Origin of the sequence: Cyanothece sp. BG0011, assembly GCF_003013815.1 — a bacterium.
Classification (GTDB): Bacteria; Cyanobacteriota; Cyanobacteriia; order Cyanobacteriales; family Microcystaceae; genus Crocosphaera.
The window spans coordinates 1-57,671 of the sequence record NZ_PRLH01000092.1; the positions used below are offsets into that span (position 1 = coordinate 1).

General features: G+C 38.9%; 45 protein-coding genes and 2 pseudogenes. 17 read left to right on the forward strand and 30 right to left on the reverse strand.

The genetic code is table 11. The features are described 5' to 3' along the window. A pseudogene (locus tag C4E06_RS10750) lies at positions 1-583 on the reverse strand (triose-phosphate isomerase); the annotation flags it as partial. Between the two features lie 210 nt (positions 584-793). Between C4E06_RS10750 and C4E06_RS10755 the strand changes: the two are divergent. Both C4E06_RS10755 and C4E06_RS10760 read left to right on the forward strand, forming a co-directional pair. Beyond that, positions 794-1,624 carry a YaaW family protein gene (locus C4E06_RS10755; RefSeq protein WP_107668141.1) on the forward strand — a complete coding sequence of 277 codons (831 nt, stop codon included), beginning with the start codon at positions 794-796 and terminating at the stop codon, positions 1,622-1,624. Between the two features lie 55 nt (positions 1,625-1,679). Next, a complete protein-coding gene (locus C4E06_RS10760) occupies positions 1,680-3,011 on the forward strand; it encodes an O-antigen ligase (RefSeq protein ID WP_107668053.1) in 1,332 nt (443 codons plus the stop codon). Between the two features lie 157 nt (positions 3,012-3,168). Here the strand turns inward: C4E06_RS10760 and C4E06_RS10765 are convergent, their stop codons facing one another. Further along, on the reverse strand, positions 3,169-4,518 hold the full coding sequence (locus C4E06_RS10765; RefSeq protein ID WP_107668054.1) for a hypothetical protein: 1,350 nt from the start codon (positions 4,516-4,518) through the stop codon (positions 3,169-3,171). A 298-nt stretch (positions 4,519-4,816) separates the two neighbouring features. Then, positions 4,817-6,146, reverse strand: a pseudogene (locus tag C4E06_RS10770) (TIGR03279 family radical SAM protein). 366 nt (positions 6,147-6,512) lie between these two features. Between C4E06_RS10770 and C4E06_RS10775 the strand changes: the two are divergent. After that, the gene (locus tag C4E06_RS10775; protein WP_107668055.1) at positions 6,513-8,093 is read left to right on the forward strand and encodes an NAD(P)H-quinone oxidoreductase subunit 4; all 1,581 of its coding nucleotides are present in this window, start codon (positions 6,513-6,515) and stop codon (positions 8,091-8,093) included. A 204-nt stretch (positions 8,094-8,297) separates the two neighbouring features. Here the strand turns inward: C4E06_RS10775 and C4E06_RS10780 are convergent, their stop codons facing one another. The 6 genes from C4E06_RS10780 to C4E06_RS10805 form a co-directional block, all read right to left on the reverse strand. After that, positions 8,298-8,927, reverse strand: a complete 630-nt coding sequence (locus C4E06_RS10780; protein WP_198648537.1) for a sulfotransferase family 2 domain-containing protein — start codon at positions 8,925-8,927, stop codon at positions 8,298-8,300. Positions 8,928-9,098: 171 nt separating this feature from the next. Next, entirely contained in the window at positions 9,099-10,280 is a 1,182-nt protein-coding gene (locus C4E06_RS10785; protein ID WP_107666397.1) for an RNA-guided endonuclease TnpB family protein, read from the reverse strand. Between the two features lie 50 nt (positions 10,281-10,330). Further along, positions 10,331-10,963 carry an IS607 family transposase gene (locus C4E06_RS10790; RefSeq protein ID WP_198648538.1) on the reverse strand — a complete coding sequence of 211 codons (633 nt, stop codon included), beginning with the start codon at positions 10,961-10,963 and terminating at the stop codon, positions 10,331-10,333. 426 nt (positions 10,964-11,389) lie between these two features. After that, on the reverse strand, positions 11,390-12,019 hold the full coding sequence (locus tag C4E06_RS10795) for a HEAT repeat domain-containing protein (protein ID WP_107668057.1): 630 nt from the start codon (positions 12,017-12,019) through the stop codon (positions 11,390-11,392). Next, complete coding sequence (locus tag C4E06_RS10800) at positions 12,019-12,312, reverse strand: type II toxin-antitoxin system RelE/ParE family toxin (RefSeq protein ID WP_107668058.1); 294 nt, start codon at positions 12,310-12,312, stop codon at positions 12,019-12,021. Before C4E06_RS10800 ends, C4E06_RS10795 begins: the two co-directional genes overlap by 1 nt. Further along, positions 12,297-12,485 carry a hypothetical protein gene (locus C4E06_RS10805; RefSeq protein WP_008277089.1) on the reverse strand — a complete coding sequence of 63 codons (189 nt, stop codon included), beginning with the start codon at positions 12,483-12,485 and terminating at the stop codon, positions 12,297-12,299. The genes C4E06_RS10800 and C4E06_RS10805 overlap by 16 nt, the downstream gene beginning before the upstream one ends. 218 nt (positions 12,486-12,703) lie before the next feature. Here C4E06_RS10805 and trpC (C4E06_RS10810) point away from each other — a divergent pair, with 218 nt between their 5' ends. The 5 genes from trpC (C4E06_RS10810) (at position 12,704) to C4E06_RS10830 (ending at position 20,438) form a co-directional block, all read left to right on the forward strand. Continuing rightward, positions 12,704-13,588: an indole-3-glycerol phosphate synthase TrpC gene (trpC, locus tag C4E06_RS10810; RefSeq protein WP_107668059.1), complete on the forward strand. Its 885-nt coding sequence runs from the start codon at positions 12,704-12,706 to the stop codon at positions 13,586-13,588. Between the two features lie 248 nt (positions 13,589-13,836). Next, a complete protein-coding gene (locus C4E06_RS10815) occupies positions 13,837-14,130 on the forward strand; it encodes a DUF5340 domain-containing protein (RefSeq protein WP_198648539.1) in 294 nt (97 codons plus the stop codon). A 409-nt stretch (positions 14,131-14,539) separates the two neighbouring features. Next, complete coding sequence (locus C4E06_RS10820) at positions 14,540-17,749, forward strand: PAS domain S-box protein (RefSeq protein ID WP_107668061.1); 3,210 nt, start codon at positions 14,540-14,542, stop codon at positions 17,747-17,749. 74 nt (positions 17,750-17,823) lie between these two features. After that, positions 17,824-18,957, forward strand: a complete 1,134-nt coding sequence (locus tag C4E06_RS10825; protein WP_107668062.1) for a hybrid sensor histidine kinase/response regulator — start codon at positions 17,824-17,826, stop codon at positions 18,955-18,957. Between the two features lie 278 nt (positions 18,958-19,235). Then, positions 19,236-20,438, forward strand: a complete 1,203-nt coding sequence (locus C4E06_RS10830; RefSeq protein WP_107668063.1) for a DUF4912 domain-containing protein — start codon at positions 19,236-19,238, stop codon at positions 20,436-20,438. Here the strand turns inward: C4E06_RS10830 and C4E06_RS10835 are convergent. The 3 genes from C4E06_RS10835 to C4E06_RS10845 all read right to left on the reverse strand — a co-directional run bounded on the left by C4E06_RS10835 (position 20,421) and on the right by C4E06_RS10845 (position 23,738). Continuing rightward, on the reverse strand, positions 20,421-21,188 hold the full coding sequence (locus tag C4E06_RS10835; RefSeq protein ID WP_107668064.1) for a YdcF family protein: 768 nt from the start codon (positions 21,186-21,188) through the stop codon (positions 20,421-20,423). The genes C4E06_RS10830 and C4E06_RS10835 overlap by 18 nt on opposite strands. Before the next feature lie 23 nt (positions 21,189-21,211). Continuing rightward, positions 21,212-22,420, reverse strand: a complete 1,209-nt coding sequence (gene alr / locus C4E06_RS10840; protein ID WP_198648545.1) for an alanine racemase — start codon at positions 22,418-22,420, stop codon at positions 21,212-21,214. 118 nt (positions 22,421-22,538) lie between these two features. Beyond that, the gene (locus C4E06_RS10845; protein ID WP_107668066.1) at positions 22,539-23,738 is read right to left on the reverse strand and encodes a glycosyltransferase; all 1,200 of its coding nucleotides are present in this window, start codon (positions 23,736-23,738) and stop codon (positions 22,539-22,541) included. 147 nt (positions 23,739-23,885) lie between these two features. Between C4E06_RS10845 and C4E06_RS10850 the strand changes: the two genes are divergently transcribed. Further along, positions 23,886-25,049 (forward strand): murein transglycosylase A, encoded by a 1,164-nt coding sequence (locus C4E06_RS10850; protein WP_107668067.1) that lies wholly within the window; start codon positions 23,886-23,888, stop codon positions 25,047-25,049. Positions 25,050-25,114: 65 nt separating this feature from the next. Further along, positions 25,115-27,127 (forward strand): excinuclease ABC subunit UvrB, encoded by a 2,013-nt coding sequence (uvrB, locus tag C4E06_RS10855; RefSeq protein WP_107668068.1) that lies wholly within the window; start codon positions 25,115-25,117, stop codon positions 27,125-27,127. 13 nt (positions 27,128-27,140) lie between these two features. On the opposite strand, the gene C4E06_RS10860 is transcribed toward uvrB, so the two are convergent. Then, positions 27,141-28,958 carry a tetratricopeptide repeat protein gene (locus C4E06_RS10860; RefSeq protein ID WP_107668069.1) on the reverse strand — a complete coding sequence of 606 codons (1,818 nt, stop codon included), beginning with the start codon at positions 28,956-28,958 and terminating at the stop codon, positions 27,141-27,143. A gap of 268 nt (positions 28,959-29,226) precedes the next feature. Between C4E06_RS10860 and C4E06_RS10865 the strand changes: the two genes are divergently transcribed. Next, positions 29,227-30,909 carry a vanadium-dependent haloperoxidase gene (locus C4E06_RS10865; RefSeq protein ID WP_198648540.1) on the forward strand — a complete coding sequence of 561 codons (1,683 nt, stop codon included), beginning with the start codon at positions 29,227-29,229 and terminating at the stop codon, positions 30,907-30,909. Between the two features lie 84 nt (positions 30,910-30,993). Continuing rightward, a complete protein-coding gene (ftsH, locus tag C4E06_RS10870; RefSeq protein ID WP_107668071.1) occupies positions 30,994-32,976 on the forward strand; it encodes an ATP-dependent zinc metalloprotease FtsH in 1,983 nt (660 codons plus the stop codon). Between the two features lie 69 nt (positions 32,977-33,045). On the opposite strand, the gene C4E06_RS10875 is transcribed toward ftsH, so the two are convergent. From C4E06_RS10875 to C4E06_RS10910, 7 genes are all read right to left on the reverse strand, one after another. Continuing rightward, positions 33,046-33,627: a Uma2 family endonuclease gene (locus C4E06_RS10875; protein WP_107668072.1), complete on the reverse strand. Its 582-nt coding sequence runs from the start codon at positions 33,625-33,627 to the stop codon at positions 33,046-33,048. Between the two features lie 267 nt (positions 33,628-33,894). Next, the gene (locus C4E06_RS10880) at positions 33,895-34,305 is read right to left on the reverse strand and encodes a putative toxin-antitoxin system toxin component, PIN family (RefSeq protein WP_107668073.1); all 411 of its coding nucleotides are present in this window, start codon (positions 34,303-34,305) and stop codon (positions 33,895-33,897) included. After that, complete coding sequence (locus C4E06_RS10885; protein WP_107668074.1) at positions 34,305-34,511, reverse strand: hypothetical protein; 207 nt, start codon at positions 34,509-34,511, stop codon at positions 34,305-34,307. The genes C4E06_RS10880 and C4E06_RS10885 overlap by 1 nt, the downstream gene beginning before the upstream one ends. A gap of 549 nt (positions 34,512-35,060) precedes the next feature. After that, positions 35,061-36,485, reverse strand: coding sequence for a competence protein CoiA family protein (locus C4E06_RS10895; RefSeq protein WP_107668075.1), 1,425 nt, complete (start codon positions 36,483-36,485; stop codon positions 35,061-35,063). A 293-nt stretch (positions 36,486-36,778) separates the two neighbouring features. Beyond that, on the reverse strand, positions 36,779-39,037 hold the full coding sequence (locus tag C4E06_RS10900) for an FdhF/YdeP family oxidoreductase (protein WP_107668076.1): 2,259 nt from the start codon (positions 39,035-39,037) through the stop codon (positions 36,779-36,781). 30 nt (positions 39,038-39,067) lie between these two features. Beyond that, positions 39,068-39,364 carry a type II toxin-antitoxin system RelE/ParE family toxin gene (locus C4E06_RS10905; protein ID WP_107668077.1) on the reverse strand — a complete coding sequence of 99 codons (297 nt, stop codon included), beginning with the start codon at positions 39,362-39,364 and terminating at the stop codon, positions 39,068-39,070. An 8-nt stretch (positions 39,365-39,372) separates the two neighbouring features. Then, the gene (locus C4E06_RS10910) at positions 39,373-39,630 is read right to left on the reverse strand and encodes a type II toxin-antitoxin system ParD family antitoxin (RefSeq protein WP_107668078.1); all 258 of its coding nucleotides are present in this window, start codon (positions 39,628-39,630) and stop codon (positions 39,373-39,375) included. Between the two features lie 259 nt (positions 39,631-39,889). Here C4E06_RS10910 and C4E06_RS10915 point away from each other — a divergent pair, with 259 nt between their 5' ends. After that, positions 39,890-40,372 carry a hypothetical protein gene (locus C4E06_RS10915; RefSeq protein ID WP_107668079.1) on the forward strand — a complete coding sequence of 161 codons (483 nt, stop codon included), beginning with the start codon at positions 39,890-39,892 and terminating at the stop codon, positions 40,370-40,372. A gap of 95 nt (positions 40,373-40,467) precedes the next feature. Continuing rightward, the gene (locus C4E06_RS10920) at positions 40,468-40,872 is read left to right on the forward strand and encodes a type II toxin-antitoxin system HigA family antitoxin (RefSeq protein WP_107668080.1); all 405 of its coding nucleotides are present in this window, start codon (positions 40,468-40,470) and stop codon (positions 40,870-40,872) included. 152 nt (positions 40,873-41,024) lie between these two features. Here the strand turns inward: C4E06_RS10920 and C4E06_RS10925 are convergent, their stop codons facing one another. Further along, entirely contained in the window at positions 41,025-41,309 is a 285-nt protein-coding gene (locus C4E06_RS10925) for an ATP-binding protein (RefSeq protein WP_107668081.1), read from the reverse strand. Further along, positions 41,300-43,615 carry a PAS domain S-box protein gene (locus C4E06_RS10930; RefSeq protein WP_107668082.1) on the reverse strand — a complete coding sequence of 772 codons (2,316 nt, stop codon included), beginning with the start codon at positions 43,613-43,615 and terminating at the stop codon, positions 41,300-41,302. The genes C4E06_RS10925 and C4E06_RS10930 overlap by 10 nt, the downstream gene beginning before the upstream one ends. A 590-nt stretch (positions 43,616-44,205) precedes the next feature. Between C4E06_RS10930 and C4E06_RS10935 the strand changes: the two genes are divergently transcribed. Next, positions 44,206-45,000, forward strand: a complete 795-nt coding sequence (locus C4E06_RS10935) for a response regulator (protein WP_107668143.1) — start codon at positions 44,206-44,208, stop codon at positions 44,998-45,000. 48 nt (positions 45,001-45,048) lie between these two features. Here C4E06_RS10935 and C4E06_RS10940 read toward each other — a convergent pair whose 3' ends face one another. The 8 genes from C4E06_RS10940 to C4E06_RS10975 all read right to left on the reverse strand — a co-directional run bounded on the left by C4E06_RS10940 (position 45,049) and on the right by C4E06_RS10975 (position 54,719). Continuing rightward, positions 45,049-45,435, reverse strand: a complete 387-nt coding sequence (locus C4E06_RS10940; protein WP_198648541.1) for a hypothetical protein — start codon at positions 45,433-45,435, stop codon at positions 45,049-45,051. 449 nt (positions 45,436-45,884) lie between these two features. Next, positions 45,885-46,979, reverse strand: coding sequence for a bifunctional chorismate mutase/prephenate dehydrogenase (gene tyrA / locus C4E06_RS10945; protein WP_107668083.1), 1,095 nt, complete (start codon positions 46,977-46,979; stop codon positions 45,885-45,887). A 241-nt stretch (positions 46,980-47,220) separates the two neighbouring features. Beyond that, positions 47,221-48,282: a 3-deoxy-7-phosphoheptulonate synthase gene (gene aroF, locus C4E06_RS10950; RefSeq protein WP_107668084.1), complete on the reverse strand. Its 1,062-nt coding sequence runs from the start codon at positions 48,280-48,282 to the stop codon at positions 47,221-47,223. A gap of 17 nt (positions 48,283-48,299) precedes the next feature. Next, positions 48,300-49,403 (reverse strand): anthranilate phosphoribosyltransferase, encoded by a 1,104-nt coding sequence (trpD, locus tag C4E06_RS10955; RefSeq protein WP_107668085.1) that lies wholly within the window; start codon positions 49,401-49,403, stop codon positions 48,300-48,302. Between the two features lie 21 nt (positions 49,404-49,424). Then, positions 49,425-50,657, reverse strand: coding sequence for a tryptophan synthase subunit beta (trpB, locus tag C4E06_RS10960; protein ID WP_107668086.1), 1,233 nt, complete (start codon positions 50,655-50,657; stop codon positions 49,425-49,427). Between the two features lie 72 nt (positions 50,658-50,729). Next, the gene (trpA, locus tag C4E06_RS10965; RefSeq protein ID WP_107668087.1) at positions 50,730-51,548 is read right to left on the reverse strand and encodes a tryptophan synthase subunit alpha; all 819 of its coding nucleotides are present in this window, start codon (positions 51,546-51,548) and stop codon (positions 50,730-50,732) included. Between the two features lie 20 nt (positions 51,549-51,568). Next, on the reverse strand, positions 51,569-52,450 hold the full coding sequence (trpC, locus tag C4E06_RS10970) for an indole-3-glycerol phosphate synthase TrpC (RefSeq protein ID WP_107668145.1): 882 nt from the start codon (positions 52,448-52,450) through the stop codon (positions 51,569-51,571). Positions 52,451-52,493: 43 nt separating this feature from the next. Beyond that, entirely contained in the window at positions 52,494-54,719 is a 2,226-nt protein-coding gene (locus C4E06_RS10975) for an anthranilate synthase (protein WP_107668088.1), read from the reverse strand. A gap of 653 nt (positions 54,720-55,372) precedes the next feature. Here C4E06_RS10975 and C4E06_RS10980 point away from each other — a divergent pair. Both C4E06_RS10980 and C4E06_RS10985 read left to right on the forward strand, forming a co-directional pair. Next, complete coding sequence (locus tag C4E06_RS10980; RefSeq protein WP_107668089.1) at positions 55,373-57,157, forward strand: hypothetical protein; 1,785 nt, start codon at positions 55,373-55,375, stop codon at positions 57,155-57,157. A gap of 53 nt (positions 57,158-57,210) precedes the next feature. Then, positions 57,211-57,600, forward strand: a complete 390-nt coding sequence (locus C4E06_RS10985; protein WP_157951145.1) for a hypothetical protein — start codon at positions 57,211-57,213, stop codon at positions 57,598-57,600. The last annotated feature ends 71 nt before the right edge of the window (positions 57,601-57,671 follow it).

Below are 57,671 nucleotides of genomic sequence, written 5' to 3' on the forward strand. Positions count from 1 at the left end.
TAATTGATCACGAATAACACGAATAATGCGGTTAGCTTCTGTTGCCTCACAAGTATCTCCGGTGCCGATAGCCCAGATCGGTTCATAGGCAATCACTAATTTGCTTTGGTCTACATCGACTAGCCCTTTTTGCAATTGATTAATAATAACGCTTTCAGCTTCTCCTGCGTCCCGTTGTTCTTTGGTTTCTCCCACACAGAGAATAGGCGTGAGGCCATGACGTTGGGCTGCAATCACCCGTAAATTAGCGGTTTCGTCCGTTTCTCCGAAGTATTGACGACGTTCGCTATGGCCGATGACCACATAATCGACACTTAATTCCGTTAACATTGGTCCAGAAATTTCACCGGTATAAGCCCCTTTATCTTCCCAGTGGAGATTCTGGGCCCCTAAACGTACTTTTCCCCCATGTAAGCTTTTGGATAGGATGCTAAGGGCTGTAAAGGGGACACACAGAATAATCTCTCTGGCTTCGTCTGTCTCTTCTACTTTTGATTTTAATACTGTTAAAAACTCTAAGGCTTCGGCCTGAGTTTTGTGCATTTTTCCAGTTACCTGCAATGATAATTTTTCCGACAGCCATTTTCAATAATCTACATCAACAATGATTTTGCAAACTTCTAGTTTAGTCTGAATGGGGTATTTCTGAATAGTGTTAGGAGGAATTAATACTGCCAAGACAAGGCCAAGACAAGTTAAGATATGTATGATAAGAAAGGTGGTTTCCTGAGCGTGGCAACATAGGCTATCCATGAAACCAGACTGCTTAATACCCTGTTGGGAGGGAATAATTTTGGACGAACTGCGATCAGCCTTAGAAATGGCTACAGAAGAGGAATTACGTCAGTTAACTCAAGTTCTCTTTTGCCGTAAATTTAATCCTCTTGATTATTTACAAACTCCCGATCCCATTGAAATTGAAAGTCAGGATTGGGATCAATGGTTAGACAAAATTGAGGCGAGATTTCGTTTTTTGGCCTCCGACGGGTTGACGGTGCTAAAACGTAAAACGAAAAGGTTTAGTTATCGTCAAACTTTAATTCGTGTTTGTCACTATCTGAAAATCCCTTATTCTAATGAAATGTCCACGATAGATATTGAAGCGGATATTTTCTTGAATTTATTGGGGAAAGCTTGGAAAAATTTACCCCCGGCTCAACAGAATCGTTTAATGACACAAATACAAGCATCTTTGGCTAAATCGAATATTCCTGATGCCCTACCGGTGCAACTGCAACATAATCCCATGAACCTGGTGTTAAAGGGTAGCAGTGTGGTTGCGGTTAATTCTATTGTGAAACCTTTACTGCTCAAACATATTGCTCAACAGTTTGCTCTGCATTTTGCCCGTTATCAAGTGGCTCAGCAAGGGATGATTCGCGGTGGGGCTGCGGTGGCTAACCAATTGGCAGTTAATACCGCCCGACGGGGAATGGCCCTGACAGCAGCCCGTTACGGCGCGGTGAGAGGGGTTTTATCGTTTGTTGGCCCGGTGTTGTGGGGTTGGTTTTTGGCCGATCTGGGTTGGCGGGCGATCGCCACTAACTATGGTCGTATTATTCCTGTTATTTTTGCCCTAGCTCAAATTCGCCTCACTCGCACAGAAACTTGGGAACTTGCTTAATGGCTAATCCATAATTAATAATGAATCCTTAATCGTTAAGATAAGTTTCTTTTCTATGAATCAATTAAATAAGAATAAAGCACATTGGTTAGGAAATACCCTAAAGTTTGGGGTATTCCTTTTACCGTTTTCGGCTGATTTTGGAGCCACTGCTCTTGGGGTTGTTTTATTGGGGTTATGGCAACAAAAATTTAAACAAATTATCAGCAACCCTATCAATTGGGGTTGGGGACTTTTATTTCTTTGGTTAATCTTAACTTCCCTGGTTGCGGTTTATCCTCTCTACAGTTGGGAAGGGTTAGGAAACTTTTTACCATCTTTTTTAATGATAGCATCGTTCCCCTTTTTTTTCAATCGTTTTAGGCGATTATATCAACTGGCTTGGTGGTTAGTTTTAACTTCTATTCCTGTGTGTTTTTTGGGGTTTATGCAGTTGTTTGCCGGTTGGGAAACCCCCTTATTTTTACATCGTATTGGTATTAAAATGATTGCTTATGGTCATCCCGATAGCAGGATGTCTTCTTTATTAATGTATGCGAATACGTTAGCCTTTTTTTTGGTGGTAGCCTTTACCTTATCCATTGGTTTATGGATTTTACATTATCGTCGTGATTCTATTATTAAACAGGATCGGATTAATGGGCAATTATTAATTCTAACTGTCGCTATTTTTTTCAATGGGATAGGCTTAATTTTAACTAATTCTAGGAGCGCTTGGGGACTGGCTGTCTTAGGTTTAATGGCGTTTGCTGTTTATTTACGTTGGTATTGGATTATTATTAGTGTTTTATTGGTTATCTTTCTTGTGGTTTGGGCCGCTTGGATTCCGGTTTATCAAGATATAATGCGTCAAATTGTTCCTAGTTATTTTTGGGCAAGATTAACCGATGAGTTGTATGATGATCGTTATGTTACGGCCTTACGAACCACTCAATGGGGTGTGGCTTGGGAAATGATGTTACAGCGTCCTTTGTGGGGTTGGGGATTGCGGAATTTTACCCCTATTTATCAAGAAAAAATGAATGTTTGGATGGGACACCCTCATAATTTATTTTTGATGTTATTGGCAGAAATTGGTATCATTGGTACTTTATTATTTAGTAGCTTAGTGGGAACGATTTTAGGTAAAGCCGTTACCTTAATGACTCGAATCAATCAGGAGTTTAAGGGATTAGAAAAAGATAAAAACAAAAACAATTTTTCTGAAAATGAAGCCAATTTTTTACTGTTATTTAGTTATTTAGTTGCCTTTAGTTTGTGCATTATTTTTAATCTCTTAGATGTTAGTATTTTTGATTTAAGAGTGAATTTAATCGGTTGGTTATTATTATCAGCCATTGCTGGTATTACATACAGTTATAAGGAAACTTTAAATTTTCGTCCATAGTCTTATTAATATAAAAAATAATCAAGTTCCCTACCCCCCTGCCCCCTACCACCCTGCCCCCCTCTACCCCCCCTGCCCCCCTTTAAAAGGGGGGTGTGGGGGGTGTGGGGGGTAGGGGGGATATAGCTAGTTTTAGCGAAGGCGCAAGATGTGAGTCTTACCTATCCGCTTTAATAGACTCATTGAAATTAACTTGAATGAGTTTAGGAATAGGGTGAATAGATTGAAATTCATTGGGTAAATCACTCCATTGCCAAGCTTCATTAAATTCTACTTGTTCGTTTCCACAATCACCTGTGGTTAACAATTTATTAGTCCAAATACTACCAGTAAATTGAGCAGATTCTGAATTGGGATTGTTGGTTTTAATTCCTAATTCATAATGAGGGGCAACAATAAAAGCGGATAAATTATCAAATTGTAAACACATTTTAGCTTCTTCATAAGCAACAATAATAAAATTTTCAGGGGAACAAGCATTAGACGACTCACATTTATGGACAATCTCCGATATATTAATATCTCCAACAACATATAAAATAATGATAGATTCACCTTGAAAATCGGAATTAACGATTAATGAATCGATTTCTTCTAGATGATTAATGAAATATTCATAGACATTTTTTTCTCCGTCCTTTTTTGTGGGTTTATCTTCTAATCGTGGTAATTTTAAAGAAATTTTATCTTCTTGTTCTTGGGTTTCTTCCTCTTCTGCAATTGATGGAAAATAGTGATTTTCTGGTAATCTCTCTTTAATCCCTTCTAAATCAGGTAATTCAGGGATTTTAACTGCTGTATATTTAGCCTGATGTCCCTCAACTTCCATTAAATTAACTTTTTCCACAGGAAAACTACAGTCATTTGCCCAAAGGTTTCCATTTACTTTAGCGTTGCCAATACCACTGCTTTGTTTGTTTCCAGTTAACCATAAGACAGGAACAGGTTTTGACAAATAATTATCATTAAAATTAATATCTATCTCATATTGTGCCTGATTTTCCTGTGCATTTTCTGTTTCAATGGTCGCTAAAACACGATTTCTATCGACTTGTTGAAAATCCACTAGAGAAAATTTTCCCATGGGTACATCAATGATATTATGTTCAGCTAAGTCTAAAATTCTCTGTTTTTTCTGTTTCCAATCTCCTTCTTTTTGACACAAACGTAAATTATGATTAAACTCACGGGATTTTTCCGACAAATTAGGAGAGTTTAAGTATTTTTCCCAATCATCTAAATTATATTCAAGTAATTGATTATGTTCAATTAATAAGGCTTGAAGATTAACTTTTGCTGTTTCGGCTACACTTAAATTTTGCTGACTAATGGTAATCGATGTTTCAATATTATTACTTAGATTGTTGCTTCGTGCAAGTAAAGCGGCTGTGGCAACAGTCCCAACGGTTCCCAATACCATGACCATAAATAGGGCAAAACCTGTATTAGAATTGTGTTTCTTGGCGTTGAAACAGAAGCGTAATAATGTTAAATATTTAAAAATCATAGTTATTAAGACTTATCAAAAATGTTGAGATACTTGGGTTAGGGTTAAATATTTAACCAGAGAAAGACGAATAGCTGACACAACATTCTTTTTAAAATGCTGGTTTACCTGTTGATTTTACCGATGAATATCAACAGCGAATTGAAACTATGGGGTCTACACTTTTAACATACCCTTTTGAACATCAAAGTTATCACTTACTCATGGGTAAAAATCCCGAAATATCAAAATATGAATTCTTAAAAATCAGTATTTCACCTGGCAGGAAAATTACGTTAAATTTTAAACCTAGTGCTATTTAATAACAATTTTTGAGCAAATCAGAAATACTATCTACAATAATAATAGAAGTATTTAAGGTTTTAGATACTTCTTCAACCCTCATATCATCTAAAAAGACGGTATCATGTTGTTTTAACATAAGAGAAGGTAATAAAATGCCATCCCCTAGGTCTCTATCTTTTAATTTGGAGATAATATCTTGTCCGGTTAATAACCCTGTTACTGTAATTTCTTGTCCCCAATAGTCACTATTTAAAGCGGCTAATTTTATGGTTAAATTGTCCACTTCATTTAACTGTTTAACTAAGGGTTGAAAAGCGTTTTCTACAGCATTACCCACGACCCAAGTTAGGGTTTTTGGCTGGTCTATTGTTTCAGGTAATAATTGTTTAGCAGTGTCCTGAAATTCTCTAATAAATCGACGAATTGAGCCTACCCCATTGCCAATTTGGGGATAATCTTCATAATGGGATTCTGGGGGTAATTCTTCTTGTGCAATTAAAAACCATTCATCAGCTAACCAAGCAAAATGACTGTTAAACTTTTGGTAAAATTCTTGTTGTAACCCTTTAACCTGTTTAATCACTTCTTTAGCCTTTTCTTGACTCACAGGAATTAATTCATCTTTGGTAGGACGAAATTTAGTTAACCCCACAGGAACCACAGCTGCTGATAGAATGGTAGGGATTTCTCCTAGATGAAACTCTGATAAATCTTTTAATGTTCGTTCTAAATGAACACCGTCATTAATTCCAGGACAAACCACCACTTGAGCATGAATTTGTAGCCGTCTTTCTTGAAACCATTTAAACTGTTCTTTAATTAACCCTGCCCGTTCATTTTTTTAAGAGTCTAATTCTAATATCGGGTTCCGTTGCGTGTACGGAAACAAATAAAGGAGATAAGCGCATGGCTTCAATGCGTTGCCATTCTTTTTGGGTTAAATTGGTTAAAGTTAAATAACTGCCATAGAGAAAACTTAAGCGATAATCATCATCCTTCAAATATAAAGTATCTCGTTTTCCGGGGGGTTGTTGGTCAATAAAACAAAACGGACAACGATTATTACATTGAATGAGACCATCAAATAAAGCGGTTTCAAACTCTAACCCTAAATTATCATCATAGTCTTTTTCAATTTCAACTTGATGAATCTTCCCGTGACTATCTAATACCTCTAACGCTAAAAATTCATCCGCACACAAAAAATTATAATCAATTAAATCACGGGGTTGAGTTCCATTAATAGAAACGATGGCATCTCCGACTTCAAAGCCAACCTCTTCGGCAATAGAACCCGGCAAAACATTTGTAATTTTAGCAGGACGAACGGAAGATAAAGTCATAGATAGAATTTAGAATGTAGAATTTAGAATGTAGAATTATCAATTAGTGGCAGATAAAGCAAATTATAATAATTTTCAAAAAATTTAAGGTTTTTACAATAGTATCTCTAGAAAAATCTTGTTAGATTTAGGAGTGAATGATGATCGTTGGGATGGTTATGTGTCCTCACAATTAAACTTTCTATAACGATCATATCTTAACGGGTCTTGTCTCAGGCAAGAATCAGGTCAGAGAAACAACGCAACAGGGTATTACAAAAAGTTTGGCTATTTGATGGATAGTTATATAACTCCTGACTCTGTGACTCGGTGACTCCTGATTCCTGACCAATACCCGAAATATTGATGAATGCTTAGAAAATGTCAATGAACCTTGCTAATTTTCCTTGGTTAACCACCATTATTCTCTTTCCCATTGTGGCAGCCTTGTTAATACCCATCATTCCCGATAAAGATGGTAAAACCGTGCGCTGGTACGCTTTAACAGTGGGTTTAATCGATTTTGCTATTATTGTATACGCTTTTTATACAGGGTATGACCTCAGCAATCCCAACCTACAGCTAGTGGAAAGCTATGCTTGGGTTCCGGAACTAGACCTAAAATGGTCTGTGGGGGCTGATGGCTTGGCCATGCCTCTGATTTTATTAACCGGCTTTATCACCACTTTGGCCACCATGGCCGCTTGGCCTGTTACCTTTAAGCCCAAACTCTTTTATTTTCTCATGTTAGCCATGTACGGGGGACAAATTGCCGTCTTTGCGGTACAGGATATGTTATTGTTCTTCCTGGTGTGGGAATTGGAATTAGTCCCGGTTTATCTGATTTTGTCAATTTGGGGCGGAAAACGGAGACTTTACGCAGCCACTAAGTTTATCCTCTACACGGCGGGGGGTTCTTTGTTTATCCTGGTAGGGGCTTTAACCATGGCCTTTTTTGGGGATACTGTCACCTTTGATATGAGTACCATTGCCGCCAAAGATATTCCTCTCAATCTACAATTATTCTTGTATGCGGGTTTCCTCATCGCCTACGGAGTAAAATTGCCCATCTTTCCCCTGCATACTTGGCTACCGGATGCCCACGGGGAAGCCACCGCACCGGCCCATATGTTACTGGCAGGTATTCTCTTAAAAATGGGAGGTTATGCCCTCTTGCGGATGAATGCCGGGATGTTACCAGATGCCCACGCCTATTTTGCCCCGGTATTAGTTATTTTAGGGGTGGTAAATATTATCTATGCGGCGTTAACCTCCTTTGCCCAACGAAACTTAAAACGAAAAATCGCCTATTCTTCTATCTCTCACATGGGGTTTGTGTTGATAGGTATCGCTTCGTTTACCGATATTGGACTCAGTGGGGCCATGTTACAGATGATTTCCCACGGTTTAATTGGGGCGAGTCTCTTCTTTATGGTAGGGGCAACCTATGACCGTACTCATACCCTGATGTTAGACGAAATGGGCGGTATTGGGAAGAAAATGAAGAAGGTGTTTGCCATGTGGACCACTTGTTCAATGGCTTCTTTAGCATTGCCAGGAATGAGTGGGTTTGTAGCAGAATTAATGGTATTTGTGGGCTTTGCCACCAGTGACGCTTATAACTCTACTTTCAAAGTTATCATCGTCTTTTTAGCTGCGGTGGGTGTCATTTTAACCCCCATTTATTTACTGTCCATGTTACGTGAAATGTTATACGGACCTGAGAATAAAGAGTTAGTTTCCCATACCAAACTTATTGACGCAGAACCCAGGGAAGTGTTTATTATTGGGTGTTTATTAATCCCCATTATTGGCATTGGTTTGTATCCGAAAATCGTTACGCAGATTTATGATTCAACCACTACTCAATTAACCACTTTGTTACGTCAATCTGTGCCTAGTTTAGTCGAAGAAATGGAAGTGGCTTCTCGCTATGATATGGCAGTGAAAGCCCCGATGATTAAATAGGGATTTAGCTTTTAAACGATGATTAAAAAGCCTACTTTATAGTGGGCTTTTTTCCTTCTCTCTTGGGGATTTTCTGCCAGCAACAGTAATCATAATTTTCACCACTCCTCTCGGTTGAGATAAACTATTTTTATTATGAATTGTTTTTAATAAAGGATCTTCTTCTACAAAAGTGTTTTGAATTATAATATGTGATCTTTATAATTAAAATTTATACTGAAACTCTTGTATTGCCCACTCAAACCGATGTTCTATAAGTTTTCGAGTTTGATCGGTATAGTAGCTCTGATAATCTCTATGTTTGCTCTGATTGCGATGAGACAACTTTGAATCATTAAAATCTAAAACTTTACAGATATGTTGCCAATCTACTTCTAAATTTTCAAATCTCCCGACAAATTTCACAATAATCTGACCCTGTTCATCAGCTATCCAGTCAACTAGATTTCCCCATCGATCATTAATCATATTTTGTCCGTAAACTGAATTAATGAAAGCTGAAAAACTACCTAAGAGGCGAATTTCTTCTGCTTGTTTACGAACTCTTTCCTTCCTTGAAGCAGGGGCTATCTGTAACCACCAAAAGTAGCTTGATACCATCAAATCCCAAGGATTTCTAACAAAAGCAAAGGAAAAAATATCTTCCCAAACTCGTTCTCCCATAACTACCTTAAAATCATTAGCTTTTGCATGGAGTGCAGGAAGATCAATGCCTTTGGATTTACGGATAATATTTAGTAATGAATATTTAGGATAGGGTCTAACTGTTGTATATCGATTACGATGTAAAGCTCTCATGAGACTAGTACCTGCTGTCTTAGGAATATGAATCATGACTAAGCTTGGTTTGCACTCATTAATTTTAGAGTAAAGAGACATACCTTAACAATATTTTAACAAAAGAAGATTTCATTATATTCTAGTATTCAAAGCGCATTTTAACAACTCCACACTGCTTCATGAAACCTAGACAAACCTGGACAGGCTTGTTGTTCAATTCCTGCTTCAACCAAGGGAGACGGCTCCTTCTTGTCCACAGGCGTTCACCGATAAGCCATCGGCATTCTTGATCCAACCTTCGATATTTTTTGAGGCGTTGAGATCCCTGTCCATAACTTGGCCACAATTTTGACAATAATAAACTCTTTCAAATAAGGGCATATCTTGTATATTTCCGCAGACTGAACAAGTTTTTGAACTGGGGAACCACCTATCTACTATGGTTAACAAAAAGCCAAAACATTCTTGTTTATAACTCAACAATTCTCGAAAACGATACAATCCTAAATTAGATAAGGCATCGGATAATTTGTGGTTAGCCATCATCCCTTTTATGTTTAAATCTTCTATGAGAATATGTTGATAAGTTTTGGCCAATAATGTGGTGGTTTTTTGCAGAAAATCTTCTCGAATGTTGGTTATTCTTTTATGCTTTTTTCTTAGTTTCTGGTAATATTTAACCGCATTTTTAGATGCAGAGATTCCAGAACGACGGTTGCTGTGTACCTTATTTCTGTTTCTCCATTGTATCTTTCCTAGCTTGGTTTTCGCTTTTTTGATGGAAGATGGAGCCTCCAAGGTGTTTCCGTCACTAAGAGTGGCAAAAGTTTTTATTCCTAAGTCAATTCCTACTTTTTTATGGCAGTGTTTCATCTCAGGTCTTTTACAAGCTGAAACGGCAAAACTTATATACCATTTCCCTGCAGACCTCGATATAGTAAAGGTTTGAGAAACACAGTTATAAGGGATAGCCTCTTTTAATCTGAATGTTCCCAAAGTAGGAATTTTTATCTTTTTTCCCTCCTTGACTAATACCTTACCGTTAGAACTATCTACTGTAAAACTACAGTGATCTTTCTTCTTTTTAAAACGAGGTAAGTCTGCTTTTATTTTAGGCTCTCTCCAACGGGAAAATGCTTTTTTCAAGTCCCTAAAAGCATTCTGATAAATGCGAGATGAATATTTATTTGTCCATAAATATTCTGTTTGCTTTTTAGTAATGTTTGTAAAGACTTTCTTGATAGCATCTAACCGTTTTGAGTCACTGCCAGAAATTTCGGGAATATCCCAGGTGGATTTGAGTAAAGATAAGCCATGATTGTATACAAAGCGAGAAAAGCCAGCACAGCCAGCAAAAAAGCTCTTTTCTTTGTTATTCAGCTTTAATTCTCTCTTAATTGCGTACATGATTAGCTCTTTGACTCCCCTCAGAGCTAACACCGAGCGAAGTCGAGGTGTTAGCATTGAATCTCTTGTTGACATTCTAAGGAATTGTCTAGGTTTTTGTCAAGGTTCTCTTTGAGCTTTTTCTTATAATTCCTTGTTCCATAGAGACGACAACTAAAGCAATGAATGATGGCCATCATGTCCTCAACCAGTTCTTGTTGTGGAGATAATAAATCATTATTAGCCACAATTATCTTTGTACCATTTATGGTTGCTATTTGTTCTACTAAATCAAAGGCAAATCGACATAATCTATCTTTATGTGCCACGTAAATAGATTCAACTTGTCCTGTCATAACTTGTGACAACAGTGTTAAAAATTTTTTCCGTTTAAAATTTAATCCCCCACCTATTTCTTTTATGACTTTATCTATGGTTATCCCCTTAGCTGTACAAAATTGTTTCATTGCCTCTACTTGGTTGGATAGTTCGGGTTTTTGAGCATTTGAGGACACCCGACAATAAATTACATTAATACGAGGGGTTTTTATTATTCCTTTAATCTGATTAACGTGTTCATCTGTGTAGTATCTATGACCACCTACAGTTCTTAATGGCTTCAGTTTTCCAGAGGAGTCCCATCGATGTAATGTTTTGACACTAACTCCTGCTAAATCGGCAAATTCACTTGGTCTATAGTGCATCCTAGACATTCTGTATAGGTATGTCGAGTATTGTACAGGTTTTTGTCTTCTAGAAAAAGCTCCTGTAGGGTGGAGGTAGATGTTACCATCGTACCCCTCCCATCCAAAACCGTGCTTGCGATTTTCATCGCACACGGCTACTCAATATATTTATCCTTGTCGGTGGAAGATCATACCTTTTGATTTGATGTTATTAGAATGTTATTTTCCCAGTACCAAACGAATTTGTTTAATTCTTGGTTTATGAGTTTGAATCTCTATGTGGATTGATGTTTTCTAAGGTATTTCATCTCTAAGGTACTTTTTTAATCGTGGCGATGTCCGTGAAGAAGTTGAAGGTTTTTATATTTGTCATAATGGTTTCTAATTTCAAAAAAAAGAAAATAGGTTATTTTACTGACGGATTGTCGCCTAAAAATTGATAATCTAACACAGGGCTTGTAAAGCCAACTGAACCCGCGCACAAACCCCTAATTCTTGCTCAATTTCTAACTGCTTTTCTAATCGTTCAACAATCGAATTAACGAAACCTTCTTCATCCAGAGAAACCGCTAAATTTTGCAGTCCCACCACCGCCGCATAACGCACCACCCATTCAGGGTCATCTAATACCTTAAATAACGTCTCAATCGCCTGTTTTTGCCCCTCAGAAGCCTCTGAACTCGATAATTTGGACCATCCGATATAACCTAGTCCTTTCGCAGCCGAACGGCGCACACTCATAGAAAAATCCGTTAACGCTGCCTCTTGGAGATGGTCTAACGCTGACGGATGACCAATACCGGCCAATGCGCGAGTTGCCCAGGCCCGGGCCCCATAATTATAGCCATCAATCTGTTGTAGGAGATAAGGCACACTGAGATCACCCAGATTAATCAACCCCTCCACTGCCGCCACGGCAGCCCCCGGATTATTGTAGCCCAACGCCTCAATTAAGGGTGGGATCGCCTTTTCATGTCCACTAGAAGCCAAAGACCGAACCGCCATGAGTAACCCCACCGCAGAATCGGCCGTTTCGACTTCTTTAATTAAATCGTGAATGTCTTGATCTTCCATTATTCATTGAGACCTAATAAGCGTTTCGTGTGGACCACCGCCACTACTATCACCGTATCACCATTCACTTGATAGATCACACGGTAAGTATAAGCCGGTTGATCGCGAAAGGTGGTATTATCCCCTTCGGTAATCAACTCTCCGGTTAACGGATTATCCTCCAACTGATTAGTAGCATCCAAAATCTGGCGTACCACCGCAGCAGCATAAGAAGGAGAATCACGGGCGATATAGGTCGCAATGGAATCAACATCTTCTACAGCTTTAGAAGACCAAATCACTCGATAAGCCATTTACTTAGTAGTCCCTCGACTTCCTCTTGTTGTAATATGGGTTCGCGTTCAGCGACCTGCAATCCTTGACGGATTTTTTCGAGAACATACAAATGATACTGGATATCTTCAATTGAACAATCATCTGGTAATTGATTCAAGATGGATTGGATTTTTTCCTTAATGCTATTCATAGGTGATGATTATCGTAATCTTTAATCTAACGTTAGGGATACTATGAGATTATATAGAAAATCTTTTTTTTTATCTTAGCCACAGTTCTCCGTAGGTTCCCTCACCAGATTTACGGTAAACTTTGTAACCGCTCTGGTAAAGGGACGGGAATTATGGATACAATATCTTAGATTACAGAACATCTTAGGCAATTTCTTAAAGTTTCTTAACAAAACGAATGCAAATTAGAAGACGACCCCCTAATCCTGCTGTAGAAGTCGATATCTTACGCTACCAAGTTCCTGATCCCAATGGACAGGCCCAACATATCCTAGAAGAAATCGTTTGGCACAAAGAAAAAGAAGTCGAACGAATGCGCGATCGCCTTTCTTTGTTAGACTTACGAAAACAAGAGAGAAACGCCCCACCAGCGAAAGATTTTTTAGGGGCGATTACCCAAGGAAAAACCCAACCGGCCTTAATTGCAGAAGTGAAAAAAGCCTCTCCGTCTAAGGGGGTGATTCGAGAAGACTTTGATCCGGTGGCCATTGCCCAAGCTTATGTTAAGGGTGGGGCCAGTTGTCTTTCCGTATTAACCGATAGTAAATTTTTCCAAGGTAGTTTTGATAATTTAGCCTTAGTGCGTCAAGCTGTCGATATTCCCCTATTGTGCAAAGAATTTATTATTTATCCCTATCAAATCTACTTAGCAAGGGTTAAAGGGGCCGATGCTGTTTTGTTAATTGCTGCCATTCTCAAAGATTCAGACTTACAATATTTCATCAAAATTATTCGCGCTTTAGGGATGACTCCTTTAGTTGAAGTTCATTCCTTAGAAGAAATGGATCGCGTGTTAGCTATTGAAGGGGTTTCTTTAATTGGCATTAATAACCGCAATTTAGAAACCTTTGAGGTTAGTTTAGAAACCACTCAACAATTATTAAAAGCTCGTCAAAATCAGATAAAAGACTTGGGAATTCATGTTGTTAGTGAATCAGGGATTCATACCCCCGAAGATTTACAAACCGTGAGAAATGCAGGGGCAAATGCTGTGTTAATAGGAGAATCTTTAGTTAAACAAACCGATCCTCAACAAGCTATTTCTCAGTTATTTAGCTTTTAGTGATAGTCCATTAGATTAATAAATTCTCTGAAAACCCAAGAACATCACTCCGTTTAATCTTGCCAGGGACGGAACAATTGATCAGCTTTAGTCATCATCTTTCTGTAGGTCTTAAACCCTGTCCTTAAGGACGGGGTTTAAAAAAATAAAGCTAGAAAAAAATTTTGGCTTTGTTTAGCCTTTGATGGTTTATGGTAGAAGTAAGCCACGAACTTAGTTTGTTAATTATTCTCTTACCAATAATTCTGATGAAATCTCTTCCTCTTCCCTCCCTCGTTCATTACGAATTACTACTACAATTGCTAGAGCGTAAAACTCTAGCGATGAGTTATGAAGAACCTAATTTGGAAAAACAAGTACAGCAACTTATTATTACCCTGCGTAAAGCCAGAGCGCAACAAAAACAACTCGAAGCCATTTGTCAACAAACCCATGTCCCTGTTGAGTATCATTGGTCTCTTAATAGTGTCGATGCATCAACCAATTCCAGTAACGACTCCTCAACCGACTCTGCCGTTAACTCTAACATCAACTCACAATGACTACCACAGAATCTTATGACCGAAAAAAAGGGTTCTACGCCTCCTATTTCAAGGGGATGAAAGCGGTCGAGGGATGGCGAGGTTTCCTCGCCATATCCAATCAACCAAGAGAAGAAGAGTTTTCCTTGTTTCAAGCCTCCAACTTGAGGTGGAGGTAATTCTAAATTCTACATTCTAAATTCTACATTCTGATTGACTTGGGATAAAGTAACTGTTTAGCATTCAAATTATCCCAATGAGATTCTTCAATCAGTTATTAGTCGCTCCTAATCTATAATTAATGATTGATCGGTCATAGTTTCACGATTCAAAGAGTAGCTTGTCAACCTAATTAAATAATTATTAATTATTAATTGATCAATCGAGTTGTGGATTTTATAATTTAGATAAATATTAAGGCCAGGGGACAATGAGCAATTATCCTTACGAAGAGAGAGAAAAAGATAAACTAATTCAAGACTTGCAAGCAGAAATTATCCGCTTAAAAGCCGATCAAAAAGTGGCTTTAACCATGCAAGAAACCTTACGAGAAAATGAAGAAAGATGGCAATTAGTGGTACAGGGAACTAATGAAGGAATTTGGGACTGGAATTTAAAAACCGATGAAATGTTTTTCTCCCCTCGTTGGAAAGAAATGTTAGGGTATGGGGATCAAGAATTACCCAATCATATTGATACCTGGAAACAATTACTTCATCCCCAAGATAGAGAAAGAATAATGAAAATTTTAGGGGATCACTTTGCTAAAAAAACCGATCATTATAGTGCAGAATTTCGTTTAAAATGTCAAGATGGCAACTATAAATGGATTCTTTCTAGGGGAAAAGCTTTGTGGGATGCAACAGGAAACCCAGTGAGAATGGCCGGCTCTCATACCGATATTAGCGATCGCAAAGATGAACAAATTCTCTTAACGTCCTTAATAGATTGTATCCCGGATCTGGTTTTTTGTAAAGACTCCAAAGGAGTCTATAAAATGTGTAATAATGCCTTTGAAACCTTTGCCGGACGAGATAGAAAAGATATCATTGGTAAAAGCGACTTTGAACTATTTCCCCCCGAAGAAGCCCTAGGATTTCGAGAACAAGATCGCTTTATGATGCTGCAAAAACAGTCCCATCGTAACGAGGAATGGGTCACCTATCCCAATGGGAAACGTCGCCTAGTTGATACCTTAAAAACCCCCTTTTGTTGTCCTGAAGGTAAACTCATGGGAACCATTGGCATTAGTCGAGATATTACTGATCGCAAACAAAAAGAAGAAGCGGTCAAAAAACAAGCAGAAAGAGATGCATTACTCAGTAATATTGCTCGACAATTAATTGACCAAGACTTAACAACGGCCGTTAATTTTGTCTTAGAATTCCTCGGAAAATTCACCCAATGCGATCGCAGTTATATTATCCGTTATTTTCCCGAAGAAAAAGTCTGGAGTATGCTGCATGAATGGTGTAGTGAATATATTCCATCAACCATTCAAGATTCTCAAAATATTCCCTTAGAAGTCTTTCCTTGGTTTTCCCAACAACTCATAGAAGGAAAATCAATTTGTATTAATCGTTTAGAAGATTTTCCCCCAGAAGCCACCGCAGAAAAAGAAGCCTATCAAAACAGTTTAAGTCCTAATTTATTGGTGGTTCCCATGATGACTAGGGGGCAAACCGTTGGCTATTTAGGCATCGATACCAACTTCTATAAAAAATGGACAAAAGAAGACGTTAACCTCTTAAAATTAGTGGGAGAATTAATGGCGATCGCCGAAGCCAGAGCTATTGCTGAAGAAGCCCAAAAAGAATCCCAGGCGAGGTTTGCAGGGATTTTAGACAATGCCAATGAAGCCATTATTTCCATTGATGAACAAGAAAAAATAACCCTCTTTAACCATGCAGCAGAACAAATATTTGGCTATCTTTCTGAAGAAGTTTTAGGTCGCCCCTTTAATCTTTTAATTCCCTCAAGGTTTACCGACGATCATCATCAACATATTAAAACCTTTCAAAACACCCCAGAAACAGCCAGACAAATGGGAGGTCGTCGTCCTGTTTTTGGACAACGAAAAGATGGCACAGAATTTTTAGCAGAAGTATCAATTTCTAAAATAAAGTTACGGGGAAAAACAATTTTTACGGCAATTATTAGGGATATTACCGAACGTAAACAAGCAGAAGAAGCCCTGAAACAAGCCAAAGAACAAGCTGATGCAGCCAACCGTGCTAAAAGTGAATTTTTAGCCAGTATGAGCCATGAACTCCGAACCCCTTTAAACGCGATTTTAGGCTTTACTCAAGTGATGCAACGGGATCATAATTTAAAAGAAGAACATAAACAAAATTTAGACATTATTGGCCGTAGTGGGGAACATTTATTAGAGTTAATCAACGACATCTTAGAGATGACCAAAATTGAAGCAGGTAGAACCACCTTTAACACCACTCAATTTGATCTCTATCGCCTCCTCGATAACTTAGAATCGATGCTGCATTTGAAAGCAGAAGAAAAACACTTACAACTGCTCTTTGAAAAAAATTCAGACCTGCCCCAATATATAGAAACCGATGAAGGAAAACTGCGACAAGTTTTGATTAACCTCTTAGGAAATGCCATTAAATTTACCCAAGAAGGGGGAGTAATTTTACGGATTAAAACCAACACAACCACTAACGAAAATAACCCTATCCTATTAACCTTTGAAATCGAAGACACAGGACCAGGTATTGCCGCCGAAGAAGTTAATCAACTGTTTGAAGCCTTCGGACAAACAGAAACCGGTCGTAACTCCAACGAAGGGACAGGATTAGGGTTGCCCATTAGTCGTAAATTTGTCCAATTAATGGGAGGAGACATCAGCGTTAGTAGTATCTTGGGCCAAGGTAGTTTATTCACTTTTACCATTAAGGCAACGGTGGTTGCCGGTCATACCATTCCCATCAATAAACCCCCGCGTCGAGTCATTGGGTTAGTTGCCGGTCAACCTCAACATCGAATTTTAGCCGTGGATGACCGTCTAGAAAGTCGTATTTTACTGGTTAAGTTATTATCTTCGATGGGGTTTAATGTTCGTCAAGCCAGCAACGGCCAAGAAGCATTAGACATCTGGGAACGTTGGCAACCCCACTTAATTTGGATGGATATGAGAATGCCCATTATTGATGGTTATAAAGCCACCCAACACATTAAAGGAACCCCCCAAGGACAAGAAACGGTTATTATTGCCTTAACAGCCAGTGCCTTTGAAGAAGAGCGAAATTTAGTCCTATCAGCAGGGTGTGATGATTTTATGCGAAAACCTTTCCGAGAAGATGTGTTATGGGAGAAAATTGCTCAACATCTCGGTGTTGAATATATTTATGAAGACATCGATCAAGAAAATGGTTCCTGTCTACACGGTACAGTGATCACCCCAGAAACAACCTCTCAATTACAACGACTTCTACAAACAATGCCCCCCCAATGGATTAAACAACTTCATCAAGCCGCCTTAGAATGTAGTGACGATGGCATACTCGCATTAGTCAATCACATTCCCCCTGATAGTCAACCCCTAGCCATCGCCCTTCAAGAATGGTCCGAAAACTTCCTTTTTGATTCTGTCCTCGAATTAACGCAAAGTATTATATAAATGTAGAATGTAGAATGTAGAATGTAGAATTTAATTGTTGCCTAATTCTTAATTTTTAATTCTTAATTCTCTCTATGACCTCCGATTCTAGTAATATCTTAGTTGTTGATGATACCCCAGATAACTTGCGCTTACTCTCAGCCATGTTATCCGAACAAGGTTATAAAGTTCGTAAAGCCCTTAATGGAAAAACCGCTTTAAAGACCATTCATCAAGTTCCTGCAGATTTAATTTTATTAGACATTAATATGCCCTCTATGAATGGGTATGAAGTGTGTCAACAATTAAAAGATGATCCGACAACTCAAGATATTCCCATTATTTTTATTAGTGCCTTAGACGATGTTTTAGATAAAGTAAAAGCCTTTGAATTAGGAGGGGTTGATTATATTACCAAACCCTTTCAAGCCGAAGAAGTTATTGCTAGAATCGAAAATCAATTAACCATACAACGGCAAAAAAAACAACTGCAACAAGAAATTAAAGAAAGAGAAAAAACAGAACAAACCTTAAGAATTTATCTTCACGCCGTTTCCCATGATCTACGAAATCCAGTTTTAGGGTTTTCTATGATTTTGAAAAACTTTTTAAAGCAGAAAAAAGAGACAATAGAAATTTCGAGAAAAGTGTTAGAGCAAATGTCAAAAAGTTGCGATCGCCAACTAAATTTAATTAATTCTTTGGTAGAAACCCAACAATTTGAAATGGGAGGAATTCGCCTCAATCTTAAACCCTTAAACTTAGTCAAATTAACTCAACAATTAGCCACAGAATGGCAGCCGATGTTAACAGAAAAACAAGCCACCATTACTCTTGAGATTCCCCAAGATTTACCCCTGGTTCAAGGAGATAGCGATCGCCTCTGGCGGGTTCTCGAAAATCTGATGGCCAATGCCTTAAAACATAATGATCCGGGTATCCAATTAACCCTAAAAGCAGATATAATAAAACCAGAAAAAAATAACTTCAAACCCCATAAGATTCGCTGTAGTTTAGAAGATAATGGGGTGGGGATCAACTCTGAACTAGCAGCAACCTTATTTGAAAGATATCAAAGAGGGAACCAAGCTAAACAGACTTTAGGGTTAGGATTAGGGTTATATCTTTGCCGAAAAATTATTGAAGCTCATGGCGGAGAAATTGGGGTAATGACAGAACCCGGTCAGGGGGCAAAATTTTGGTTTAGCTTACCCATATCAGAGTCGTAAACCAACAACACTTTAATCTGATCAGCAAAATCAAATCTCACCATGTCAGAGAATCATGACATATTGATCCCCAAAAGGTTATCAATCCGTAAATTCCTGATAAATTGGTCAAACGACCCCTTGACCGTTGAGACTTAAGTTTTGTTACATAAGACTTAAGCCCGCAGTCCGACGAAATTAATCCTCAAAGCCATCGAGTCCGTAATTATCCCTAGGGATAGGACTGATGACCTCATGCCAGGAGCAATTAACCGTAAAAACTATCGGAGAGTGATCTCATGGCACCAGAAAGCCGCCCCCCACTAGAAGAGATGACCTTACGGCAGCTACGAAAAGTAGCCAGCGAATATAACATCTCCCGTTATAGCAGAATGCGTAAAGCGCAACTCTTAATTGCCATTAAGCAAGCCATACAACTAGATGCCCCCCAACTCATCGAAACTGAACCGAAAGCAAAGAGTGAGTCTAGCATTCAAGAAGCTCAAAAAGTAGAAGCCTCCAAGTTCCAGGTGGGACAAGAACACACCATCACCCAAGACGCAACGGAGATTCAAGAGGAACTCAGGAACATTTCTGGGAATAACCCAACTAATCGCATCGTTCTGTTACCCCGTGATCCCCAGTGGGCTTATGCCTACTGGACAGTTTCCCAAGCATCCAAAGACGCGTTAAAAGCCCAAGGAGGAGAACAACTGGCCCTACGGGTTTATGATGTCAGTGATATTGACCTCAACTATCAGAGTCCCCATAGCGTCCAAGAATATCTCTGCGATGATCTGACCCAAGAATGGTATCTTCCCATTCCCTTAAGCGATCGCGACTACGTTGTCGATATTGGTTATCGGAGTGCCGATGGACGTTGGTTAGTGTTAGCCCGTTCGGCCACCATGCACGTTCCGGCCCTTTATCCCTCTGACTGGATAGAAGATATTTTTGCCACCGTGAACTGGGACGACCCCATAGAAGACAATGTCATTGAACCCCTACTTCCCCCCAACCCAGTACAAACCAGATTTGCTGTGAGCGAACAAGTGGCAGAAGCCGCCAGGGTAGCCGGATCAGCCTTCGCTGCTTGGCAACAGATGGGCGGTTCCCCAGGGGGTTCGGTATCCTTCCCCTCTGGCCTAGGAATGTGGACCGTGCCAACGGTATCCGGTTTAACCCTGTCCGGCATTGGGATGGCCTCTGAAGCGTTAGTTCGTTCTCAGAAATTCTGGTTAGTGGCCGATGCTGAATTAATTGTCTATGGTGCCACAGAACCCGATGCCACCGTCTTAGTAGGGGGTCATCCCGTTAAACTGAATCCAGATGGAACCTTTCGCTTTCAAATGTCATTCCAGGATGGGATCATCGATTATCCCATCGTAGCCATTGCAGCCGATGGACAACAAACCCGTTCGATTCACATGAAATTTGAACGAGAAACCCCCTCTCGTCATACCAATAGTAAAGAAGAGGCAACGTTAGAACTGTTCGGATAACCCCGAATGGGCAACTCCGTCCCCAACGGTGCGCCTAGGGTTCTGCGAACCTACCCTAGAAAGGCCTCCTTGATACTCACAGTTAAATCCCTTTTCATACCATTCAGTTAGGTTGACCGCTTCTAAGGGAGTGACCTCGAAACAAGGAGGTTGTATGATTTGACTCACCCCAGCCCACATTAAACTACGGGTCACATCTAAAAAGGTTTTTAAATCAGATTCATGATTCCCCGGAACGCCCTTTTCTTTGGGGGTATCGACTTCAACGGCAATTCCTTTGGCACCCAGATGAATGTAAGATAACCATTTTGCTCTGGGGAGATGACTTTGTGAGGTGATCACTTTAACCTTATGAACTCCATGCTTTTGGAGAAGAGGAACAGAAAAGAAAAAATTATCAAAGGTTGAGTAAGCACATTGTTCAATCCAAACTTTATCCATTCGGGCTTGTTCTCTTTGGAAAATTAGCTTAATACAAGGGGGTTTCGAGCCTTGGGAAACAATGAGAGGAACCTCTTGATATTCGTATTGAGAGGCAATTTGGGCTGCATAAATTTCCCGTCGAATGCTTCCCCCTAAAACTAAAATGCCATCCACCGAATGATTAGTGTTTATGGGTAATCTTATAAACACATTAAATACTAAGCTGCTTAAAATAAAACCGATTAACAGTATAAAAAATAACTTAAATCGCTTTTTCCATTTTTTTTTCTTTAAACGGCCGGTTAAATCAAGTTTGGACTTGCTCACAATTTTAGTCTTTATCCTTAAGATTAGGGAAGAGTTTCACTCATGACTCCTTGATCAACTTTGTCATGATATTTAATCCTTGGTAGTCGATGTTTAAATCCACAGAGAATTTCCCAGGAGATGGTTCCTAACATTCTAGCCCAATGATCGGCGGTAATTTCTTGGTCTCCATCCTTACCCATTAAGGTCACCACGTCTCCTACTTTGACCTGACGAAGATGACTTACATCTAACATTAATTGATCCATGGTAATCGCACCAATTTGACGAACCCATTGACCTTGAATTAACACTTGGAGACGATTGGATAAATTACGGGGAACTCCATCAGCATAACCAATGCCCACTACCGCGATTTTCATCGGGCGATCGCTCACAAATTGATAACCGTAACTCACCCCTGTATTCGCCGGTATAGACTTAATTTGGGTAATTTTCGCTTTTACTTGCAAAACTGGCTTTAAAGGCACAATAGAGCGCAAGTGAGGAGCCGGATAAAGACCATATAACCCTAGTCCCACCCTAACTAAATCGTAGTGTAATTGGGGAGCAATGAGGGTGGCCGCAGAATTGGCAAAATGAAGACGAGGGGGTGCAATACCTTGCGCTTTGAGGTTAGCGATCGCCGTTTTAAACCGCTTATGCTGGAGATACATCTGACTGGGATCGGGATCATCGGCCGTCGCTAAATGGGAATAGACGCTACAGAGGTTTAAATAGGGTAATTGTCTGACTCGGGTGACAAATTCCGTTCCTTGGTGCCAGGGTATGCCTAAACGGGACATTCCGGTATCGAGTTTGAGGTGAACCGGTAAGGGTGTTTCTAACTGGGATAGGGTCTCAGAGACCATGATGGCCTGTTCAGGATAACATAGGGTCGGTTCTAGGTTCCAATGGGCCACGGCCGTGATTTCTTCGGGGGTGTTAATGGCCCCTAAAATCAGTATGGGGGCGGTGATGCCGGCTTCACGTAATTCGATCCCTTCCCCTAGGGTAGCCACAGCTAAAGCGGTTGCACCGGCTTTTAGGGCCGTTTGAGCCACGGCGATCGCCCCATGACCATAAGCATCTGCTTTGACAACGGCCATTAAAGCGGTTTTAGGGGACAATAATTGTTTAATTTGACCGACATTATGGCTTAATGCCGATAAATCGATTTCTACCCAGGCCCGTTGGCGAATAATTTCCGACAGATGATAATTGTAGCGATTTTTAGCAACAACCCCTGCCATTGAATCTTGACTTAACACCTTGTTTCACTCCTACTCACTCATCCATTACTATAAGGAATTGACAGTTATCCTAGCAGACGTAGAAACAGATGTAGATGATTCAAAAGAAAGAAACCGATCATTTGGGTTCGACTTCGGTCACGCGCCAACTCAATTTTAAGTTAAACCAGAAATTCCACAGGGTAACTAAGGCGATCGCTAAAAAGTTAGCAATATATTGGTTAAGATTAAACACATTATAGAAAATGTTTAAAAACAACACATTCAGAATTAATCCAGCTAAACAAATAAGATTAAACTTAATTAACCGTTTTAACCGTTGGCGTTTTCCCGGTTGTCGTCGCGAAATATCCCCAAAGGTCCACAAATCATTCCAGAGAAAATTATTAATAATGGCTAATTCGGCTGCAATAATTTTACTTCGGGTTAACGGCCATCCTAAGGTATTGACATCACTGAGTAAATATAAAACACCCATGTCCACAACCACCCCACTTAATCCCACCAGACAAAACTGGATAAATCGGGCTGAAATAGACAATCTCAACCGTAATAAATGCTGAATATATTCAATATATTGTTTCCAAGTAACCTTACTTTCCCCTGCTTGTCGTTCTCTGAATACATAACCTGCTTCAGCAATCCAGCGAATACGTCCCCTGGCGGCCACTTCAATCAAAATTTTATAGCCCACAGGACTTAATGAGCGACCAACAATGGCACTGCGACGTACCATAAAATAGCCACTCATGGGATCAGACAGACGACTGATGACTTCCGGGAGAATCAATAAACCCAACATTTGCGCCCCACGGGAAAGAAACCGTCTAATGATACTCCACTCACTCACGCCACCCCCTTCAACGTGGCGACTAGCTAAGGCTAAATCTGCCCCTTTTTCCATTTCCTCTAACAGTTGTGTGAGTACCTCCGGAGGGTGTTGTAAGTCCGCATCAATCACCCCTAAAATATCCCCTCTTGCTACCTGCCACCCTCGAATGACGGCCGTTGAAAGTCCTTTTTCTTCGATACGACGCATGACACGCAGTTGAGGATAGTCAGAAGTCAACTCTAAGGCTAATTTCCAAGTATGATCGGGGCTATTATCATCGACAACAATTAATTCATACTCTCCAGGAATAGTTTGATCGAGAATCTTGCTTAAAATTTCAACAATACTTTGAATGTTGCCTGCTTCTTTATAAGTGGGTAAGACTAAGGATAATTTTAGGGGAAAGTCAAGGGAGAAGTCTGATGTGATGGGACGTTCAAACACTTGAAATACGCCAGAAGGGACGGGAACGAGGGATTGATTCATCGTAAATTAATCAAATAGGTTGGTTAAATATTGAGTGTTATAGAGAATTTCAACTGATCCTGAAAATACCACAAAAGTCATTTTCTAGCTTCGTGCTGGCTTCATTTTTGCTAATATGTCTTTACCCTACATTGATGTTTTGATCCGATGAATCATATTATCACGACTCTTTCTTTAGGATTAGGATTGGCGTTTTATCCGGTACAGATGATCATTGCCCAAGAAATGCCATTACGCCAGGTTAACCCGACAGAAATTAATACCATTTGGTCAGAAGATGAACAAATTTGGGGAACGCCAGAAAATCCAGGGGATAAATGGTCTTTAATTCGGGCGATTAGCTATAGTTTACGCTATCTAGATACGCCCAAAGCCGCCGAAGTTTATAATAATTATCCCATTCAGGGTGTGACTCGCGATCGCGTTCGTCGTTCTTTGATTCGTTTTCAGGAATTATTGAAAACAGCGAAAACCCCAGACGCATTACAAGCAGCGATAGAAAAAGAGTTTACTTTATATCAATCGGTGGGTCACGATAATCAAGGGACGGTACATTTTACGGGGTATTTTGAACCGGTTTATACCGCTAGTCGTCAACGAACCTCTGAGTATCGTTATCCGTTATATTTTGAGCCGAAAGACTTTGCAAATTGGAAAAAACCCCACCCCACACGATTACAATTAGAGGGAAAAGATGGGTTAGGAAATAATAGTATTATTCGGGGTAATGAGTTAATTTGGATGCGCGATCGCTTGGAGGCTTATTTAGTTCATGTTCAAGGGTCTGCTAGGCTAAAATTAACCAATGGGGAAACCATTACAGTGGGTTATGATAGCAGTACGGATTATCCTTATATCAGTATTGGAAAAGAAGTGGTTAATGATGGTATTTTTGCTTTAAATGAGTTAACGTTACCCCGTTTAATGGAATATTTAAACGCAAATCCTGAACAACTTAGTAACTATTTACCCCGTAATAATCGCTTTATTTTCTTCCGCGAAACCAACGGCGCACCCCCCCAAGGAAATTTAAGTGTTCCTGTTACTGCTGAACGCTCCATTGCTACGGATAAATCCCTTATGCCTCCTGGTGCATTAGCATTAATTAAAACCCCGATTCCTTATATAACTAATACAGGAGAAATAGAAACAAAATTAGTCAGTCGTTATGTGTTAGATCAAGACACCGGTAGTGCTATTAAAGGACCCGGAAGAGTCGATATTTTTATGGGAACGGGTAAAGAAGCAGGTGATCGAGCCGGTTTAATTAGTAATGAGGGACAACTTTATTATTTACTATTAAAGAATTAATAGGTTAGGCGATCACTTTATTGTTTATTTTGCTAAGATGTAAATAATACTATAAATTATTTTTAATGATTACCTATCCTATTTTTAATCTACAAGCACCATTTAAACCAACAGGGGATCAACCTCAAGCGATTAAACAATTAACCAAATCTCTACAAGCAAAAAACCGTTTTCAAACCCTATTAGGAGCAACCGGAACCGGTAAAACCTTTTCTATGGCCGTGGTGATTGAAAACATAGGAAAACCTACCTTAGTTTTAGCACATAATAAAACATTGGCAGCGCAATTATGCAACGAATTAAGACAATTTTTTCCTAATAATGCTGTCGAGTATTTTATTAGTTATTATGATTATTATCAACCAGAAGCTTATATCCCTGTCAGTGATACTTACATCGAAAAAAGTGCCTCGATTAACGATGAAATTGATATGTTAAGGCACTCAGCCACCCGATCATTATTTGAGCGAAAAGATGTCATTGTGGTTGCTTCTATTAGTTGTATTTATGGGTTAGGAATGCCGGCGGAATATTTAAAGGCTTCGGTTCCTTTGGAAGTAGGAAAAGAAGTGGATCAAAGACAACTATTAAGAGACTTAGTTACGGTTCAATATTCTCGTAATGATCTCGACTTACAACGGGGAAGATTTCGAGTTAAAGGAGATGTTTTAGAAATTGTTCCCGCTTATGAAGATAGAGTGGTTAGAGTTGAATTTTTTGGGGACGAAATTGATGCTATTCGTTATTTAGATCCCGTCACAGGAGAGATTTTAAATAGTCTTAAAAATATTAATATTTATCCGGCACGACATTTTGTTACCCCAGAGGAACAATTAGAAGCAGCTTGTGAAGCCATAGAAATAGAGTTAAAAGAGCAAATTTTAAACTTAGAAAAAGCAGGTAAACTATTAGAAGCCCAACGGATTGATCAACGCACTCGTTATGATTTAGAACTCTTAAGAGAGGTGGGTTATTGTAACGGGGTAGAAAATTATTCCCGTCATTTAGCAGGAAGAAAACCCGGATCACCTCCAGAATGTTTAGTGGATTATTTTCCTAAAGATTGGTTATTAATTGTGGATGAATCCCATGTAACTGTCCCCCAAATTAGAGGAATGTATAATGGGGATCAAGCTAGAAAAAAAGTGTTAATTGATCATGGTTTTCGTTTACCCAGTGCGGCGGATAATCGTCCTTTAAAATCTGAAGAATTTTGGGATAAAGTCAATCAATGTATTTTTGTTTCTGCGACTCCTGGAAACTGGGAAATTGAACAATCAGGAGATAGAATTATTGAACAAATTATCCGTCCAACAGGCGTATTAGATCCCGAAATTTTTGTCCGTCCAACTGAAGGACAAGTGGATGATTTATTAGGAGAAATTAAACAAAGGGTTAAGCGTAAAGAACGGGTTTTAATTACGACTTTAACCAAAAGAATGGCAGAAGATTTAAGCGAATATTTTCAAGAAAGAGACGTTAAAGTACAATATTTACATTCTGAAATTAAATCCATTGAACGCATTGAAATTTTACACGCATTAAGAAATGGGGACTTTGACGTATTAATTGGGGTTAACCTATTAAGGGAAGGGTTAGACTTGCCAGAAGTGTCTTTAGTAGCTATTTTAGACGCTGATAAAGAAGGCTTTTTAAGGGCAGAAAAATCCTTAATTCAAACCATTGGCAGGGCTGCCCGTCATGTCAATGGCCAAGCGATTTTATACGCCGATAATTTAACCGATAGTATGATTAAAGCCATTGAAGAAACAGACAGAAGAAGAAACATTCAAATAGCTTATAATAAGCGTCATAATATTACCCCTCAACCTATTATTAAAGGTTCGAGTAATGCTATTTTATCCTTCTTAGATATTTCCCGTCGTTTAAATGCCCAACAGTTAGAAGAAGTTTATACCCAAGCCGATGATTTACCCTTAGATAAAGTTCCTGAATTAATTCAACAATTAGAACAACAAATGCAAGAAGCTGCCAAGAATTTAGAGTTTGAAGAAGCAGCTAAATATAGAGACAAAATCAAACATCTTCGGGATAAAATATTAGGACATAAGTCATAAAAGAACAGTTGATTTATCCTGCTTTATACTCTTCTAATAGCTTCGGTAATTCATCATAGCCATCTACACCAATTAGTTTAATAAAATTAGGTCGATTTTGTTCGAGTAAAGTTTTAAATTCTTTGTCAGTTATTTTACCTTTGATTACAGTTAATAATCCTGCTGCTTGCCGATATTCACTAGAGTCAATTTGGTGTAATAGATACATTCCTAAACATCCAGAATAAACCGCTTGAAGTAAATTTTCTAACGTATAATAGGCTTCTGCTAAGTATGTAAAGTTTAACCCTTGCAAATAAGTATTACCAGAATTTAATGCCATTTTAATGCCTTTTTCTAAAGCAGTAATAGCAGCCGAGGGTTGAGACAAAATAACATAAGCAATGCCCAAACTATTATAAGCTAATGCCTGACTTTGATAGTCTTCTAATCTTTCTGCTAAAGTCGCACCTTGTTCTAAATAATTAATAGCAGATTCATAGATTTCCGTATTCATTTGTTCAAGTTCTTTTGCTCGAAATACCTCGCTATAACCCACATTAATTAATCCATTGGCTTCTCCTAATTTATCACCCACTTGACGAGAAAACATTAACGCCCTTTGACTATAATTAATGGCTTGATCATAGTCTTTTTCAGCAATACAAATGCGACTGAGGTGATTAAAATTAGCAATTTCACAGGCTTTATCGGAAGATTCTTGAGCAATTTCTAAGGCTTCTAAATGAAATTGTTTGGCTTGTTTATAATTTCCCAGTGTTAATTGAGAATAAGCCAGCAATGTCAAAATTCTTGCTTTTTCTTGGGTTCGTTCTACTTCTTTTAAAGGATCATCAAAATAAGTTAATGTATATTGTAAATTCTCACCCGAAAATGAAGCAAAAATACCGCCATATAAAGGGAAATCCTTTCGCTTAGTTAACTGACGTAATGATTGTAACATCATTAAAAAATAACCTTCTCTTAAATTGCTATTTTTCCCAGTAAATCCTTGAGAAAGTTGAGCAAAAATCATGGAAAATATTAATAAGGTACTATAGGATAATCTTTGACCAAACTTAGCATTATAAGGTTGTTCATCAAACCATTTAACTAACCCCCTTTCTAGGAAGTGTAACAGTAAAATTAATTCAACCCATGCCCTTAATTCTACCTGATAACTTTTATCCGATAATTCCCTAATAGATTCATTATTAGCTAAGGTTTTAAACAACATTTGTGCTAGAGGTAAACTGGTTTTTTTCTCCCACCAGGGCCAAGGTCCTTGTTTTTCTGAACCGAACCCTAAGGTACTTTGACTTTGTTCATAAATCCACGTAATTAACTCAGGTTCTAACCGAGAAAATTCTCGTAATCCGTCCCTGATACCATTAGCTAATTCTAAGGTTTCGACAGCATCATTCGAGTCTTTTAAAGATTCCGAGAGTTTTTGTAATTGTTCTCGATTCAAACTATTATGATTGCTTTGGTCTAGAAAAGGTAAAAAAGAAGATAATAAATGTTGCGAATCAGCCCTTTTAATTTGTTCGATGGCTAAACTAATTACTTGTTCTTTTTGATTTTCTTTTTGCCAGCGTTCCCATTCACCCTGAATTGTTTGTAATGCCCTTAAAATACGAGTTGCTTTTAATTTTTTCTCTAATTGTGCGGTGGTTTTTTGAATATTTTCATCAAGAATACGCTCAAAAATTTCTCCTGTTCCTAGTTCAATCTCTTTTAATAACATCCGATAAACTTGTTCTTTTGATCTAATTTTTCCTTTTAGAGTAATATCCACAATAGAATCAATAAGTTGTTGATAACGGTTCGCTAAAGAATTAGATTCAGACATAATCAAAGTCAATAAAAAAGAACTAATGGGCAGTCAATGGTCGGAAATTTCTATTATTATCCTTCATTTTCATTGTAACTGATTGTAAATATTAAGAAAATAGAAATAAATGAACAACGAAGGAAGGGCATTAGGGTAAAGTGGATTTCGGAGTGATAGCCGAGGGGTAATTATCCCTTGATAACCGACTTTAACCTAGCATTTTAGCTAGATTATGCCACTCAATTAATGATTGATTAGCTTTATATTTTTTAAGAATATGGGGAAAATGATCAAAAAAGTCAATATTAAATTCTTGTCTTCCCTACTGCCCATCGGAGTTGTAACCAGTAGTGTTGCCGTAATCTTGCCGGCGAGGGCAACCACCATCGTCAGTGACTGGGTGGATCTTACTTTAATGGCGGTTGAAAATACCCCCATTACGGGAGATCCCATTACTGGACCCACTTCAGCCTCACGGGCCTATGGCCTTGTCGGTACTGCCATGTACGACGCATGGGCAGCCTATGAACCCACGCCCATTAGTACGCTGTTAGGGGATAGTCTGCAACGACCTGATCAAGAAAATACTGACAACAATAAGATAGAAGCGATTAGTTATGCTTCTTACCGAGTCCTATCAGAGTTATTTCCCAATCAAGAGGGTCTGTTTCGCAACCAAATGGTTAATTTAGGCTTTAATCCCGATAATAACACCACTGACAGCAGCACAGCAGCCGGAATCGGTAACATCATGGCAGAAACCCTGATGCAGTCCCGTCGTCTGGATGGTTCTAACCAACTCAATAATTATGCTGATACAACCGGTTATCAGCCCGTTAATGTCACCTTACCGGGTCAAGAACCATTAGTTATGGATATTACCCGTTGGACAGCAGAACATATTCTCATTGATGATCTTAACGCCCCCATTCAAAGCCCTTTGACCCCTCAATGGGGAGAGGTGACTCCCTTTGCCCTTACCTCTGGTGGTCAATTTCGTGCGCCCACCCCTTTTTCATTCTTACTGGACCCCTTAGCCACAGCAGACTTGCAAGCTGAAACCATTACCCGTCGTGACGGTACGGTTGTTCCCATTAGTAAGGATCTCATTGGCATCGATATTAACCCCGATTTCATCAGTGAATCTGAAGCGATCATCAGTTTCAGTGCTAACCTAACGGACGAAGAAAAAATGATCGCCGAATATTGGGAAGACCCCAGTGGAACGGCTTTTCCGCCGGGTCATTGGTTAGAAATTGGTCAATTTGTATCCCAACGAGATGGTTATGGTTTAGATGAAGAGGTAAAGTTGTTTTTTGCCCTGGGTAATTCTGTCATGGATGCAGGCATTGCCGTGTGGGATAGTAAATATTATTATGACTATGCTCGTCCTGTCCGTGTGATTCGTGAGTTAGGACGGTTATGCTTGATCGGAACCGAAGACGTTCCCGGTAGTGGAGACTGTTATATAGATGCGTGGGGAGGACCCCAACAGGGAACCCAACGGATTTTAGCCACAGACTTTATCACTTATCAAAATCCAGAAGACAACCCTTCCCCTCCCTTTCCTGAATATACTTCCGGACACAGTGGTTTTAGTGCAGCCGCAGCAGAAATCTTAAAGTTATTGACTGGCAGTGATTTTTATGGGGATTCAATTACTTTTCCGGTGGGGTCTTCTCGTTTTGAACCTGGGTTCACTCCTAGTGATCCCGTCACCCTCTCCTGGACGACTTTTACTGAGGCAGCCAACGAAGCAGGAATTTCTCGATGTTATGGTGGTATCCACTTTATTTGTGGGGACTTAGAGGGCCGCAGGATAGGCCGTCAAGTGGGAACCGAAGTCTGGCAACGGAGTCAGTTTTTTATCAATGGTGGTCCACAGGTTGATGAACCGAGATCCATGGCCTTCTTTTTCTTACTAGGGGGATGGTTTTTGGTTCGTCCGTTTCTCACCAGAAATCAGTAACATTTATCAACATTCTGACCGACTTATCTGAACTGCTAAGCTATAAAAGAATAATAGTCTTCGGGAAACAGTGGGCAATCTATCATGGGACTCAAAAATAACTCTCGCTTTCTACGTCTTCCCCCTCTCGGTAGTTTAATCTTAATGGGAGTTGGGATTATCTTTTTTATCTATCTCATCTACTACTACACCAATCGGTCTGATAACGAAGTTCCCATCGAACCCTATAGCGAATTTTTAGAAAAAGTTGAAAACGATAAAGTGGCCAGAGTCAAAATCGGTAACAGCCTAATTCTCTATCAACTTAAGTCCCTATCCCTGCTGTCTCCTTCTGAAGACTTATTACCCCTACCAGAAACCCCCTTAGACAACACTAATAATTCTAATAATCCCCTTCATGGGCCAACCGCTTCAACCCCCTCTCAAACCGAACCTTCGGGGAGTACAGGCAAAGTTTTAGCTACCATTCCCATTGATGATCCTAATTTACCTACCCTACTCCGAGAAAAAGGGATCATTTTTGAAGCCGCCCCACCCCCTCAAAATAGTTGGGTGAGTACCCTGATGGCTTGGGTAATTCCTCCCATTATCTTAGTCTTAGCCATGCAGTTTTTACTGTATCGTAACGAAGATCGGGGATCGTTGGCCTTTAGTAAAAGTAAAGCTAAAGTCTATGTTGAAGGCGAAGCCGCCAGAATTACTTTTGCCGATGTGGCCGGGGCCGAAGAAGCGAAAACCGAATTAGTGGAAATTGTCGAATTTCTCAAAAATCCCGATCGCTTTAGTCGTATTGGGGCCCGAATACCCAAAGGGGTGTTATTAGTGGGGCCGCCAGGAACCGGAAAAACCCTATTAGCCAAAGCCGTCGCAGGAGAAGCGGGTGTGACCTTTTTTAGTATCTCTGCCTCGGAATTTGTGGAATTATTCGTGGGAACCGGGGCCGCTAGGGTGAGAGATTTATTTGAACAGGCCAAAAAACAAGCCCCTTGTATCATTTTTATCGATGAATTGGACGCTATCGGCAAATCTCGTAGTGGGGGTAATGGCCTTAGTGGCAGTAACGATGAACGGGAACAAACCTTAAATCAACTGTTAACGGAGATGGATGGCTTTGCTGTGGGGGATGCCACCGTGATCGTTTTAGCAGCCACCAACCGCCCAGAAACGCTAGATCAGGCATTATTAAGACCAGGCCGTTTTGACCGTCAAGTTTTGGTTGATCGCCCGGATCTTGCAGGAAGATTAGCCATTTTAGAAATTTATGCCCAACGGGTAGAAATTGATCCCGATGTTAACCTCAAAGATATTGCTACCCATACCCCAGGGTTTGCCGGCGCTGACTTAGCGAACTTAGTTAACGAAGCGGCCCTCTTAGCAGCGAGAAATCAACGGGAATATGTGACCCAAGGGGACTTTAAAGAAGCCATTGAACGGGTTGTGGCCGGTTTAGAGAAGAAAAGCCGGGTGTTAGGAGACGTGGAAAAGAAAATTGTTGCTTATCACGAAGTTGGTCACGCTTTAGTGGGGGCTGTGATGCCGGGAGGGGGTAAAGTCTCGAAAATTTCTATTGTCCCCAGGGGTTTATCGGCCTTGGGTTATACTTTAAAAATGCCCACCGAAGACCGTTTTTTGATGAGTGATACGGAATTTCGTCAACAAATTGCCATGTTATTAGGGGGACGGGCTGCAGAAGAGATTATCTTTGGTAGTGTGACCAATGGGGCCTCGGATGATTTACAACGGGCCACGGATATTGCTGAACGAATGGTAACCACCTACGGTATGAGTAAGGTATTAGGACCGTTAGCTTACGAAAAACGACAACAGGCTAATTTTTTGGGAAATAGTGGCGTTAACCCTCGTCGTCTGGTGAGTGAGGAAACCGCAAAAGCCATTGATGAAGAGGTTAAGCAAATTGTTGATTCTGGTCATCAACAAGCTTTATCGATTCTCAATCATAACCGGGATCTCTTGCAGCAAATTGCTCAGCAATTATTGGCTATTGAAGTGATAGAAGGGGAAGAACTTCATCAACTTCTTAATCAAGTTGAAGATCCTGGTAACTAAGGAATAGTGTAAGTTGTTTGATGTTGTTATTCATTAGAACAACTTTCAAGATGAAAATTGGTGTCTTAATTAAATAAGATCCAAATTAATTTCGTCATAAATTTCCCTAAGTTTAACTTCACAGTTAAATGAGATTAAACTAAAGCTATCATTTTGAGAATGATAAGTTGTAATCAACCATTGTTGATCAGTTTGTTTTGTGTAATGTTTAACGTGATATTGATATTGATCGACTAAAATATATTCTTGAAAAGTGGCTAATGAACAATAATAATCAAATTTATCTCCTTGGTCATAATTTTTTGTGCTTTTAGATAAAACTTCAATAATTAAGCTAGGATTAGTAATTGTATCTTGTCTATTTTCCACTAAAATAGGTTGACCTTTTATGACCATTATATCAGGGTAAGTATAAACTTGATAACTAGGAATCCATAAACGTAAATCTGTCATATAAACTTTAGCATTTTGACCCCGAAGTTTTGTTTTTAAAGTAGTTGCTAAATTAAGGCAGATTTCATTATGATTCGGTGTACCTCCGGTCATTTCAATGATTTCTCCATCAATATATTCATGTTTGAGTAATGAAGTTTCTTCTTGGCTTAAATATTCTTCGGATGTGTAATAATTTTGTTTAAGGGAAGATGTCATTTGTGATTATGCTGCGATCGTCTATTGACAGAGGATAACAAAAAATGGGCATAAATGGGCATAATATTATTATGTCCCTACAACCCATAAATTTGACGATTTGTATGGGTTTAACACTGTGTTTTACCCAATACCGTTAAATCTATTTAATATTAAACCCATCGTTAATAATCGTTTTGGTGGGTTACGATGGATTACAAATTAATCGGTTAGTTTCATAATTTATCCTCATCTAACCAACCCTACAAACTGCGGACGACATGATAGTTATTCGCAAAAAAGCTTGAGAAAATCGGTAGCGCGATAAATGGGAATACCTTCATAGGCAATCATATCTAACAAATCACTGTCTCCGGCGATGATGCAATCTGCTTTTCCAGCAACAGCGAGGGAGAGAAACTTATCGTCTTTGGGATCACGGCAAGCGATAACAGACTCTTTAACTATAACTGATTCTGAAATGGCAATATACCACTCAATATAATCGATCGCATTTTCTTGTGGGATATATTTGCGAAATTTGTCTCTGTTTAATACGGTGAATAGTTCGGCAATGGTATCGTCAGAAATTAAGGTAATACCCTGTTTTGCTACATAATCAAACAGTCGCTCAAAATTTTCGTTGGGACGTATGGCGAAACTGACGAGAATATTGGTATCAACAACGACTCGTATCATCAATCATTTTTTAGGCTGGCCATGAGGTTGTCATGTTCTGCTTCTGTCATACCCAAGCATGCAGCTTTGCGCTGTAATTTTCTGGCAATAATAGACAAGCTAGGACGACCTACCACCAGACGAACCATTTCATCATCAGGGATAAGAGCGAGTGCTTCTCTAATTTCTTTGGCTGTACCTTGGATTAGTTTTGCTTCTGTCGTCATGATTTTTTATAATCTTACGTCCAATCTTATTATAATTCAGCCACTAGGTGTAAGGATGGGCATAATATGATTATGCCCCTACAAGATATAAATTTGATGTCCCGTAGGGGTTTAACACTGTGTTTTACCCACAAACATTAAACACAACACCATCAAATCTATTTAATATTAAACCCATCATTAATAATGGTTTTGGTGGGTTACGATGGATTAATTTTTAATCCGTTAGTTTCATAAGTTATCCCCATCTAACCCACCCGACAATGTATAATCTAATCTGGTCTTTTAACGAAACTATTAGATAAGTTTTGAGATTTTTTAATAAATTTTTCGTCAAATGTATAAAATTCCGAACAGTGATCATTTTGGGAATGGTTATTTGACCTTGACTAGATAACTGTGTGGTTTCCATAGAAAATATTAACAGGTTATATTTTTTTAGTCTATCACAGATGCGTAAAAATAGACATAAATAATAATAATGAGCATAATATTATTATGCCCCTACTTAATCAGTTAGTTTCATACCTCATCACCATTTAACTCACCCTACAAACTACTTAAGGAAACCTCATTTTGAAGATTAGCGTATTTTGTTTCTTGTGTTAGAATTTCTTTGAAAGTTACAATCTTTCTTAGTTGACTACATATTTTTTTGATATCATTTAAGCTTATAGGACAATCATCGCTTGATAACGGTGATATTATTACTTTTTTGCGCTCACCTTTAATAATTTGACTTGCTAGTATTATATGTTTACCTTTATTAAGTTTATCTATAGCAACTAAATGATTACCATAATATTTAAAATCCCATTGTGTTTTATAACCAATAATATCATTTAGCTTTTCAGTCAAAAAAGGACTGGATAAATATTCTCTGAAAGTCTGTTTTACTTTTGTATGAGTGCTATTAAAGAGACTACTATATTGTCTTTTGGTGTTCAAATTTTTTTGTTCTCGTATTTTGTTAGTGTTTTTTAATGTTGGTTTTCCTGAACCTTGTAAATGATCTAAACATACATCTATTGTTTCAGTTCTATTAATCCAGTAACCATCATTTTTTTTCTTGAGTATCAAACGACCAATAATAAATGCTAAAGTTTTTGTTCTTTTTTTGTTATAAATTGTTATTGATATAGATCCTGATTTTTCGATTTTTATTATGCAACTTGTAACAAATTGTAGACATTCATTTGGATTCTTTATATCTGTCAGATAAAAATTTTTTAAAATATCTATACTGGCTAAATTTAATGAACAATTTAAGGTATACCCTCTGTTGATTTTATGATTAGTTATTATATCGTTTGTTTTAGGGATATTATAAAACCAATTGATAGATGATAAAAATTCTATAAAGTAATCAACTAAATATGTTTCTACGTTTTCCTCATTCAAACTATATTTTTCTATGAGGTAACAAATAATCTGACTTAAAGAATCGAATCCTTGTCCAGAACACAAGTATTGAATGATCTCTCTTACTATAAATTTTTTTTCATACACCCTAGTTTCATATTTAAGTTTACCTGAAATATCGAGAGATTTCTCTAGAATTTCATCCTGTTTCTGCTTAATAAAAATTATTATTCGATTTAAAAAACTCTGATTTTTGAAAAATATAGATTTAATATAAATTTGACAAAAATTAGGATATTGACTAGATATTATTATTGAAAATAATTGTTTTAATCGTTCTAACTCTTGTCCCTGAGAATCATAATTATTATCTTCAATGATAGATTGATTATCACCATAATTCCTTAAAGGACATTTTGAGTTAAATTTATTTATTTCAATTTCTTCTTCCCTATAGTGAGAAAAATGAGGCCGTCTTTGTATACCTTTTTTCAGAAAGACAGGTTCATTACATTTTGTGCATAAGAAAAATTTGTCTCTAGAATCTTCATGGGTAACTTGATCAGCAAAAAATATGTCACCCGCTAAAAACATTGATTTAGCTTTATCCATAACAACCCAATAATCACAATCATTTGTTTTAATGTACCCAAATTGAGCTAATAAATTACAATAAGAGAGTTTTAGTGTCGCTTCTCAAATCAACTCGATACAATCATTAATGAATAGGGGTTGACAAATTCTGCCCCGAAGCCGTAAAATATTAAAAGTAAGCTTCATAATCAAAATCTGTGCAATTTCAAAATTTGAGAAAATATTTCCATTATGATACATATTTCATTATTTAGAATAAAACAAAGACAGCCCGTTTGTCAAGGGAAAAAATAATTTTTTTGTACTAATCATTAAACAGCGTAAACCAAGACGGGGACTCGTTTATAAGCAGGGGTTTGCGATCGCTTATCTAGATGTGCTTTCATCAAGATATTAGCTTCAGGATAGAACATTAAAGCTGCACCTTGTTTAATTTCACCGCAAATAATCTCAATATTGTGCAATTTTCCCCCATCTCCTTGTACTGTTACCCGTTGATGCTCATTTAACCCTGCTTTTTCCACATCATCGGGGTGCATTAAAATACAATGACGGTGAGGCATACCGCGATAAGGATCATCGTTGCGATAGACTATAGTATTATGTTGACGATAACTGCGTCCGGTAATTAAAGCAACCACCACCCCAGAAAAGGAACCAGAAACGCCAAACTCTGAAGGTTGGGGTAAAGTAATGGTAGGTAAAGGAGTCTCTTGCATCATCGCTTTACCGGACGCTGTGGGAAACTTTGGTTCTGTAAAAATGCGACCTGAAATGGTAAATTCTTCTTTTGTTTCGTCTATATGTGCAATCTTTTCGTAACCGGGAATGGTTTCAGAAATAAGTTTTCTCACATAACGAGTGTCTTGTAACTTGCGCCAGTTTACGGGATCATCACCTAAGAGACGATGGGCTAATTCTGTGATAAAGTCGATTTCAGAGACAAGATCAGCATTTTGTAGGTGAGTTTTCCCCTCATCATTCAACCTCACAAAATTATTCCCTGACTCAACTGTCGTTTTATGGGGGTTTTCAAACCTTGCATATACGGGGAGAATGAGAGTATTTTCTGCTGCGAGGCCGTGAAAATGGCCTAAGTTGGGTTTGGTAGATAGATAGATAACCGTTTCAATGTTTCCTAAAGCGCGTTTTGCTTGGGTTAAGTCAGGGTTAGCTGCATAAAGATTTCCTCCCAAACATAACAAAGCATCTACCTTGTTGTCATCTGCTGCATCGATCAGCGATCGCGCGTCATAACCTGGGGTACGATTAAGCGATCGCCCTAATAACCTTTCTAATGCGTCTTGGATCTCTTTTTTGAGGATGTTACTAACTCCCATCGATCCGAAACCCTGTACATTAGAATGGCCACGAATAGGCATTAACCCTGCACCTAATTTTCCCACATTTGCGGTCATTAATGCTGTGTTTGCAATACTAAAAATTGTTTCCACACCATGTAACTGTTGCGTCACACCCATGGCCCAAGCAAACACCACACCTTTTGCTTTACTAATGAGAGTTGCAGCAGTTTCGATATCTTGTTTTGAAATACCACAAGTATCTGTAATAGTCTCCCAAGAAGTTGCTTGAGACTGTTGTAGAATAGTCTGCCAATTTTCCGTATAATTTTCTAAGAAATCTTGTTGTATTAACCCTCTTTCGATTAAAGATTTTTGTATCCCCACAAAGATAGCGAGATCGCTACCCGGATGAGGTTTTAAGAATAAGGATGCAATATCTGTTCCTGGGATCAGAGACTTGAGAGGAAATGCAGGAGACGCGAACTTTTTTAACCCCACTTCTTCGACGGGGTTGATAACAATAACAGTTCCCCCGCGATCGCGTATTTTAATTAATTCATTCATCAAACGAGGGTGGTTTGCTGGTGCATTAGAACCCACCAAAACCACGCAGTCAGACGCTTTTAAGCTTTCCAAACTGACGAGAGATGTCCCTGTACCAAACACGGTTTTTAACCCTACTGCTGAGGCACGATGGCACAAATCAGAACAATCTGCTAAGTTATTAGAGCCGAGCGATCGCATCATCAATTGTAGAAGATAAGCTGCTTCATTGGATGAACGTCCGGAACTATAGGAAGCAATGCGATCAGAGGGTTTCTTCAATGCTGTTTCAACGAGGTTATAAACTTCGTCCCAACTAAGACGTTGATAGTGTGTTTCACCCTTGCGTAGAATAACAGGGAAGGTTAAACGGCCCAGTCTATCTGCTTCTTGTGAGGTTAATTTTTGTAAGTCTGTAATAGAATATTGTGTAAAGAAATGGGGTTGTATTCCTGGTTGTAACTCGGAGGATATTGCTTCAACACTTTTAACACACCGTTGTAGAGTTTCTCCGACTTCATTGGTAAACCCACCTTTTTGGCCACCGGTTCCCCACGCGCAAGATAAACAAGCACTTTTGTGAAATAGGGTTTTCCAGATGTCTATCCCATCAGCAGAAAGGGTATAATTTGCCCAGTCTTCTATTAAGGGTAAACCACCCCCCATGTTTTTGCCAGGGTGTGGGGTTAAGGGGTTGTTGTCGGGTTGGTTGGTGTTGTCCATATTAATTAGTTAACTATCAAAACATCAAAATTAATCTTCTGTTAACAAAGAATTTAGATCCCGATAAGCACTAAGAACTCTAATAATTTCTATATCATTATCAATAATACGATAAAAAATAATATAGTTGTCCAAGGGAACACCACGCAAAGAGGGTTGAAACTCTGAATAACTTCGTCCCATTTTAGGAAACTGTTTTAAATTGTTGCATTTTTTCTCAAATTCTAAGACAAAACGTTCTCCTGCATCAACGCTAACTTGAGCAAAATAGTCAAAAATATCATCTAAGTCTCGACTTGCTTGTGGAGAAATAAGACAAATAGTCATGACTTTTTCTAGCGTAAGTTATTGATTTTATTTTTTAAGCGATTAATTACTATTTCGCTGTCTATTCCTTCTCCTCTGTCTAATTGTTCGATTCCAATATTCAATTTTTCTTGAGTTTCTTTGACCCATTGTTGATAGTGTTTATCTTTTTGTTCTAGTAATAATAATGCTTCGGTAATGATTTCATCAATGTTGTTATATTCTCCACTGTTGAGTTTTTCTTGAATAAATGTTTCTTGCTCTTGTTTAAGGGTAATGTTAATCATGTTTAAATTTAATATGGGTTAAGTTCTTTATTTATTATAGACTGTTTGGTGTTGGGGTAAGGGTGACATAGATTAGGGTTTAATACTATTAAACCCCTACGATAAATTAATGGACAGTTATATATGTGCGATCGCTCACTAATTCCTAGTTTAACTCAAGGAATAATATAGGCTCGTCAATTCTACAGTTGCTGTCAATATATTGTGTGTTATACTGTTGGCAATTTTACCCCAAAGTATTTAATAACAAATAATTACCATGAAAAAGATTTTAACTCTCGCTTTAATTAGTTGTTTTACTTTTCCTATATTCAATTTTAAATCTGTTAATGCTCAATCGAGTTGTCAAGCAACTATTAATTCAGTAGTGAGTGATATTAAATCTAAAGGAGTAAGAACTGTTTTAACAGAAGAAAGAAAAGTACCTGAATATTACACAGAAAACCCAACTAATAAAAATACAGAGTTCTGGTTAACAATGGGTCCCTATAATTCTCCTAATAGCGATAGACGAACTAGGGGTATCATTGCAAATATAATGAATTCAAAAGTTTTGATGAAAACCTATTCAGACAAAATAGTTGCTAGTTGCAGTAAATATGGTGTAGTATCTATTGGAGCAGAAGGAACAGATTGGGTAGAACAATACGCTCTTCAGCCTAATGGTAAAACTACATTAAGAACTTGTGTTAGTCCTGGTCCTGGTGTGCAATTAACTTGGAATCAAGTGGGTTGTTTATAAAATATTGACTAGATTAGATGGGGTTTAATAATATTAAACCCCTACGATGATGTATAATAGAGAAGTATCAAAATGAGAATAGTGTAGCTAAAAATATGGATAGTAAAAAAGAATATATTGAACTTTTAAAACAGTTTCCTCCTCGTCCAATAAAATCAGAGGAAGATTTAGAAGCAACTCAAGCAATGGTTAATTACTTATTAGATAAACCTAAATTGACAGAAGAGGAGTCTGACTATTTAGATGTGTTAGGAATGCTTATCTATGACTATGAAAAAGACTTAGATATAGTTCCTGATATTTATGGAGTTGAGTTATTAAAGGTTTTGTTAGAAGAACGAAACTTGAAACAAAAAGATTTAGTTTCTATTTTCAAAACAGAATCTATTGTTTCTGATATTCTCAATGAGAAAAGACAATTAACTACTAGACATATTCAAGAGTTAGCTAAATTTTTTAATCTTTCTCCTGCTGTCTTTTTTCCTCGTTCATCGGTTTAATTATTTAGCTTCAAGTTTTCTAAACCTTTGTTCAATATCAAGATGTTCTGATTCATTAGTTATAGTTTACAATACGTCTCTCGTTTCTTAGAGTACCTTCTAACCTCTTTTTGATGCGGACATTTATCCTGTTCACGATAACATAACGCCTGTTATTCGACACCAGGACCACGCCGAAGAAACACCATAAGTTGACTTCCTTTACCGACTGTACTCAAGACTCTGATAAAACCACCATGATTCCTGATAATACTAAGTACGGTAAAAAGACCTAATCCTGTTCCTCCTTTTACTTGTTTTGTTGTAAAAAAGGGATCAAAAATACGCTCCCTAATCTCAGGTTTAATCCCCATTCCTGTATCCGTAAAATTTATTAATAAATAATGATTTTCATTGCTTTCTAATTGATCACTTATTTCAGTCGAATCTAGGACAATATTTCGGCTATTATGGTCACTTTTCCCTCTTCTAAGATAGCATCACAAGCATTAACCATTAAATTCATAAATACTTGGTGTAATTGAGTTTTATTTCCTAGAACTGTCCAAAGTTTTTCACTTTTAAGTTTCAGTTCAATTTCAACCGATTTTGGGGATGTTCTTTGTGCCACCTGTACGACTTCTTCAAGTAAAGATTCAACCTGAATAATCATACGGTCTTGGTCTTCTTCGCCACAAGCAAAAGATACAATTTGTTTCGTTAAATCAATGCCTCTTTGACTATAATCTTCAATAATTTTCAAACGTTTTTGAATCGGTTGCTCATAGAAAGCAGACTGCTTTTTTAATAAGCTAGCAGTGAATAAAATTGGTTGGAGAATGTTATTTAAGTCATGGGCAATGCCACTCGCTAATGTTCCAATACTTTCTAATCGTTGCATCCGATAAAATTGAATGTCTAAATACTTTTTGTTGGTAATATCGGTATTGACAATTAAAATTGATTCTGGCTGTTGTGTTTCATTTAAAACAACTGTCCAGCGACTTTCTACGGTAATCGTTCGTTTATCTTTGGTGATTTGTTCTAGCTCCCCGTACCAAACTCCTTTTTTTATCGCTGTATTTAATCGCGTTTCTAATTTAGAAAAACTGTCATAACTAAAGAAGTCAAAGATTTTTTTACCAAGGATTTCTTCTTTATCCCAACCATATAATCTCTCTGCCCCTTGACTCCAAAATAAAACTCGATGCTCTAAATCTTGTACTAAAATAGCATCGGTAGAAATGTCGATTAAGGCGGCTTGTTCGCGGATTTTTTGTTGAGCCTTTTTACTATCGCTAATATCCCGAATCAACCACAGTAACTCAATGGGTTGCTGACTCGAATTACAAATATTTGTTATCGATAATATGGCTGGAAAAGTATGTTGATTATTGCGTTTTAGATAAACTTCCCAATCCTTAACTAATTCAGATTGAGTTAATTTTGTCTGTAAGGTTTGGCTATAGGGTATCGTGATAAAATCGATTAGTGATTGACCCACTAATTGCTGTGGCATAACATCGAGTAAAGCAATGGCAGCTTGATTGGCTTCTTGAATATTTCCTGCTTTATCAGTGACAAAATACCCATCGGGGGCTTGGGAAAATAAGTTTTGATATCGTTGACGTTCCGATTCAGCCACTTGTTGCGCTACTATTAAAGCTTGATTTTGCTGACGCAGTTCTTCTTGCATAATTCGCAAGTCTTGATTAGCCTTGGCAAGTTCGGCAGTTCTTTGCTTGACTCGCTTTTCTAATAAGTCGCTGGCTTGTTGTTGCTTTTCGTAAAGATTAGATTGAGCGATCGCAATGCCTAATTGTATGGCTAACTGTTGCAATAAATCAATTTCTTCTGGTTGCCATTGTCGCGGTGATTGACAGTGATGAGCAATTAATAATCCCCATAAATTTTTTCGTTGTAAAATCGGAACGACTAAATTGGCTCTCACCTCAAAGCTTGCTAGTAAGTCTATATGGCACGGTTCAAGTCCTGCGTTGTAAATATTTCCTACTGCCATGACTCGGCCTTGTTCGTAACGTTGAACGTAACTCACGCCATCTTGTGGTTTATCAAAACAGGGATCGTGAATATTAGTATCTAAAATCGCTGTCCATTGAGAATCGACTGACTCAGTTTCGATCACCCCACTGCCATCAGGTTGAAAACGAAAAATGAGTACCCGATCTGTTTTGAGAAACTGCCGAACTTCTGCGACAGTCGTATTCAGAATTTCATCAAGATGCAAAGATTCTCGAATACGCTCAAGCATATCAACAATCAATCGCTGTCGCAATAGTTGATGTTGTAGACTGTTTTGAGTTTGTTGATGTTTAGTGGTTGCTTGTCTGAGTTGAGAATTCAAATAATCCTGTTTTATGGCATACTTTACGGCAAGTTGTAAATTATCTGCTTTAATTTGATGGGTTAATAGGTAATCGGCAATGACTGGTTTTAGGGATGCAATTGCTTCTTCTTCGTCTTTTTGAGAAATTAAAAGAATGATGGGTAAAAAATCACTTTGACGAAGCTTTTTTAACTGATTTATCAATTCTGATTCTTCCATCTCCTTTCGGCAATAGGTCAGAAGGATTACACTGGGAAATTGTTCATAACAAAGAGCTATAGCTTTTTGTGATGAGTCAGCTTCTATAATCTGATAGTTATTGTTTGACTGTTGCTGAAGATAACGAGAATAAGTTTCTCGTTTTTTGTGACATTTATCTATTAGTAAAATTTTTAATGAATTGTCTATAATGTTCATGTTTGAGTCAATTTAGAGCTTTATTTTTTTTATGAATAGAGCAGTTTTAAAATCATTTTATTTTTTTACTAAAAAGAAAAACCTCTATTTTTTAGATAAGATTAATATAGGCAAAACAATATAATTTCTAAGTTTCATAGATTAGTTAATTAGACTATCTATTTTCCTCTTTATATTTTAAATATCATAGCACTAATTATATTATTGAAACCTTATTTTATCCTTAACCTATTATCAAGCTAATATCCTTTATTATAGATAAAGCAACCTAATTAAGTCGTTATGTCTGAGACAGCAAAAAAGATTATTTTAAAGCTAAATTAAAATATTAGAAGAATTATGATCCTATTATTCTTAAAATCAAAATTTAATTCTTTTTTTTCTAGCTATGTCTATATTTTGCCCGATTTCTGGTATAATAGATGAATGTGATATCATACAAAAAATGACGACCAAATATGTCAGTATATCAAGGTCAATCAAACATCAAAAAACCAAAGATTAATCCTTTTTGCAAAATATCTACCTTTGGATAGATACAACTTAATAAAAATAGATATTCAATTTCTTGATAGGATTAGATGAGTTCTATGGCAAAAATTGTACTGGTAGAAGACGACGCTGATAGTCGCAATCTCTATAAAGATTTCCTAGAAACAGAAGGATTTCAAATATTTGGCGCAGAAGATGGATTAACGGGACTAGAACTTGCCCGTCAATATAAACCAGATTTAGTCCTTTGCGACATCATTTTGCCAAAAATCGACGGTTATGAAGTTTTATCTCGGCTAAGACACGATCCTCTCACCGCAGCGATTTCTTTTATTTTTTTGACAGCCAAAAATACCAAAAAAGAATTACGTTACGGCATGAACCTAGGCGCTGACGACTACCTTCCTAAACCATTTACCGCAGATGATTTATTAGAAGCGATCGCAGCCAGATTACAAAGACAAGCCTATCTTAAACGATGTTATCAAGTCGAATATGTCTCAGACGACTCGTCTCAAGAGACGAAAGAAGTGTCTCAAGAGACAGCACAGTTCTTATTTCCGCCTATCTCTGAAGAATTTCGTGAAGTTTTCGAGTTTATCGAAGCGAATTATGCCAGGGAAATTACCTTATCCGATGTTGCTCAAGCGGTGGGTTATTCTCCTGCATATTTAACCAACCGAGTGAAACAAGAAACAGGTAATACTGTCAATCGCTGGATCATTGAGCGGAAAATAACGGGGGCCTGTTCGTTATTAGAAACGACAGATTGGTCAATCGAGAAAATTGCCACAGTTATGGGTTATAGTAGCTTAAGTTACTTTTTCCGTCAATTTCGTCAATATCGAGCCATGACCCCCAATGATTGGCGAAAAAAAAATTTAGCCAGTTGAATCTAGTAGCTAAATTTGATACTTTTCTGATTTTAATTAATGCTAATTTCAATCAAGTTTGTAACGATTTTTGGTTAAAGCTTGTTTAATATTGTTGAGATCAATTTCTTGCTCGCCAATATTGTCTTCATTTACGACTAACTCATTATCAGGATTAATGACACCAATGTAACCTTCTTTAAGAACAAAATCTTGAAGTTTACGGGGTAAATGTAAATCTAAAAAAGTAAGGGGAATTAGCTCATGAAATTGACCACTTTCAATAAAAGCGTAGGCCACAATATCCTCTACATAATAAACATCATTAATGTAATAAACAGCTTTCCATCCTGCTCCAGCATAAACAAAATTATTTAATTTTTTAGATTCTAAAGAATGATCAATAAAGTTAGACTGATAAGGTTCGATCATCGCCGTTGTTTCTACTAATTCCATAAAAGAATTTTCCTCAATAAAAGTTTTTAAGCAAAAACTTGAGAATTAATCTGAAAAAAGTTGGTTGCATTATTGATGAATTTAATTCATATTTTGCATTAATATTAGTCAAACAAAAATAAATTTTTAAATCAAAAACAGACCAACAATGCACAAAACCAAATAAATAAGGTTAAGGTTTAAAAAATTAAATAAGAAATACCATATATTAACGTATCATAATTATTATAAAATTTTTCTAAAATTGTTACCAATAGTAACATTAACCAACTTACATAAATGTAACGAGTTAAAACACCCGTGTATTTGACTATTAAATCGATGCTCAAAAATCATATAAAAATCCTAGGGTGTGAAATATCTGACGAATTATATCATACCCACTAAGACTTTCTAAAAAAAAGATGGTTAAAATTAAGATTAATTTACAAAACAAAGTTCATTGAGGCTCATTGGTGCAACAAAGTCTTAATTTTCTGCTTTATTTGTTTAGTTTTATCCTTTGCCGCCAAAAACGCAGTGAGACTGTTAATCAGATGATTGGTTTCACTCATAGCTGGAGTTGTCTGAGATTGATAAAAATGTCGAGTGGACGTAAACGTCTGTTGTAGAGAATATTTGTCTTTTTTCTGCACTAATTCAGCTAGACGAGCGTAAACTTTAGCTAAACGACCGATTAAATCAGAATTTTCCTGATTTGACAACATGATCTCTAGATAGAGAGAACCATCTTGAGCAAATAAACGACTGACCATATCCAGTTGAACACGAAACAGAGGACTGGTAACCCCCAAAGTTTTCTGTAAATCAACCCCTTCTTCAGCTAAAAACACCCCTAGACCAAAAACCGAAAAATGGCGAATTGCTTGAACCACTCCCATTAAGCGATCGTGTTCTTCAGGAGAACAATAAACCAAATTTCCTCCCTGATTTTCAATCAAATCAAGAAACCATTGACAAGCTTGAAGATGACGACCAGGACAGACAACCACATTTTGAGATAAAAAAGAAGTGACCCCAGGGCCAAACATCGGATGTAACCCCACCACTGGCCCCTGATGATACTCCAGCATTGTCGAAACCACTGAAACCTTAAGGCTACTAATATCCACTAAAACAGCCGAAGGATTAAGAAACGGAGCCGCTTTGTCGATAACAGTGGTGATAATATTAATTGGCACACATAATAAGACAAGATCTGCCCTATCTAAAAGCTCAGGGGCATCATCCCAGTTACTTTGCTCAATAATATCAACCCGATGTCCTGCATCAAATAGCTGACAAGCAAAAAATTGCCCCATTTTTCCTCGCCCTCCGATGAGGGTAACTCGTTTAGAATCTGTTGAATTAAGAGAATTATTAATTGCCTGGTTAGCAGCTTGACAGTTAAGCGTTAAATTTTGCCAAACAAATTCGGGAACATCATTTTGATGTAGTAGTTGATTGATGCCAGAAGCAGCTTCAGGATGACCTTTAGATAATTTTGAAGCTGCAATTTTTTGACCAAGCAGTTCGATTAATTGGCGATCGAGAGATGAAAGCATAGTCTTAAAAGTGAGAGGTTAGAATTCAGAAGTTAGTAGGAGACTTGAGGACTAGGAAACGGGAAAAGTGGGTCATACTACTCGGTTAAGCCCAGAGCAGTATTGAGAGAGTTGGAGAATGAGATAAAGAGTCTTTTAAGTGCTATTCCATCTTGCTTCTATCGCTTTGTATCGCAGATACATTATATTTCAATGGTTCTCCCTTTGCCTCCCCTGCTCCCTCTGCCCCTTTTTTGAGCTATCAAGCGAGGATAGCCAGAGTCGGCTGTACCCGATCAACAACTTGACACATTCCCTCAAGTTCGTGAGAAAGACGATCAAATTGTTCTAATGTTAAAGATTGGGGACCATCGGATAAAGCCTGAGCCGGGTTAGGATGAACTTCAATCATCAAAGAATCTGCCCCCACTGCGATCGCCGCTTTAGCCATAACAGGGACAAAAGAGGATTTGCCAGTCCCGTGACTAGGGTCAACCATAATCGGCAGATGAGTCAAAGAGCGTAAAACTGGAACGGCCGATAAATCTAACGTATTGCGAGTATATTGACGATCAAAGGTTCTAATGCCTCTTTCACAGAGAATAACATTGGGATTTCCCGACACCAGGATATATTCTGCGGCCATTAACCAATCATTGATTGTCGCCGAAATACCCCGTTTCAGTAACACGGGTTTATTTTGCGCCCCGACTTTTTTCAGGAGGGAGAAATTTTGCATATTACGGGCGCCCACTTGAAGAATATCGGCCACATCAGCCACCCGCTCAACATCGGTACTATCCATCACTTCGGTAATAATGCCCAGTCCAGTGGCTTCTCGCGCTGCCCAGAGCATTCCTAAAGCACTTTCTCCATGGCCTTGAAAAGAGTAAGGAGAGGTACGGGGTTTATAGGCACCACCCCTTAAAAACTTAGCCCCTGCTGCTTTAACCCGTTTTGCCGTTTCGACAATCATCTCTTCGCTTTCTACCGAACAAGGGCCTGCAATCAAGACAACAGGGTGAGCTTCACCGAACTTGACATCACCATTAGGAGTAGAGACAATGACTTCGCTTTCTTGTCCATAACGATATTCACGACTCGCCCGTTTAAAAGGTTTTTCTACCCGTAAAACTTGTTCTATCCAAGGACTAACTTCTTGAATGAGTAACGGGTCAAGACTGCTAGTCTCTCCAATCATACCGATAATTACTTGATGTCTACCGACCACTTTTTCGGCTTTGACGGGTAAAGTTGTGGTAATTTCTTGGATAGTGCGGTTAATTTCGATTTCTGGGGTTCCTTTTTTGAGAATAATGATCATGGGAGTAATACCTCTAATTAGTTGTAACGATTTTTAGAAAGAGATTGAGAAAACTGGGATAAGTGCGCTACTTTTTGCCAAGCTTCTCCACTTTTTAAGACAGTTTGAGCTACTTCGACCCCTTGGGCTAAGGTTTCGAGTAAATCAGCTTTTTGGGGTAGTGCTTTAGCCACAAACAAAGCCAAAGCCGTATTTAAAGCCACGACATCTTGTTGCGCTTGGGTTCCCTTGCCTTGTAGTACCCGTTTTAAAATTTCGGCATTTTCGGCAACATTGCCCCCTTTGAGGGCTAAAGTTGGGGCAGGGTCAAGATTTAACTGTTTAACATCGAGGGTTAAAAAATCAATTTGGTCTCCTTGAATAATGGCCAAATCATTAAGATCCCCTAATCCTGCCTCATCTAGCCTTTCTCTGCCATAAACCACAATCCCCCAATCTGTGCTAAGGTGACGCAGGGCATCAGCAAAGATTTCGACTAAGCTAGGGTCACTCACCCCGATCACTTGTCCTGTGGGTTGTAGCGGATTAACTAACGGGCCTAAAAGATTGAAAATGGTGCGAATTTTAAGGGTTTTGCGGAAAGAAGCCACGGATTTTAAGGCCGGATGCCATCCAGGGGCAAAAAGAAAAGTAATTCCAATTTTTTCTACGGCTTCTTGGGAGAGGTCAGGGTCAGCATTAAGGTTAATGCCTAAAGCTTCCACCACATCGGCAGAACCCGCTTTACTCGAAGCCGAACGGTTGCCATGTTTGGCCACCTTTACCCCTGCTGCGGCGGCCACAAAAGCCACTGCCGTAGAAATATTAAAGGTAGAGGCACCATCGCCTCCCGTACCGCAAGTATCAATTAAGGGGACATCGAGAGCGTGTCGACTCACAGGACATAAAGATTGAGCATCAAGCACCTGTACCATTCCGATTAATTCTTCAGCAGACACCCCTTTAGCATTAATAGCCGTTAAAATAGCTCCTGAGAGAACAGGCGGAATGTCATCGGTGAGCCAACCCTGCATTAAATCAGTAGCTTGAGGGACGGAGAGGGATTGACCAGCGAGGAGTTGCTGTAAGAATTCTGGCCAATGTGGGGATAAAGAGGGGTTTCTCGTAATTGTTTGCATCATGACAACAGATTTTTACAATATTTACAGTTGATTCATTTGTTTGGCGACGGTTTGAACGTCCTTATCACCCCGTCCAGAACAGTTAATGACAATACGGGGACACCCTTCGAGTTGAGGACAGAGGGTTTCGAGATAGGCGAAAGCATGGGCAGTTTCCAGGGCAGGAATAATGCCTTCTAAACGAGAGATTTGCTCAAAAGCCTTTAACGCTTGCTCATCAGTGACACTGTAATATTCAGCCCGTTGAGTGTCTTTTAAATAACTATGCTCAGGACCCACCCCAGGATAATCTAATCCTGCGCTGATAGAATGGGCTTCAATAACCTGGCCTTCTTCATCTTGGAGGAGATAACTCATCGCACCGTGAAGCACTCCAACCTGTCCCCGGGTTAAGGTGGCTGCGTGTTTGGGAGAATTAACCCCTTCCCCGGCCGCTTCAACACCGATTAATCTGACAGTGGGTTCATCGAGAAACTCATGAAACAGTCCGATGGCATTAGAACCGCCTCCCACACAAGCTAAGAGAATATCCGGCAGTCCTCCCCATTTTTCCTGGGCCTGACGACGGGTTTCTTGACCAATGATGGCGTGAAAATCGCGGACTAACATGGGATAGGGATGAGGCCCCGCCACCGAGCCTAAAATATAGTGAGTGGTTTCTACATTCGTGACCCAATCTCTGATCGCTTCAGAAGTGGCATCTTTGAGGGTTCCTGTTCCGGCGGTGACAGGTTGAACTGTTGCCCCTAATAGTTTCATACGAAACACATTTAAGGACTGTCGTTCCATGTCATGAATGCCCATGTAGATGATGCACTCTAAACCAAACCGAGCGCAAGCCGTTGCCGTTGCCACCCCGTGTTGTCCGGCACCTGTTTCTGCAATAATGCGCTGTTTGCCCATGCGCTTGGCTAAAATGACTTGACCGAGGGCATTGTTAATTTTGTGGGCTCCGGTATGGTTTAAATCTTCCCGTTTTAGATAAATTTGGGGACCGGTGCCATCAGGACGACGATAATGTTCACTCAAGCGTTCAGCAAAATAGAGGGGGCTAGGACGACCGACATAATCAGTTAATAGGTTGATCAGTTCCGCCCTGAAAGATAAATCATCTCGATATTGATGATAGGCAGTTTCTAGTTCTTTGAGGGCGGGCATCAAGGTTTCAGGGACATATTTACCGCCAAACTGACCAAATCTTCCTAACTTATCGGGATTTTGACTTGAAATTGTAGGCTTTTGAATGCTTACCATGATATTTTTATGATTAAAAATTGAGCAAGTTGAGACAAGAAATAGGGAACAAGGGAGCAGTGAGTCATCCCGTTACCCTAAACTGCCGGCAGGAACCTGACAAAGGGCAGATTTTAGACTTTGAGCCAGTTTTTCGACTGCTTGCAGTCCTTGAGTCGGAGAACTGTTGTTTAAACGTTTGACAAATGCGCTGCCGACAATGACCGCATCTGCGCCCCATTCTTGAACTTGACGGGCTTGTTCAGGGGTAGAAATGCCAAATCCCACCCCAATGGGTTTATCCGTAATTTGTCGTATTTGCGGTAGTAAGGTTTGGACTCTGGTTTCCATGGCAGAACGAACTCCTGTCACCCCCGTTACACTGACAAAGTAGATAAAGCCTTGAGACTGAGTGGCGATCGCCTTAATGCGTTCAGGGGAACTGGTGGGGGCAATTAACAAAGTGAGATCAATGCCATGCTCAGCAGCCGTATTGATGACTTCGGAGGATTCTTCTAGGGGTAAATCAGGAATAATCAGACCTTTGACCCCTGCACGGGCAATTTGTGCCATAAATGTCTCAATACCGCGATAAAAAATAGGATTATAATAGGTAAAGAGGATAATAGGAGCTTGTAAGCGAGGGCTGAGAGTTTGCACTAGATCAAGCACTGGTTCTAAGCGAGTGCCTCTTTGCAGGGCGCGGGTAGCAGCCGCTTGAATTACTGGCCCATCAGCTAAGGGGTCGGCATAGGGAACCCCCAGTTCGATAAAATTGGCTCCGTTACGATCTAAGATTTGTAAGGCTTTTGCGGTGGTTTCTAAATCAGGATCTCCTGCTGTAATAAAGGGAATTAAGGCACATTGTTTGTCTTGTCTTAGGGTTTGGAAATGGCGAGAAATAGTAGTCATGTTACTTAAAATACAGAAAGTTAACTGATGGCTGATGCCAGGGGTTGATAAAGGTTGATAACTGCTTTTTCCCAGTCAGATTGTTTAATGAGAGATTCTCCGACTAATACGCCGTTAGCCCCTGCTTTGGCGACTCTTTCTAAATCAGTATGAGTATGAATGCCTGATTCACTGATAACAGTAATGTCCAACTTTTCTAACTGTTCACGTCTTTGGTTGATTAACTGTTCAGTGGTTTCGAGATCAACGGTAAAATTTTCTAAATTGCGATTATTAATGCCGAGTAAATGCACCCCAGATAAACCGAGGACTCGGTCAAGTTCTTTGAGGGTATGCACTTCAACTAAGGCATCCATGTCTAAAGAATGGGTTAAGTTGAGCAACATCTGTAGGTCTTGATCCGACAAAATAGCAGCGATGAGTAAGACCGCATTGGCCCCTCTCGCACAGGCTAAATAAATTTGATAAGGATCGATAACAAATTCCTTACAGAGTAGTGGCAGAGAGCTAACGGCGCAAATTTGCAGTAAATAATCGAAACTTCCGCCAAAAAATTGATTATCCGTTAAAACTGATAGACAAGTCGCCCCTCCCCGTTGATAAGCCAAAGCAATTTCAACAGGATTAAAATTAGGGCAAATAATGCCACGACTCGGAGATGCTTTTTTGACCTCTGCAATAAGACTCGGTTGATTGACATTTTTTTCAATTGCCCGACGAAAACTCCCTTGTTTAAAAAGGGGTTTAATCTGTTTTTGCAGGTCACTTAAAGGGACTTGCAGTCGCATTTGAGCCACTTCTTGTTCTTTGTACCAGACGATCGCTTCTAAAATATGACGGGGTTGAGCGTCAGGGGGAGCGATCGCATAATTAGGGGTTTCTAAACGACGACGAATTTGCATGATGATGAAAAATAAATAAAAAGGGACAAAAACCAAGAAATTACTACTTTCTAACTTCCGTTTTTTCACTTTTTGGGTGTAATACTTCAGGTTTAGCCGATTTGGTGTAAGTTTCGATTACATTTTTGATAATTCCCAGTCCAACGCCTCCCCCTAGGGTCATAATAGATTCGGGGTGAAACTGAACTGCTGCGATCGGTAGGGTTTGATGCTCAATAGCCATGATGACTTGATCCTCTGAAAAAGCAGTGACCTTAAATTCATCAGGCAACTTCTCAGGAAGGGCATATAAAGAGTGATAGCGACCCACTGTAAAGGAAGTCGGCAGATTTTTAAACAAGGCTGAAGAACTCGCAGTCACTGAAACTAAAGAGGTTTTACCATGTTGAGGATAGGATAAAGTGCCTAACTCTCCTTTGAAGGCTTCAACAATTCCTTGTAATCCTAAACAAACCCCAAAAATAGGTAATTTTCTTTCAATACAAGCATCAACCATTGTAGGAACCTCAAATTCTCCCGGACTTCCGGGGCCAGGAGACAACACCACGAGATCCGGTGACATTTTATCTAACATCGCCAGAGCAAAATCATGGCGTACGGTGGTTACGATAGTTCCTGCCTGACGCAGATAGTTGGCTAACGTATGAACAAAAGAATCTTCATAGTCAATTAACAAAACCCGTTTGGCTGAAGAAGTGAGTTTGAGGTTAATGGACAGACCCTCGCCGTTTTCACAGTCTTCTAAAGGTTGAGGAGTTGCGCCTAAAGTTTGAAACAGGGCTGCCGCTTTAGTTAAAGTTTCTTGTTCTTCAGCTTCAGGAATAGAGTCATAGAGAAGGGTTGCCCCGACTCTTACCTCGGCAATTGAATCTTTTTGGCGTATGGTGCGTAAAATTAACCCAGTGTTAAGATTCCCATTAAACGCTAAATAACCCACTGCTCCCCCGTACCAACGGCGCGGACTGCGTTCATTTTGCTCAATAAACTGTATAGCCGAAGGTTTGGGTGCGCCGGTGACTGTAACTGCCCAAGTATGGCTTAAAAAGGCATCTAAAGCGTCAAATTCGGGTCTAAGAATACCTTCAACATGATCCACCGTATGAATTAAATGACTGTACAATTCAACTTGACGACGGCCAATCACTTGCACCGAACCCGGTTCACAAATACGGGATTTATCATTGCGGTCAACATCGGTACACATGGTTAACTCAGCTTCATCTTTATGAGAATTGAGTAACTCGCGAATTCGCAGCGCGTCATCAATGGCATCTTCTCCCCGACTAATAGTGCCACTAATAGGACAAGTTTCGACAGTTTGACCTTCTACGCGCACAAACATTTCAGGAGAAGCACCGACAAGATATTCACCCCCTAAATTAAAAATAAAGCCGTAGGGACTCGGATTGATTTGTTGTAGGGTTTGAAATAATTGGCTTGGGGCAGTTTCACAGGTTTGGAAAAAGCTTTGAGAAGGAACTACTTCAAATAAGTCACCACGGACAAAATAATCTCGGGCCTTTTCTACTTGCTGAGCATATTCTCCTGGTTGGTGATCCGAAATTTGGGATAAAGGTAGCCGTTTGCCCCGATAATCAACCATTTCACCAATTCGAGGCAAGCCTTGAGTATCCCCAAAATAGGTACTAAATTCATATTGACAACAGTAAGCCCGTTGTAGATAATAATCCACAATGACTAATTCATCGGGTAAATATAGCACTAAATCCCGTTGATCGGCTGCACGAGATTGATGTTTTTTAATTGGCTCAAACTGAAAGACTAAATCGTAAGCAAATGCCCCATAAAGACCTAAATGTTTATCGTCTTGACTGTGAAATATTTGGCTAATTTCTCTAATAATGGTAAAAACCGAGGGTTGCTTACTTCTGTGTTCTTCAGAGAAAAATTCTTGGCTTTTTTGAACCGAACCCGTAATTGCATCTTTATCAATAATGACTTTCTCAAGCTGAGAATGGGTGCAAAGATGTCGAGCCATATAAGGCAAAAGCCTAATTCCTCGTTCATTATGAGCTTTTATGGTAAAGGTGCGATCCTGAGTGGATAATTCAAGGGGAGGATTAACGAATCCAATCGCCCATCGTTTGTAGCGTCCTGGATATTCATAACTACTACTGAGTAAGCCTCCCCGTTGAGAGTCTAGGCAAGATAGTATATTTTTGAGAGCAGTATCTTTATCCATTTCAATGATTGAACGAGATACTTGAATACCGCCTTGGGTTACATAACAATAGCTGTCTGTCATCATGAAATACTTTTAAAGATTACTTGTAATAGAGTTAATAGAGATAAAAACGGGTTTATCTACTCGATGTAATTAAACTTATCTCTGCTGTTTCGTTAGTACAGTTAACTTGTAGTTTAATCAGCATTATTTTTTTAGACAATGAACAAACTTTAGATAAAAGTATCTATTTTTTATTAGAACATTAACTATAACTTTAGATAGAGATTGTCTTAATCTTGAGTAAGATAGAAAAAAATATTGTTAAAAATTTATACAGCCAAAGTCTTGTTATAACTGATTCTCAGCTATTCTTGCCATTCATTTTAGTTCGGCTAATTTCTGCCAATCTATAAATTTTGAATAAGTGTCAAAAGATAGTTCATTGTTTTTTGCTGTCTAAGTTAATTAATCTTTGACATAGTAAACAAGCACTTGACTTAAATCATTTTTTGATTTTCTGATCCCTATCCATGCCCAACCATTAGAGATGTAAATCTTTACCAAAATTAGCCTTGATTTTAAATTTTGAGGATTAATGAGTTGTGCAAACACATAAGTTTGGAAGATCAAAGATTGTTCATCAAATAGAGATGTTTATGGTTGAAATGATGAATTTTAATATCGATCAAATCTATGGTCGTGCATGGTGCTTTCACTAATGTTTTGGAGGTTTTATGTCTGAAAGTGTAGAGAGTCAAAACCCATTTTCAGAGGTTGGCAACTCCCTCATTGATGACCTCACTAGGGTCAGTAACCTTCCTCCCTTTGCTGGAGGAGGCATTCCTTCCTTTATGGGAGATGACGGTAGTGTAATTTCAAACCCAAATTTTACCCCCGAAGGTAATAACAATGACACCAACGGTAACGGTAACTGGTACTTTAGTGACAGTAATCAAACCAACGGTAACGGTAATTGGTATTTTGGCAGTGGTAATACGACCACGGGTAATGGCAACTGGTATATAGGCAGTAATAACAATCTTACAGGTAATGGAAACCGTCCCAGTGGAAGCGGTAACAGTATTACAGGTAATGGAAATCGTCCCAATGGCGATAACAATACGATTACCGGTAATCGCGTTCTGACGACAGAAGACGGACAAATAATTTTTGGTAACGGCGATCGCTATTTTCTCACGGATGCGAATGGCAATGTCTCTTTAATCAGTGACGAATCTGCCAGTGATCCTAACTATGAAAACGATCCTAACTATGAATTTGATTTAGAAAATGACAACACAGCAGCGGATAGTTCAGTTTCTATGAATATGACTTCTTTTTCTATGATGAACGGTAATCCTTTCGGTGGTAATCCTTTCGGTGGCGGTACTGGAGGCGGGAACCCTTTTGGTGGCGGTACTGGAGGCTTCGGCGGTGGTTCCGGCGGTGACGATAATGGTGAGGGTTCAGATAACTCTGAGATGCTAGAACAACTTCGCCGTAGTCCTTTTGGACGTTTATTTGAGATTCCTGGATTTGAAATCGACGATCCAAGCGATATCTTTGGTAACGCAGGCGGTACTGGAGGGGGTAATCCTTTCGGTGGTGGTACTGGAGGAGGTAATCCTTTCAGTGGTGGTACTGGAGGAGGTAATCCTTTCGGTGGCGGTACTGGAGGCGGTAACCCTTTCGGTGGTGTAGCTTCTTCTAGCAGTACCGTTACTTCCTCGGAGGAAAGCGAAGATTCAAGCGATAATCCTTTTGCAGGGGGTGAAAATCCCTTTGGAGATGATAATCCTTTTTCAGGTATCGGTAATCCTTTTGCAGGAGAAGAACTAGCCTTTGAAATTGATGGAGATGGCTACTTACTGAAAAATTCAGACAATCAATGGTATCTCAGCGACGATGACATGATCGATGAGAATGACCAATTATTGTTTAATGGCAATAACGTCTTCGGTGGTGGTAATCCTTTCGGAGAAGGTGAAAGTCCTTTTGGAGAGGGTGAAAATCCTTTCGGAGGGGGTGAAAATCCTTTTGGTAATCCCTTTGAAGGCGAAGAAGTTGCCATTTCCATCCCAGGAGACGGTTATTTGCTCAAAGATGCAGAAAACCAATGGTATCTTAGTGAAGATGACATGGTTGATGAAGCAGACGAACTTTTATACGGTGGCAGCAATCCCTTTACAGGGGGTGGCGATGGTGAAAATCCCTTTCCTGGCGGTAATTTTGGTAATCCTTTCGCCGGGGAAGAAGGAGAAGAATTAGCAATTTCTATACCAGGAGACGGCTATTTACTCAAAAATGCAGAAAATCAATGGTATCTCAGCGAAGACGACATGGTAACTGAGGATGACCAATTACTTTTTGAGGGTGCCAATGTCTTTTCTGGTGGTAGTGGTTCTTTCGGAGACGGTGACAACCCCTTTGGGAGTGGCGAAAATCCTTTTGGTGGTGGCGAAAATCCCTTTGCAGGAGGCGAAAATCCTTTTGCGGGGGGTGAAAGTCCGTTTGGTTAATGGGCTAAACACACTTTAGTAACTATCTGAGGCGATTAAACATGAACGAAGAAATGATGAACGGTGAATACACCTTTGATTTTGTCTTCAATTTCGATGAAGCAGATTATCCCACTGAAGATGATTATACCTATGATTTTGAAGATTCAATCACTGGGGAATATCCTACCGAGGATGATTACACCTATGATTTCGATGACCTCTTAAATGGAGGCAATGGAGATTATCCTACTGAAGATGACTTCACCTATGATTTCGAGGGATTAGTTATGGGTAATTATCCGACAGAGGATGATTATACTTATGATTTCGATTTTTCTGGTGGAATGGGTGACTCTCCTGACAATGGAGGAAGTCCTTTTCCTGGAAATGGTGGGTCCTCTAATGGAGGCAGCATGATGGGCGGCAGCCTTCCTTTTGCTGTTGATGCTAGCGTCATGTAACGCCCTAATCAAACAATCGGAGTGAGTGACTTGTCTTCATTTTGCCTACTAATTGCTTAATAAAACGAATT

What these genes read in the sequence shown, in the direction of transcription:
- C4E06_RS10935 (WP_107668143.1), top strand. Translation starts at nt 44,206, where the DNA reads ATGGCAAAAATTGTACTGGTAGAAGACGACGCTGATAGTCGCAATCTC.
- C4E06_RS10980 (WP_107668089.1), top strand. Translation starts at nt 55,373, where the DNA reads ATGTCTGAAAGTGTAGAGAGTCAAAACCCATTTTCAGAGGTTGGCAAC.
- C4E06_RS10805 (WP_008277089.1), bottom strand. Translation starts at nt 12,485, where the DNA reads ATGAATAGCATTAAGGAAAAAATCCAATCCATCTTGAATCAATTACCA.
- trpD (WP_107668085.1), bottom strand. Translation starts at nt 49,403, where the DNA reads ATGATGCAAACAATTACGAGAAACCCCTCTTTATCCCCACATTGGCCA.
- C4E06_RS10800 (WP_107668058.1), bottom strand. Translation starts at nt 12,312, where the DNA reads ATGGCTTATCGAGTGATTTGGTCTTCTAAAGCTGTAGAAGATGTTGAT.
- aroF (WP_107668084.1), bottom strand. Translation starts at nt 48,282, where the DNA reads ATGATCATTATTCTCAAAAAAGGAACCCCAGAAATCGAAATTAACCGC.
- C4E06_RS10790 (WP_198648538.1), bottom strand. Translation starts at nt 10,963, where the DNA reads ATGCACTATAGACCAAGTGAATTTGCCGATTTAGCAGGAGTTAGTGTC.
- C4E06_RS10780 (WP_198648537.1), bottom strand. Translation starts at nt 8,927, where the DNA reads ATGATTCATATTCCTAAGACAGCAGGTACTAGTCTCATGAGAGCTTTA.
- C4E06_RS10845 (WP_107668066.1), bottom strand. Translation starts at nt 23,738, where the DNA reads ATGAATCAATCCCTCGTTCCCGTCCCTTCTGGCGTATTTCAAGTGTTT.
- C4E06_RS10860 (WP_107668069.1), bottom strand. Translation starts at nt 28,958, where the DNA reads ATGTCTGAATCTAATTCTTTAGCGAACCGTTATCAACAACTTATTGAT.
- C4E06_RS10815 (WP_198648539.1), top strand. Translation starts at nt 13,837, where the DNA reads ATGAAATCTCTTCCTCTTCCCTCCCTCGTTCATTACGAATTACTACTA.
- C4E06_RS10910 (WP_107668078.1), bottom strand. Translation starts at nt 39,630, where the DNA reads ATGATTAACATTACCCTTAAACAAGAGCAAGAAACATTTATTCAAGAA.
- trpB (WP_107668086.1), bottom strand. Translation starts at nt 50,657, where the DNA reads ATGGTAAGCATTCAAAAGCCTACAATTTCAAGTCAAAATCCCGATAAG.
- tyrA (WP_107668083.1), bottom strand. Translation starts at nt 46,979, where the DNA reads ATGCTTTCATCTCTCGATCGCCAATTAATCGAACTGCTTGGTCAAAAA.
- C4E06_RS10825 (WP_107668062.1), top strand. Translation starts at nt 17,824, where the DNA reads ATGACCTCCGATTCTAGTAATATCTTAGTTGTTGATGATACCCCAGAT.
- C4E06_RS10820 (WP_107668061.1), top strand. Translation starts at nt 14,540, where the DNA reads ATGAGCAATTATCCTTACGAAGAGAGAGAAAAAGATAAACTAATTCAA.
- C4E06_RS10785 (WP_107666397.1), bottom strand. Translation starts at nt 10,280, where the DNA reads ATGTACGCAATTAAGAGAGAATTAAAGCTGAATAACAAAGAAAAGAGC.
- C4E06_RS10830 (WP_107668063.1), top strand. Translation starts at nt 19,236, where the DNA reads ATGGCACCAGAAAGCCGCCCCCCACTAGAAGAGATGACCTTACGGCAG.
- C4E06_RS10865 (WP_198648540.1), top strand. Translation starts at nt 29,227, where the DNA reads ATGATCAAAAAAGTCAATATTAAATTCTTGTCTTCCCTACTGCCCATC.
- C4E06_RS10985 (WP_157951145.1), top strand. Translation starts at nt 57,211, where the DNA reads ATGATGAACGGTGAATACACCTTTGATTTTGTCTTCAATTTCGATGAA.
- C4E06_RS10795 (WP_107668057.1), bottom strand. Translation starts at nt 12,019, where the DNA reads ATGGAAGATCAAGACATTCACGATTTAATTAAAGAAGTCGAAACGGCC.
- alr (WP_198648545.1), bottom strand. Translation starts at nt 22,420, where the DNA reads ATGGCAGGGGTTGTTGCTAAAAATCGCTACAATTATCATCTGTCGGAA.
- C4E06_RS10875 (WP_107668072.1), bottom strand. Translation starts at nt 33,627, where the DNA reads ATGACATCTTCCCTTAAACAAAATTATTACACATCCGAAGAATATTTA.
- C4E06_RS10850 (WP_107668067.1), top strand. Translation starts at nt 23,886, where the DNA reads ATGAATCATATTATCACGACTCTTTCTTTAGGATTAGGATTGGCGTTT.
- C4E06_RS10885 (WP_107668074.1), bottom strand. Translation starts at nt 34,511, where the DNA reads ATGACGACAGAAGCAAAACTAATCCAAGGTACAGCCAAAGAAATTAGA.
- trpA (WP_107668087.1), bottom strand. Translation starts at nt 51,548, where the DNA reads ATGACTACTATTTCTCGCCATTTCCAAACCCTAAGACAAGACAAACAA.
- trpC (WP_107668145.1), bottom strand. Translation starts at nt 52,450, where the DNA reads ATGCAAATTCGTCGTCGTTTAGAAACCCCTAATTATGCGATCGCTCCC.
- C4E06_RS10765 (WP_107668054.1), bottom strand. Translation starts at nt 4,518, where the DNA reads ATGATTTTTAAATATTTAACATTATTACGCTTCTGTTTCAACGCCAAG.
- C4E06_RS10775 (WP_107668055.1), top strand. Translation starts at nt 6,513, where the DNA reads ATGAACCTTGCTAATTTTCCTTGGTTAACCACCATTATTCTCTTTCCC.
- C4E06_RS10940 (WP_198648541.1), bottom strand. Translation starts at nt 45,435, where the DNA reads ATGGAATTAGTAGAAACAACGGCGATGATCGAACCTTATCAGTCTAAC.
- uvrB (WP_107668068.1), top strand. Translation starts at nt 25,115, where the DNA reads ATGATTACCTATCCTATTTTTAATCTACAAGCACCATTTAAACCAACA.
- C4E06_RS10915 (WP_107668079.1), top strand. Translation starts at nt 39,890, where the DNA reads ATGAAAAAGATTTTAACTCTCGCTTTAATTAGTTGTTTTACTTTTCCT.
- C4E06_RS10760 (WP_107668053.1), top strand. Translation starts at nt 1,680, where the DNA reads ATGAATCAATTAAATAAGAATAAAGCACATTGGTTAGGAAATACCCTA.
- C4E06_RS10975 (WP_107668088.1), bottom strand. Translation starts at nt 54,719, where the DNA reads ATGATGACAGACAGCTATTGTTATGTAACCCAAGGCGGTATTCAAGTA.
- C4E06_RS10905 (WP_107668077.1), bottom strand. Translation starts at nt 39,364, where the DNA reads ATGACTATTTGTCTTATTTCTCCACAAGCAAGTCGAGACTTAGATGAT.
- C4E06_RS10900 (WP_107668076.1), bottom strand. Translation starts at nt 39,037, where the DNA reads ATGGACAACACCAACCAACCCGACAACAACCCCTTAACCCCACACCCT.
- trpC (WP_107668059.1), top strand. Translation starts at nt 12,704, where the DNA reads ATGCAAATTAGAAGACGACCCCCTAATCCTGCTGTAGAAGTCGATATC.
- C4E06_RS10880 (WP_107668073.1), bottom strand. Translation starts at nt 34,305, where the DNA reads ATGATACGAGTCGTTGTTGATACCAATATTCTCGTCAGTTTCGCCATA.
- C4E06_RS10920 (WP_107668080.1), top strand. Translation starts at nt 40,468, where the DNA reads ATGGATAGTAAAAAAGAATATATTGAACTTTTAAAACAGTTTCCTCCT.
- C4E06_RS10895 (WP_107668075.1), bottom strand. Translation starts at nt 36,485, where the DNA reads ATGGATAAAGCTAAATCAATGTTTTTAGCGGGTGACATATTTTTTGCT.
- C4E06_RS10930 (WP_107668082.1), bottom strand. Translation starts at nt 43,615, where the DNA reads ATGAACATTATAGACAATTCATTAAAAATTTTACTAATAGATAAATGT.
- ftsH (WP_107668071.1), top strand. Translation starts at nt 30,994, where the DNA reads ATGGGACTCAAAAATAACTCTCGCTTTCTACGTCTTCCCCCTCTCGGT.